General features: G+C 41.1%; 60 protein-coding genes and 1 tRNA gene (2 of these 61 running past the window's edge). 21 read left to right on the top strand and 40 right to left on the bottom strand.

Translation table 11 applies throughout. The features are described 5' to 3' along the window. On the bottom strand, positions 1-460 hold the 5' portion of the coding sequence (gene plsY / locus OFO10_RS06715) for a glycerol-3-phosphate 1-O-acyltransferase PlsY (RefSeq protein WP_270866594.1). 185 nt of this gene lie to the left of the window's left edge; 460 of the gene's 645 nt are visible here — the first part of the coding sequence; it begins with the start codon at positions 458-460; its stop codon lies off the left edge, out of view. Between the two features lie 8 nt (positions 461-468). Continuing rightward, positions 469-2,760, bottom strand: a complete 2,292-nt coding sequence (locus OFO10_RS06710; protein WP_270866593.1) for a helicase HerA domain-containing protein — start codon at positions 2,758-2,760, stop codon at positions 469-471. 90 nt (positions 2,761-2,850) lie between these two features. Between OFO10_RS06710 and OFO10_RS06705 the strand changes: the two genes are divergently transcribed. Next, positions 2,851-3,774 carry a methylenetetrahydrofolate reductase gene (locus tag OFO10_RS06705; protein WP_270866592.1) on the top strand — a complete coding sequence of 308 codons (924 nt, stop codon included), beginning with the start codon at positions 2,851-2,853 and terminating at the stop codon, positions 3,772-3,774. An 89-nt stretch (positions 3,775-3,863) separates the two neighbouring features. On the opposite strand, the gene OFO10_RS06700 is transcribed toward OFO10_RS06705, so the two are convergent. The 7 genes from OFO10_RS06700 to OFO10_RS06670 all read right to left on the bottom strand — a co-directional run bounded on the left by OFO10_RS06700 (position 3,864) and on the right by OFO10_RS06670 (position 8,607). Continuing rightward, complete coding sequence (locus tag OFO10_RS06700) at positions 3,864-5,207, bottom strand: DUF2130 domain-containing protein (protein ID WP_270866591.1); 1,344 nt, start codon at positions 5,205-5,207, stop codon at positions 3,864-3,866. An 83-nt stretch (positions 5,208-5,290) separates the two neighbouring features. After that, positions 5,291-6,277 (bottom strand): beta-ketoacyl-ACP synthase III, encoded by a 987-nt coding sequence (locus OFO10_RS06695; RefSeq protein WP_270866590.1) that lies wholly within the window; start codon positions 6,275-6,277, stop codon positions 5,291-5,293. A gap of 2 nt (positions 6,278-6,279) precedes the next feature. Further along, entirely contained in the window at positions 6,280-7,272 is a 993-nt protein-coding gene (plsX, locus tag OFO10_RS06690; protein WP_270866589.1) for a phosphate acyltransferase PlsX, read from the bottom strand. Between the two features lie 4 nt (positions 7,273-7,276). Continuing rightward, on the bottom strand, positions 7,277-7,423 hold the full coding sequence (gene rpmF / locus OFO10_RS06685) for a 50S ribosomal protein L32 (protein WP_270859730.1): 147 nt from the start codon (positions 7,421-7,423) through the stop codon (positions 7,277-7,279). 19 nt (positions 7,424-7,442) lie between these two features. After that, the gene (locus OFO10_RS06680) at positions 7,443-7,793 is read right to left on the bottom strand and encodes a YceD family protein (protein ID WP_270866588.1); all 351 of its coding nucleotides are present in this window, start codon (positions 7,791-7,793) and stop codon (positions 7,443-7,445) included. A 9-nt stretch (positions 7,794-7,802) separates the two neighbouring features. Further along, the gene (gene ndk, locus OFO10_RS06675) at positions 7,803-8,216 is read right to left on the bottom strand and encodes a nucleoside-diphosphate kinase (RefSeq protein WP_270866587.1); all 414 of its coding nucleotides are present in this window, start codon (positions 8,214-8,216) and stop codon (positions 7,803-7,805) included. Positions 8,217-8,322: 106 nt separating this feature from the next. Then, entirely contained in the window at positions 8,323-8,607 is a 285-nt protein-coding gene (locus OFO10_RS06670) for a DUF362 domain-containing protein (RefSeq protein ID WP_270859733.1), read from the bottom strand. A gap of 175 nt (positions 8,608-8,782) precedes the next feature. On the opposite strand from OFO10_RS06670, the gene OFO10_RS06665 reads away from it, so the two are divergent. Then, positions 8,783-9,379 carry a peroxiredoxin gene (locus OFO10_RS06665; RefSeq protein ID WP_270859734.1) on the top strand — a complete coding sequence of 199 codons (597 nt, stop codon included), beginning with the start codon at positions 8,783-8,785 and terminating at the stop codon, positions 9,377-9,379. 194 nt (positions 9,380-9,573) lie between these two features. Continuing rightward, positions 9,574-12,309 carry a M16 family metallopeptidase gene (locus OFO10_RS06660; RefSeq protein ID WP_270866586.1) on the top strand — a complete coding sequence of 912 codons (2,736 nt, stop codon included), beginning with the start codon at positions 9,574-9,576 and terminating at the stop codon, positions 12,307-12,309. A gap of 100 nt (positions 12,310-12,409) precedes the next feature. Here OFO10_RS06660 and OFO10_RS06655 read toward each other — a convergent pair whose 3' ends face one another. From OFO10_RS06655 to OFO10_RS06645, 3 genes are read right to left on the bottom strand one after another with little or no spacing between them, the layout of a single operon-like run. Beyond that, positions 12,410-13,180: a hypothetical protein gene (locus OFO10_RS06655; RefSeq protein ID WP_270866585.1), complete on the bottom strand. Its 771-nt coding sequence runs from the start codon at positions 13,178-13,180 to the stop codon at positions 12,410-12,412. Position 13,181: 1 nt separating this feature from the next. Beyond that, positions 13,182-13,625, bottom strand: a complete 444-nt coding sequence (locus tag OFO10_RS06650; RefSeq protein WP_270866584.1) for a hypothetical protein — start codon at positions 13,623-13,625, stop codon at positions 13,182-13,184. After that, positions 13,612-14,112, bottom strand: coding sequence for a hypothetical protein (locus OFO10_RS06645; protein ID WP_270866583.1), 501 nt, complete (start codon positions 14,110-14,112; stop codon positions 13,612-13,614). The genes OFO10_RS06650 and OFO10_RS06645 overlap by 14 nt, the downstream gene beginning before the upstream one ends. A 99-nt stretch (positions 14,113-14,211) precedes the next feature. Here OFO10_RS06645 and OFO10_RS06640 point away from each other — a divergent pair, with 99 nt between their 5' ends. Next, on the top strand, positions 14,212-14,478 hold the full coding sequence (locus tag OFO10_RS06640; protein ID WP_270866582.1) for a helix-turn-helix transcriptional regulator: 267 nt from the start codon (positions 14,212-14,214) through the stop codon (positions 14,476-14,478). Here the strand turns inward: OFO10_RS06640 and OFO10_RS06635 are convergent. The 8 genes from OFO10_RS06635 to gatC form a co-directional block, all read right to left on the bottom strand. Further along, the gene (locus OFO10_RS06635) at positions 14,475-15,263 is read right to left on the bottom strand and encodes a shikimate dehydrogenase (RefSeq protein WP_270866581.1); all 789 of its coding nucleotides are present in this window, start codon (positions 15,261-15,263) and stop codon (positions 14,475-14,477) included. The two genes, OFO10_RS06640 and OFO10_RS06635, sit on opposite strands and share 4 nt — an antisense overlap. Further along, complete coding sequence (locus OFO10_RS06630) at positions 15,263-16,306, bottom strand: SPOR domain-containing protein (protein ID WP_270866580.1); 1,044 nt, start codon at positions 16,304-16,306, stop codon at positions 15,263-15,265. The genes OFO10_RS06635 and OFO10_RS06630 overlap by 1 nt, the downstream gene beginning before the upstream one ends. Positions 16,307-16,393: 87 nt before the next feature. Further along, complete coding sequence (locus OFO10_RS06625) at positions 16,394-17,635, bottom strand: serine hydroxymethyltransferase (RefSeq protein ID WP_270866579.1); 1,242 nt, start codon at positions 17,633-17,635, stop codon at positions 16,394-16,396. Positions 17,636-17,637: 2 nt separating this feature from the next. Beyond that, a complete protein-coding gene (lysS, locus tag OFO10_RS06620; RefSeq protein ID WP_270866578.1) occupies positions 17,638-19,131 on the bottom strand; it encodes a lysine--tRNA ligase in 1,494 nt (497 codons plus the stop codon). 1 nt (position 19,132) lies between these two features. Next, positions 19,133-19,600: a Fur family transcriptional regulator gene (locus tag OFO10_RS06615; RefSeq protein WP_270866577.1), complete on the bottom strand. Its 468-nt coding sequence runs from the start codon at positions 19,598-19,600 to the stop codon at positions 19,133-19,135. Then, a complete protein-coding gene (locus OFO10_RS06610) occupies positions 19,600-20,268 on the bottom strand; it encodes a CvpA family protein (RefSeq protein WP_270862748.1) in 669 nt (222 codons plus the stop codon). Before OFO10_RS06610 ends, OFO10_RS06615 begins: the two co-directional genes overlap by 1 nt. A gap of 2 nt (positions 20,269-20,270) precedes the next feature. After that, entirely contained in the window at positions 20,271-21,353 is a 1,083-nt protein-coding gene (locus OFO10_RS06605) for a type IV pilus twitching motility protein PilT (RefSeq protein ID WP_270859742.1), read from the bottom strand. 11 nt (positions 21,354-21,364) lie between these two features. Beyond that, positions 21,365-21,652, bottom strand: coding sequence for an Asp-tRNA(Asn)/Glu-tRNA(Gln) amidotransferase subunit GatC (gene gatC, locus OFO10_RS06600; protein ID WP_270859743.1), 288 nt, complete (start codon positions 21,650-21,652; stop codon positions 21,365-21,367). A 116-nt stretch (positions 21,653-21,768) separates the two neighbouring features. On the opposite strand from gatC, the gene OFO10_RS06595 reads away from it, so the two are divergent. The 7 genes from OFO10_RS06595 (at position 21,769) to OFO10_RS06565 (ending at position 26,004) form a co-directional block, all read left to right on the top strand. Continuing rightward, positions 21,769-22,320 carry a hypothetical protein gene (locus OFO10_RS06595; RefSeq protein ID WP_270866576.1) on the top strand — a complete coding sequence of 184 codons (552 nt, stop codon included), beginning with the start codon at positions 21,769-21,771 and terminating at the stop codon, positions 22,318-22,320. Next, positions 22,320-23,330, top strand: coding sequence for an L-seryl-tRNA selenium transferase (locus OFO10_RS06590; RefSeq protein WP_270866575.1), 1,011 nt, complete (start codon positions 22,320-22,322; stop codon positions 23,328-23,330). Before OFO10_RS06595 ends, OFO10_RS06590 begins: the two co-directional genes overlap by 1 nt. After that, positions 23,320-23,652: a hypothetical protein gene (locus OFO10_RS06585; RefSeq protein WP_270862751.1), complete on the top strand. Its 333-nt coding sequence runs from the start codon at positions 23,320-23,322 to the stop codon at positions 23,650-23,652. The genes OFO10_RS06590 and OFO10_RS06585 overlap by 11 nt, the downstream gene beginning before the upstream one ends. Further along, positions 23,639-24,259 carry a type III pantothenate kinase gene (locus OFO10_RS06580; protein ID WP_270866574.1) on the top strand — a complete coding sequence of 207 codons (621 nt, stop codon included), beginning with the start codon at positions 23,639-23,641 and terminating at the stop codon, positions 24,257-24,259. The genes OFO10_RS06585 and OFO10_RS06580 overlap by 14 nt, the downstream gene beginning before the upstream one ends. Continuing rightward, on the top strand, positions 24,256-24,867 hold the full coding sequence (hisG, locus tag OFO10_RS06575; RefSeq protein ID WP_270866573.1) for an ATP phosphoribosyltransferase: 612 nt from the start codon (positions 24,256-24,258) through the stop codon (positions 24,865-24,867). The genes OFO10_RS06580 and hisG overlap by 4 nt, the downstream gene beginning before the upstream one ends. Before the next feature lie 436 nt (positions 24,868-25,303). Continuing rightward, positions 25,304-25,453 (top strand): hypothetical protein, encoded by a 150-nt coding sequence (locus tag OFO10_RS06570; protein WP_270866572.1) that lies wholly within the window; start codon positions 25,304-25,306, stop codon positions 25,451-25,453. A 164-nt stretch (positions 25,454-25,617) separates the two neighbouring features. Continuing rightward, positions 25,618-26,004, top strand: a complete 387-nt coding sequence (locus tag OFO10_RS06565; RefSeq protein WP_270866571.1) for a hypothetical protein — start codon at positions 25,618-25,620, stop codon at positions 26,002-26,004. Between the two features lie 4 nt (positions 26,005-26,008). On the opposite strand, the gene OFO10_RS06560 is transcribed toward OFO10_RS06565, so the two are convergent. Further along, positions 26,009-26,161, bottom strand: coding sequence for a hypothetical protein (locus tag OFO10_RS06560; RefSeq protein WP_270866570.1), 153 nt, complete (start codon positions 26,159-26,161; stop codon positions 26,009-26,011). Positions 26,162-26,391: 230 nt separating this feature from the next. Here OFO10_RS06560 and OFO10_RS06555 point away from each other — a divergent pair, with 230 nt between their 5' ends. The 4 genes from OFO10_RS06555 to dnaE all read left to right on the top strand — a co-directional run bounded on the left by OFO10_RS06555 (position 26,392) and on the right by dnaE (position 33,614). Then, positions 26,392-27,576: a major outer membrane protein gene (locus OFO10_RS06555; protein ID WP_270866569.1), complete on the top strand. Its 1,185-nt coding sequence runs from the start codon at positions 26,392-26,394 to the stop codon at positions 27,574-27,576. Between the two features lie 78 nt (positions 27,577-27,654). Continuing rightward, positions 27,655-28,224 carry a c-type cytochrome gene (locus tag OFO10_RS06550; RefSeq protein ID WP_270866568.1) on the top strand — a complete coding sequence of 190 codons (570 nt, stop codon included), beginning with the start codon at positions 27,655-27,657 and terminating at the stop codon, positions 28,222-28,224. A gap of 10 nt (positions 28,225-28,234) precedes the next feature. Further along, positions 28,235-28,777 (top strand): DJ-1 family glyoxalase III, encoded by a 543-nt coding sequence (locus OFO10_RS06545; RefSeq protein ID WP_270866567.1) that lies wholly within the window; start codon positions 28,235-28,237, stop codon positions 28,775-28,777. A 709-nt stretch (positions 28,778-29,486) separates the two neighbouring features. After that, positions 29,487-33,614 (top strand): DNA polymerase III subunit alpha, encoded by a 4,128-nt coding sequence (gene dnaE / locus OFO10_RS06540; RefSeq protein ID WP_270866566.1) that lies wholly within the window; start codon positions 29,487-29,489, stop codon positions 33,612-33,614. A gap of 89 nt (positions 33,615-33,703) precedes the next feature. On the opposite strand, the gene OFO10_RS06535 is transcribed toward dnaE, so the two are convergent. Continuing rightward, a complete protein-coding gene (locus OFO10_RS06535) occupies positions 33,704-34,384 on the bottom strand; it encodes an aspartate/glutamate racemase family protein (RefSeq protein WP_270859755.1) in 681 nt (226 codons plus the stop codon). Continuing rightward, positions 34,385-35,704, bottom strand: a complete 1,320-nt coding sequence (locus tag OFO10_RS06530) for a dicarboxylate/amino acid:cation symporter (protein WP_270866565.1) — start codon at positions 35,702-35,704, stop codon at positions 34,385-34,387. A 208-nt stretch (positions 35,705-35,912) separates the two neighbouring features. Here OFO10_RS06530 and OFO10_RS06525 point away from each other — a divergent pair, with 208 nt between their 5' ends. Further along, positions 35,913-36,338, top strand: a complete 426-nt coding sequence (locus tag OFO10_RS06525) for a desulfoferrodoxin family protein (protein WP_270866564.1) — start codon at positions 35,913-35,915, stop codon at positions 36,336-36,338. Positions 36,339-36,428: 90 nt separating this feature from the next. Here the strand turns inward: OFO10_RS06525 and OFO10_RS06520 are convergent. Continuing rightward, positions 36,429-36,505: transfer RNA gene (locus tag OFO10_RS06520), tRNA-Ile, on the bottom strand. A 138-nt stretch (positions 36,506-36,643) separates the two neighbouring features. Between OFO10_RS06520 and OFO10_RS06515 the strand changes: the two genes are divergently transcribed. After that, positions 36,644-36,778 carry a hypothetical protein gene (locus tag OFO10_RS06515; protein WP_270866563.1) on the top strand — a complete coding sequence of 45 codons (135 nt, stop codon included), beginning with the start codon at positions 36,644-36,646 and terminating at the stop codon, positions 36,776-36,778. Between the two features lie 218 nt (positions 36,779-36,996). On the opposite strand, the gene efp is transcribed toward OFO10_RS06515, so the two are convergent. Continuing rightward, the gene (gene efp / locus OFO10_RS06510; RefSeq protein ID WP_270859759.1) at positions 36,997-37,563 is read right to left on the bottom strand and encodes an elongation factor P; all 567 of its coding nucleotides are present in this window, start codon (positions 37,561-37,563) and stop codon (positions 36,997-36,999) included. Positions 37,564-37,634: 71 nt separating this feature from the next. Then, entirely contained in the window at positions 37,635-38,462 is an 828-nt protein-coding gene (locus OFO10_RS06505; protein WP_333721405.1) for a DUF234 domain-containing protein, read from the bottom strand. Between the two features lie 106 nt (positions 38,463-38,568). Between OFO10_RS06505 and OFO10_RS06500 the strand changes: the two genes are divergently transcribed. Then, on the top strand, positions 38,569-39,882 hold the full coding sequence (locus OFO10_RS06500) for an aminotransferase class V-fold PLP-dependent enzyme (RefSeq protein WP_270866562.1): 1,314 nt from the start codon (positions 38,569-38,571) through the stop codon (positions 39,880-39,882). 150 nt (positions 39,883-40,032) lie between these two features. Then, positions 40,033-40,677, top strand: a complete 645-nt coding sequence (locus tag OFO10_RS06495) for a tetratricopeptide repeat protein (RefSeq protein WP_270866561.1) — start codon at positions 40,033-40,035, stop codon at positions 40,675-40,677. 273 nt (positions 40,678-40,950) lie between these two features. Here OFO10_RS06495 and OFO10_RS06490 read toward each other — a convergent pair whose 3' ends face one another. From OFO10_RS06490 to OFO10_RS06465, 6 genes are all read right to left on the bottom strand, one after another. Further along, on the bottom strand, positions 40,951-41,727 hold the full coding sequence (locus OFO10_RS06490; RefSeq protein WP_270866560.1) for an undecaprenyl-diphosphate phosphatase: 777 nt from the start codon (positions 41,725-41,727) through the stop codon (positions 40,951-40,953). After that, positions 41,714-42,328: a thiamine phosphate synthase gene (thiE, locus tag OFO10_RS06485; protein ID WP_270866559.1), complete on the bottom strand. Its 615-nt coding sequence runs from the start codon at positions 42,326-42,328 to the stop codon at positions 41,714-41,716. Before thiE ends, OFO10_RS06490 begins: the two co-directional genes overlap by 14 nt. Continuing rightward, on the bottom strand, positions 42,321-42,923 hold the full coding sequence (locus OFO10_RS06480; RefSeq protein WP_270866558.1) for a hypothetical protein: 603 nt from the start codon (positions 42,921-42,923) through the stop codon (positions 42,321-42,323). The genes thiE and OFO10_RS06480 overlap by 8 nt, the downstream gene beginning before the upstream one ends. Before the next feature lie 63 nt (positions 42,924-42,986). Then, a complete protein-coding gene (locus OFO10_RS06475; protein WP_270866557.1) occupies positions 42,987-43,715 on the bottom strand; it encodes a basic amino acid ABC transporter substrate-binding protein in 729 nt (242 codons plus the stop codon). Between the two features lie 11 nt (positions 43,716-43,726). Next, positions 43,727-44,455 carry an amino acid ABC transporter ATP-binding protein gene (locus OFO10_RS06470; RefSeq protein WP_270866556.1) on the bottom strand — a complete coding sequence of 243 codons (729 nt, stop codon included), beginning with the start codon at positions 44,453-44,455 and terminating at the stop codon, positions 43,727-43,729. Continuing rightward, positions 44,448-45,155, bottom strand: a complete 708-nt coding sequence (locus tag OFO10_RS06465; protein WP_270859767.1) for an amino acid ABC transporter permease — start codon at positions 45,153-45,155, stop codon at positions 44,448-44,450. Before OFO10_RS06465 ends, OFO10_RS06470 begins: the two co-directional genes overlap by 8 nt. A gap of 99 nt (positions 45,156-45,254) precedes the next feature. On the opposite strand from OFO10_RS06465, the gene putP reads away from it, so the two are divergent. Together putP and OFO10_RS06455 are read left to right on the top strand one after the other, a co-directional pair. Next, positions 45,255-46,760, top strand: coding sequence for a sodium/proline symporter PutP (gene putP, locus OFO10_RS06460; RefSeq protein ID WP_270866555.1), 1,506 nt, complete (start codon positions 45,255-45,257; stop codon positions 46,758-46,760). After that, positions 46,760-47,302 carry an HD domain-containing protein gene (locus OFO10_RS06455; RefSeq protein WP_270866554.1) on the top strand — a complete coding sequence of 181 codons (543 nt, stop codon included), beginning with the start codon at positions 46,760-46,762 and terminating at the stop codon, positions 47,300-47,302. Before putP ends, OFO10_RS06455 begins: the two co-directional genes overlap by 1 nt. A 490-nt stretch (positions 47,303-47,792) precedes the next feature. On the opposite strand, the gene OFO10_RS06450 is transcribed toward OFO10_RS06455, so the two are convergent. The 8 genes from OFO10_RS06450 to folK form a co-directional block, all read right to left on the bottom strand. Beyond that, on the bottom strand, positions 47,793-48,821 hold the full coding sequence (locus tag OFO10_RS06450; RefSeq protein ID WP_270866553.1) for a GDSL-type esterase/lipase family protein: 1,029 nt from the start codon (positions 48,819-48,821) through the stop codon (positions 47,793-47,795). Further along, positions 48,814-49,896: an SGNH/GDSL hydrolase family protein gene (locus OFO10_RS06445; protein ID WP_270866552.1), complete on the bottom strand. Its 1,083-nt coding sequence runs from the start codon at positions 49,894-49,896 to the stop codon at positions 48,814-48,816. The genes OFO10_RS06450 and OFO10_RS06445 overlap by 8 nt, the downstream gene beginning before the upstream one ends. Then, positions 49,897-51,408 carry an MBOAT family O-acyltransferase gene (locus OFO10_RS06440; RefSeq protein ID WP_270866551.1) on the bottom strand — a complete coding sequence of 504 codons (1,512 nt, stop codon included), beginning with the start codon at positions 51,406-51,408 and terminating at the stop codon, positions 49,897-49,899. A gap of 58 nt (positions 51,409-51,466) precedes the next feature. After that, complete coding sequence (gene metE / locus OFO10_RS06435; RefSeq protein WP_270866550.1) at positions 51,467-53,743, bottom strand: 5-methyltetrahydropteroyltriglutamate--homocysteine S-methyltransferase; 2,277 nt, start codon at positions 53,741-53,743, stop codon at positions 51,467-51,469. Positions 53,744-54,309: 566 nt separating this feature from the next. Further along, positions 54,310-55,341, bottom strand: a complete 1,032-nt coding sequence (gene mnmA, locus OFO10_RS06430; protein ID WP_270866549.1) for a tRNA 2-thiouridine(34) synthase MnmA — start codon at positions 55,339-55,341, stop codon at positions 54,310-54,312. After that, positions 55,338-55,940, bottom strand: a complete 603-nt coding sequence (locus OFO10_RS06425; protein ID WP_270866548.1) for a TIGR00730 family Rossman fold protein — start codon at positions 55,938-55,940, stop codon at positions 55,338-55,340. The genes mnmA and OFO10_RS06425 overlap by 4 nt, the downstream gene beginning before the upstream one ends. A gap of 14 nt (positions 55,941-55,954) precedes the next feature. Beyond that, positions 55,955-56,728 (bottom strand): nucleotide-binding protein, encoded by a 774-nt coding sequence (locus OFO10_RS06420; RefSeq protein ID WP_270859777.1) that lies wholly within the window; start codon positions 56,726-56,728, stop codon positions 55,955-55,957. Further along, positions 56,725-57,105: the 3' portion of a 2-amino-4-hydroxy-6-hydroxymethyldihydropteridine diphosphokinase gene (folK, locus tag OFO10_RS06415; protein WP_270866547.1), read on the bottom strand. It continues 138 nt past the right edge of the window; only the last 381 of its 519 coding nucleotides appear in the window; its start codon lies off the right edge, out of view; it ends in the stop codon at positions 56,725-56,727. Before folK ends, OFO10_RS06420 begins: the two co-directional genes overlap by 4 nt.

Raw genomic sequence — 57,105 nt, 5'->3', positions numbered from 1 at the left:
TAAGCACTTTGCCTACAATAAACCAAACAACAAGCGCGATGATTAGCTCGATTGGCACGAAGCATGCTAGCACACCAGCGCCCGTGGCTACGCCCTTGCCACCGCTAAATCCAAGGTATGGCGAAAAACAATGCCCCACCACCGCAAACACAGCCATTCCCCAAAGCACATTTTCATCAAAACCCATAGCCCGCGCCACCAAAATCGGCACCACGCCCTTTAAAGCGTCGCAAACCACGGTTAAAATCGCTAAAATTTTAGCCTTGCTTGGGTTTGTTTCTTTAAGCACACGCAAGACATTTGTAGCCCCTATCGAGCCACTTCCAGCAGATTTGATATCAACCTTGCCAAAATATTTGCCAATAAGCAGTCCAAACGGCACAGCTCCTAGCAAATACGCTATTAAATAGCACCAAAAATTTGGCGCTTTAAAAAGTCCTAAAATCACATCTAATATCATTTTTTACCCTAACTCTTCCACAAAATCGAAATTTTCTCATCATAAATATCTGTTTTTTTTGGAGCTAGCGAGACTACGCCAAGCTCGATATTTTTGAGATCTAAGCTCTCTTTTAACTGCGCGATTTGTTCATCAAATCTCTCTTGCAGGACCTGCATTTGCGAGTATAGCTCATCTACGCTAGCTTCTGCGTTTTTGGCTTCGTTGCGCTGGGTTAGCACGCGGTGAGCGTTTCGCACGCCACTTACGGTTTTGCTAATCGTGCTCGCACTCGTGCGCGATCTGCCAAAAAGCGAGCCTAGTATCGCGCTTCCTATGCTAAGGGCTGCGTTAATTCCTTGACTAGTAACATCGCTTTTTTCTTTTTCTAGCTTCTCTTCGGCGCGATTTATGCGGGTTTGAAGCGTAGATTTTTCTTTTTCAAATTTAGCTAGAATTTCATCTGTTTTTTGCTCTAAAATTTCATTTGCCTTATCTTGCAGTCTTTGATAAAACTCTTCTTTGCTCTCATCTGGCGCGCTGTGCATATCAAGTGCGCTGTATAATTCTAGCCTTTGGTTACGATAAACCCAGTCTTTGAAATTGCGAATAAAAGTGGCAAAATTTTTCGCACTAGCAATAAAGCTTGGCAAAGCGCAATACGACGAATCCTCTAACTCATCGCTTCGTATATTATCAATAGCCCTATCGCTTGCCTCGTCCCAGTTGATCTCGCTAGCATCCGAGATATCAAGCAAATACGCGTAATCCCTCGTGTATTCGCCCTCTTTGTCAGCATAGCGCACCTTGGCTGTGGCATATAAATACGGGCTTAGCTCACGAGAGGCGCCGTAGCTGTAAATTTGCGAAATTTCATTTGATACGATTGGTTTGGCACTGCTTGCGCTTTTTACTTTGCTTCCAGTGCTATTCGCGCCTGGTGCGCCCTTTTTTTCGCTCATTAAATTTGAAATTTGTTCGTTGCTTAAAGGGCCTTTTAAATAGCTAAGTGCAAAGCGAGTTTCTATCGTTTTTAGGCTATCTTCGTTGATATTTTTGACTAAGAAATTTCGCTTTTTGAGGTTTGAGATTTGCTCCATTAGCGCAGATTTATCCACAGGATTTGAGCCAATTCCGCTAAGCCCGCCGATTACTCGCTCTTTATCTTGGGCGGTTTGGAGGCGACCGATAAACCAAGTGCCAATATTGCTAAGGCCTTTGTAATCCAAATCCACAGGGTTTTGCGTGCTAAGAACGCAGCCTAGCCCAAAAGCGCGCGCTTGTTTTAGCAGGGTTAGCATAGGGGTTTTTGACGGCGGATTGCCATTTGGCGGGAAAAATCCATATATCTCGTCCATATACAAAATCGCTCTAAGCGCGCTGGTGCCTTGCGTTTGGCGCATCCAATTAACCATTTCGTTTAAAAGCAAGGTTACGAAAAACATTCTCTCATCGTCGTTTAAATGCGCGATACAAAAGATATTCGCCCTAGCCTTGCCACTCTCGTTAAATAGCATTTTTGCGATATCTAGCCTCTCGCCCTCGCACCAAAGCTTGAAACTTGGGCTTGCGATTAGAGCGTTGATTTTCATAGCTAGCGCCATGCGTTTGTCGCTAGGGAAGAAGTTATTCACATCAAAAACGCCGATTTTATCAAATGGCGGAGTGATGATTTGGTTGATGAGATCGACCACGCTCACGCCCCTGCCCTCGCTGAAATTTGAACTAAAAATTTGAGAAATCAGCAAAAATTCTGGTGAGCTTAGATTATCGCTAGTAATGCCAGCTAGGCTAAGCACGCTAGAAGCGATACCGCAGATATAATTATTCATATCCTCATCGTTTAAATTTTTCGGTGCTTCAAAGTCGCTAAGCAGGCTAACTCCTAGCCCAGCGCTTGATTTTGGCGTGTAAATTTTAAACTCGGCGCTGTTTTTAAGTAGCTCGACTCTGTCTAAATTTTGGTAAGAATTTTCTATGCCATTTCGCCACATTTGCGCAGTCTCGCTCGCCATTTGCTCCACGCTAAGGCCTTTATTCGCAGCCTCTGTTTCGTCGATATAAGGCAAAAAATCCTGCGCGCTCATATTTGGAAATGTAAGAGCTAAATTTGTCAAATCGCCCTTGGGATCGATGATGATAGACGGGATATTATCAATCGCGGCCTCTTCTAAAAGCGTGATTCCAAGACCGGTTTTACCGCTACCAGTCATACCGATGATTAGCGCGTGGGTTGTGAGATCTTTGTTTTTATACAAATACGGCTCAGAATTTTCGAGCCCCAAATAAAAAAGCTTCAAATTTTCTTGCAAAGTCTTCATAAATTTTCCTTCGTAAAATTTGGCGCATTATATCATTTAAATTTTTAAATTTAAATTTGCTACAATATCCTAAATTTAAGGAATTTATCAATGTTGGAACAAAAAATTAAAAACAATGCTAGCGGAATTTTGCTCTATGGTATCGTTCCGCCAAAAATCAGTTTCGAGCCCGAAAAAATCGAGCGACTTGGCGCGCTTTGGAGAGAGCGCATAACCTCCATGCCATGCGATGGCATAGTCATTTATGATTTGCAAGATGAGAGCGCAAGGACGAGCGAGGCGCGCACTTATGAATTCATCGAAACGCTAGATCCGGCGCTGTATTACACCAAACACCTGCGCGAGGTCAAACCAGCCATAATCTACCGCGCCGTGGGAAAATACGACGAGGATAAATTTGGCGAAATTTTAAATACCAGAGCGAGTAATTTTGGCGTATTTGTGGGTGCCTCCTCGAAATACGACGCGATGAAAATCCCACTAAAACGGGCGTATCAGATAAAAAAAGAGATTGCTAGCAATTTGCATTTGGGCGGAATTTGCATAGCCGAGCGCCACAAACAAACACGCGCCGAGCACCTAAAAATCGCGTCAAAAAGCATAAGCGGGTGCGAGTATTTCATAAGCCAAGCTGTCTATGACGCCGAGAGTGTGAAAAATTTCATAGATGATTATGCTAATCTTGGGTGCAAAAAAGTGCCTATAATCTTTACTTTCACGCCGTGTGGAAGCGAAAAAACGCTCGAATTTATGAAGTGGCTTGGCATTAGCGTGCCGGATTTTTTGGAAAATCGCCTAAAAACCAGCGCCGATATCTTGCAAAGCTCGGTGAGCCTGTGCGTGGAGCTGTTTGATTTCATCTACAAATACTCGCTTGCAAAGGGCATTAGCGTGGGGGCAAATGTGGAGAGCGTCAGCACCAAACGCGCTGAAATCGAGGCTTCGATTGAGCTTTTGAAAAAAATCAAAGAAATAATCGTAAAAAGGGAAAATTTAGGAATTGGCGAAAAATAAAATTTGCTAAAATTTAGCAGATTTGTGGCGCAAAATTTTGTTTAAATTTCACCCAAATTTTGCAAAATTTTGCGCCAAATTCGCCAAATTTACTCGCCCGAATTCTGCCCTGCTTCATCAAACATTTTTTGCACGCTTGGAGCGTTGTTGGTTAGCTTTTTAATAGTTAGTTTTTCGGCTTTATCATTAGCTAGGCGCAGGTTATTTTCAGAAGATAAAAGCTCATTTTTTACCTTTTCTAGGTGGCTTATGGTTTTGTCGATTTCATCGATTGCCTTTTGAAATTTCTCGCTTGCTAGGCGGTAATTTTTGCCAAATTTATCCTTAAATTCGTCAATATTGCTTTTAAAGGTTTCGATGTCTAAATTTTGGTTTTGATACTCTGCTAGACGCTTTTTATCTTCGAGCGAATTTAGCGCAGCGTTGCGCAGTAGCGAGATTATCGGCAAGAAAAACTGCGGGCGGATCACATACATTTTCTCATATTTGTGCGAAACATCGACAATGCCTGTGTTATAGAGCTCACTATCGCTTTCAAGTAGCGAGACAAGCACCGCGTATTCGCAGTTTTTCGCCTTTCTATCCTTGTCTAATTTGGCAAAAAATTCCTCGTTTTTGTGCTTTGACGCGGTCGTATCGGACTCGTTTTTCATCTCAAACATTATCGAAATATACTCTACGCCGTCTTTGAAATCGCGAAATATAAAATCGCCTTTGCCGCCCTCTTTGACCTCATTGTCTTTTTCAAAATAAGCGTTTGCAAATGCGGTGGTGCGGAGCTTTTCAAACTCCGTGCTACAATGGGTCTCCAAGCTCTCGCCAACCATTTTTGTCGATAATTTCGCCTTTAAATCCTTGTAATAATCTATCATCGCGTCTTTGTCGCTGATTGTTTTTTCGAAATTTTCACGCAAAATTTGCTCTTTTTCGACGAAATTTTTTTCTTTTTCGCTCAGTGTTATTTTAAGCTCTGAAATTTCGCTATCTTTGCTCGAAATAGCGTTGCTCACAGCCAAATTTTTCTCATTTTCATTTGCGCTGATTTTGGCGTTTAACTCGGTGATTTTCTGGTTTAGCTCGGCGATTTTAGCCTCATTTTCAAGAGAAATTTTGCTTTTTTCAATCTCAAATTTTTGCGTTAAATTCTCATCTTTGCCTTTTAGTTCGGCCTGTGATTTCGCCAAAATTTCTTTAAGTTGCGAAATTTCACTATCTTTTTGCGCTTTTAAATTAGCGATATATTCTTTTGCCCTAGCGATTTCTTGGGATTTTACAAGCTCCAATTCGCTTTGGAATTTTGCGTTTTCGTTTTGCAATCTCTCGTTTAAAATTTTCTCAAATTCGCTATTTCTGATTTGGCTTACGATTTTTTGGTATTCACTCTCATCAATTGCAAAAATTTCGCCGCAGTTTGGACATTTAATCTCAGACATGACTTTTCCTTTACTTTAAAATTTTAGTGAATTTTACAATAAGAATTCGACAATTAATGTCTAAATTTGATAAATTTTGAATTTTAAGCGTTAAATTTAAATAGCACAGAGCCCCAAGTAAATCCCCCGCCAAAGGCGTCTAGCAAGACTAACGAGCCATTTTTTAGCCTGCCATTTTCATAAGCTTCGTTTAGCGCCATTGGGATTGAAGCTGAACTTGTGTTGCCGTATTTTTGCACGGTTACGACACATTGATTTTCCGTAAAGCCTATCTTTTCGCGCACTGCCTCGATTATGCGCAAATTCGCCTGATGCGGGACAAACAGATCAATATCGCTAGATTTTAAATTATTTTTTTCTAATGCCTCTTCGACCGATTTTATCAGCGTTGGAACTGCTATTTTATAGACATCTTGACCGCGCATTTTGATAAATCCGAGCTTATCGTCTAAAATTTGTTGCGAGATAGGATTTGCACTCCCTGGTGCTGGCGTGATCAAATAATCAGCCTTTGCGCCGTCGCTCGCGCTGTTTGTGTAGATTATGCCCTCGCCATCGCTAGCACTCACTACTGCTGCGCCAGCGCCGTCGCCAAAAAGCACGCAAGTACTTCTATCGCTATAATCCGTAATCGCGCTTAGTTTTTCGCTTCCGACGATTAGTATATGTTTTTTCGCTCCGCTTTCGATAAGCGATTTTGCTAGGTCTAGTAAATATACAAATCCACTACACGCAGCACTTATATCAAACGCCATAATGCCAAATTTAAGCCCCAATTTATCAGCAATCAAAGCCGCAGTTGATGGCATACAAAAATAATCAGGCGTGATTGTGGCGCAAAGCACGGCGTCGATTTGCTCTGCTCTTAGCCCGCTTCTTTGAAGTGCCAAAGCAGCGGCCTTTGCGCCCATATCGCTGGTAGCCTCATTTGCATCTGCGATATGGCGCTCTTTAATGCCCGTTCTTTGGGTAATCCACTCATCGCTGGTATCGACCATACCCTCCAAATCGTGGTTTGTTAGAACTCTCTTTGGGGCGTAGGCGCCTATGGATACCACCGAAGCCTTCATCTTTATCCTTGGTTGTAGTTGCTAAGTTGGGTTTGGATAACTGAGTTTATGTTTGAATCCGAAAATTTAAGCGCTTGAAAAATTGCGTTTTTTATCGCTTTTGGCGTGCTTTTGCCGTGGCTTATGATTACGCACTCTTTCACGCCTAAAAGTGGCGCGCCACCAGTTTCATCATAATCGGTCGATTTTTTGATTATCTTAAATACTCGCCTCATCAAAATCGAACCAGCTATCGCAATCGGCGATTTTTTCGCCTCTTTTTTGATAAGCTTATTCATAGCGCTGGCTATGCCCTCGCTGGTTTTAAGGACGATATTTCCAATAAATCCGTCAGTGATAACGACATCTACAGAGCCGTCGAAAATCTGATTTCCCTCGGCGTTACCGACGAAATTTTGCATTTTTTTGAGTTTTGGGAAAATTTCTTTATTGACCTCGTTACCTTTGCTATCTTCTTCGCCGTTTGACAAAAGCCCGATTCTAGGGGCTTTAATCCCCATAATCTCTTTTGCGTAAGCCTCGCCCATAACGGCAAATTCGAATAAATTTTCAGGTTTGCAATCCACATTTGCCCCGACATCTAAAACCAGCGTTTTACCGCCCTGACTAGTCGGAAAAAGCGTAGCAATGGCTGGGCGCGAAATGCCTGGAATTCTACCGATTCTAAGCGTAGCTAGGCTGTGCGTAGCCCCGCTATGACCAGCTGAGACTACGGCCTTACAGGTGCCATTTCTGACCAAATCTACTGCTTGATAAATAGTGGAATTTTTGCGCTTTAAAACATCTGTCGCACCCTCTTTCATCTCGAAAACTTCGTCAGTTTGGACATATTCTATGTATTTTTGAAATTCTGCCGGGATAAAAGGGGCGATTCTTGCCTTGTCGCCTACTAAGAAAGCTTTGAATTTTTGCTCTCTTAGTGCTTCAATAACTCCGCATACAATAGGCTCGCAACCGAAGTCGCCACCCATTGCGTCGATAGCAATCGACGTCATGGGATTAGTATTCTCCTGTATTTTTATTTACTCTGTGAGGAATCTTCCAGCTACCGTCTTTGTCTTTGACTGGCACAGGTAGAGTTACAGTGTAATGAGTTCTTCTTTTTGCTGCGCGAGTTTTACTCACTCTTCGTTTAGGAACTGCCATTTTTTCTCCTTTATAAAATTTATAATTCTTTACATTTGTCGCAATAAAAGTAGTCGCTTTTTATCGCTTCTACTTCGCTTTGTAAAATTTCATCTATGTCGATACTGCCCTCGAAAAACTCGATTACATCTAAGCTATCAGAACCTTTGTATATCCCGTCGCTTAGCGTTAAATCGACATTTTCGTCTAAACTTAACTCAAATTCGCTTCCGCAACGATCACAAATATATGGTATCGCTCCACAAATTTGGGCGTTGCATTTATACAGGCTTTCTCCTGATTTGTGCAACTCGCCGCTAAATTTAACACCGCCACTTTGGATATCAAATTTAATCGGTTCTTTTGTGATTTTTACAAAGCTAATTTTCAAAATTTTACCTTAGCAAATCTCTTTTTTAGCAAAGAAAAATGCAATCTCAATAACTGCGTTTTCTAGGCTATCACTACCATGGACTGCGTTTGCATCGATACTTTCGGCGAAATCAGCGCGAATTGTGCCTGGCTTTGCCTCTTTTGGATTTGTTGCACCCATTAGTTCGCGGTTTTTAGCTACTGCGTTTTCGCCCTCTAAAACCATAACCACAACCGGGCCACTAACCATAAAATCAACTAATTCGCCAAAAAATGGGCGATCTTTATGAACTGCGTAAAACGCTTTTGCGTCATCTACGCTTAATTGCAATTTTTTTGCTGCTGCTATACGCAAACCGTTGCTTTCAAATCTATCTATGATTTTGCCTATAACGCCCTTTTTTACGGCATCTGGCTTAATTATTGATAGTGTTTGTTGCATACGAACTCCTTTATTGTAAAAGGATGATTATATCTAAAATAGGTTAAAATTTATTTAAGAATTAAATTTTCATGGCATTTAAGCCATGAAAATTTTGAATTTGTATTTATGCGACTACCGGAGTATCGCCACCGCGCAATTCTGCGCCGATTTCAGCTTTGCTTGGTTGTCCAGCGACAACTTCGCTCCAAACGATACAGCCGTCAGTTGGACAGGCGTTTGCACAGGCTGGTTCGTCATTGTGGCCTACACACTCTACGCATTTATCAGCATATACATAGTATGTGTCTGCCCCTGTTGGGTTATCGCTATCATCAACAATCGCGCTAACTGGGCACTCATCGATACAAGAACCGCATGCTATACAAATATCAGTAATTTTTACTGCCATTTTTTCTCCTTTATCAAAAAATACCCTAAATAATAACACACATTTTTTAAAAAGTCATTAAAAATTTAGATTAGATTTGAATTTTATATTGCGTGTAAATTTGGTTTAAATTTTTTATAAGATAAAATGTGTATAATTCGCAAATGATAAATTTTATTATTAAGGAGAAAATATCATGTTAGTAACTACAAAAGCAGTAGATTTCACAGCACAAGCCGTTCTTGGTGACAACAGCATTGTAGAGGACTTCAACCTTTACAAAAACATCGGCCCAAAAGGTGCAGTTGTGTTCTTTTATCCAAAAGATTTCACATTTGTTTGCCCTAGCGAGATTATCGCATTTGACAAACGCTATAAAGAATTTAAAGATAGAGGCGTAGAGGTCATCGGCGTATCTTGCGATAGCGAGTTCGTTCATCTTGCATGGAAAAACACACCAGTAAATGAAGGTGGTATCGGCAAAGTCCAATTCCCACTAGTTTCAGATATCACAAAAGATATCGCTAGAAGCTTCGATGTGCTTTTTGGCAATGCGGTTGCGCTAAGAGGCTCATTTTTGCTAGATAGCGACGGCACAATCCGCCACGCTGTCATCAACGACCTTCCACTTGGCAGAAATATCGACGAGATGATTCGTATGGTAGATACTATGCTATTTACTAACGAGCACGGCGAGGTCTGCCCAGCTGGCTGGCATAAAGGCGACGCTGGTATGAAGGCTAACCCACAAGGCGTAGCCGAGTATTTAGGCAAAAACTCAGACAAACTATAAAACTCCAAATTTGGCGCAGCCCCCTGCGCCAAATTTATCACGCAAACGCGTGCGTATGGGGCCTTCCCCCTAAGGCTCCACCTTTATGTATCCCCATAAAATTGAAATTTTAAGAGAGCCTTTAAAAGCTCTCTTTTTTCATTTAAAATTTACTATTTTCAGTTAAAATCTCGCTTTTTTAAAAAGGATAATTTATGAAAAAAATATTTTTCGCACTTTGCGCGGCATTTAGCCTAAATTTCGCCGTATCACTTGATCCAAATTTAGCACTGAAATTCGACGCCAATGTAACCACAGGCACCCTAGAAAACGGCCTAAAATACTTCATACAGCAAAACCCCGTCCCCAAAAACAGCGCATATTTTTACCTAAATGTAAATGCTGGCAGTATCGACGAAAACGACGATGAGCAGGGATTTGCGCACTTTGTCGAGCACATGGCGTTTAACGGCAGCGAAAATTTCGACAAAAACGAACTAGTCAAAAAATTAGAAAGCCTAGGCGTGAAATTTGGCGCAGATTTAAACGCCCAAACTAGCTTTCAAAACACGACCTACAATATCCAAGCAAGCGTGAGCGATGAAAATTTAAACGACATTTTCACGATATTTAGGGATTACGCTAGGGGCGTGAAATTTGATCCAGCCGAGGTCGAAAAAGAAAAAGGCGTGATTTTAGAAGAGGCAAAAAAGGATTATAAAACCAGATTTTACGAGCAAAGAGCCAAGTCTTTGTATCCAAACTCGATCTTTCAAAGACGCTTCCCAATAGGCAAAAACGAAGCCATAGCGGGCGCGACAAGTGCGAGTTTGCGGGCGTTTTATGATAGAAATTATGCGCCAAATTTAATGAGCGTCATCGTCGTGGGTGATGTAAATTCGACGCAAATCGAAAATTTAATCAAAGCCAAATTTAGCGATTTAAAACCTCGCTCTAAAAAAATCGCGCGCGATACAAGCCTGCAAAAATTCGGCGCAGGTTATGCAAACATCGTAGAGCCACAGATTGGCACAAATGCCGTAAATATCGTGTTTGCCGGCGAGCACAGCCCCTTAAATAGCATAGGCGAAATGAAAAAAGCCTGGCTTGATACCTACATCGCAAAACTTCTTAGCCTTAGCTACGATGCCCTAAATATAGGCGCGAAAATCCCCCTAAAAGCGGGATTTGACAGCGATGATTTATTCGGCGAGCGCAGACTTTACTCTTTTGGCGCAAACATTTTTGATTTCGACGCAAATGCCACGCTGACTAGCCTATTTAGCGCGATTAAGGGCGCTAGGGAGCATGGATTTTCGGCTGGGGATTTTGAGAGTGCAAAGGCGGAATTTATCAACTCCGTCCAAACCAATCTCATCAAAAATGACACGCAAAACAAGCAAATTTATGAAATTTTGGATTTTGTAATAAACGGCAACACTAAGCTTGGCAAGCAGGATAAACATGATTTAAGCCTTGCGATTTTGGGCGAAATTTCGCTAGGCGATGTCAATAAATATTTTAAGCAAATCACGAGCGGGGCGCACTTTACGGAGATAATTTCGACAAAAGATTTAAATTTAAGCGCGGAGGAAATAGATAAAATTTATCAAAACGCAACCCCATTTGATTTTAGCAAAAACGGCCTGGGCGAGAAAAAACTTTTAGAAAACGAGCCTTCACCAGCTAAATTTAGCCAAAATTTCGATAGCGACAAAAACATAACCACGCTAAATTTCGATAATGGCGTCAAGGCGGTTTTAAAGCGAAATTTGGGCAAAAAAAATAGCATACAAATCAGCGTGAAAAAACTAGGCGGAATTTCGAATTTTGCGAGCAAGGCTGAGGCTGAAATTTTAAGTGCATTGCTAAATTCAGGCACTATTGGCGAGTTTAACGAATACGAGGCCAGGAGGCTTACTAGCGGGTTTAACTACTCTTTGCGCTTTGGTATAAACGAACTTTCTAGCGGGTTTAGCGGGGAGTGCGCTAGCAAGGATTTCGAGGCGATGATGAGGGAGCTGTTTGTGAAAATGAGCACGCCAAAAATCCACGCAAATTCGCTAGAAAAATACCAAAGTAGCGCGCTATCTAACCTTGCGCTCAGAGACGAGACGATAGATTTTCGCTTCAACAAACAAATCGTAAATTCGCTATTTAGCGGGGATTTGCGCTTTAAAGCTCCGCTTGAAATAAGCGATGTAAAAAGTGCGAATTTAGCGCATTTTGGGGGCTTAGCAGATAAAATTTTCGCTAATGGGGGCGAGTATTTGTTTGTGATAAGTGGGGATTTTGACGAAGATAAAATCACCGAAATTTTAGCCAAATACGCAGGAAATTTAAAAGGCAAAGCTGGCAGGGGCGAAATCGCCCAAACAAAGCTTAGCGCAAACGCCGTAAAAATCGAGGAAAACTACGGCGATAGCGATAAAAGCGAGGTTAGAATGATTTATCTAAACTACGATTTGAGCGAGTTTGATATTTTAAACTCATACAAGCTCAAAGCCTTCGAAAGTGCCGTAAAAACGCAAATCACTGAAAAAATCAGAGAGGCCAAAGGGCTAATCTACTCAGCCAGCGTGAGTGCCTCATACGCGCAGTTTCCGCAGATAAAATCTGGGTTAAATATCTCGTTTTCGTGCAATGAAAAGGACAAGGAAGCGGTAATCGAGGGAATCAAAGAAATCGTCGCCGATATCGCGCACAACGGCACTAGCGCAGATCAGCTAGAAAATTTCAAAAAAGCGCAAATTTTATCTATGAAAAGAGCCGGCGAAAACAACGATTTTTGGCTAAGCAACATCGCTTCGCACGAGCTTTTCGGCTATCCGTTTTATGATGATGAAATTTACGCTGCTCGCATAAACGCCCTTAGCAACGATGATGTGAAATTTGTGGCAAATTTAATCGCAAAAGAGCCGTTTATCGCGATTTTAAATCCGAAAAAGTAAGTAAATTTAGCCTTTTAACGATACTGCGCGCGCCATAAATTCGGTAACTTGCGCAGTGTCAAAATTGGCTAAATTTACCACTTCCAAATAATCAAAGCGATTAAATATCACTTTGATAACTTATTTTATTTTCTATAATTTCTGCTTCTTCTATATTTTGATTTTCCATTTTTTGATTAAAAGTTAAAATATTGCCTAAATTTTGCTTATTTATATGTTCTTCTATAAATTTATGTCCTTGTGTTATTAGGTGTTCATTTTGTTTATTGAAATTTAATAAATCTTGTTGTAGTATCTCTACCCAGCCTTGTGCTTCTTTAACTACACTAGATAATCTCTCTATACATGGTTTTATTAATTCATTTTGTAACTCTACATCATCACAGAACATATCTTTTATTTGTTTTATATCTTGATATATCTCTTGTTTTGCCTGTTTGCTTAAATTTTCAAATTTTTGTTGCTTTTCTGCAATTAAATTTAAAATTTTATCTTTTGTATCGATTTGCATATTATTTAAAGAATTTATTGCAGTTGTATTTAAATCCAAAAGAGATTTTTTATATTTCACAATAGCAGTCATTAAACTCTCATATCTTGCCAAATCTTTGTCTTTTTGAAGCTCCTGAATTTCTGCTTCAATTCTTTTTATCTCAGTAGCTTTTTTAATCTCAATATCTGTTTTAAGTAACATATCTTGTTTTTTAAGTTCTGCTTTTGTTCGCATAATATTTGTTTCTTTTTCTAACTCTCTTTCATGCTCTCTTTTTTTAAGTGGTTCATGACCCCAATCGCATAACAAATCCATTGGCGCCTTTATAAGATCTCCAACTTTATCGGCAACCTTGACAAGAGTATTTAGTATGCTCATATTATCTCCTTTTTTCTAGTTCTTTTAATTTTCTTTTGAACAAAGCACTATCTTTCGCTTGTTGAATTTCAAATTTTTTAATTTTTTTATCGGCATTTTTACTAAATTCAACAATAGCGTTTAGACTATCTATTTTTTTATTTATAAGATTATTAAATAAATCTTTATCATTTAATTTTTCACCAATAATGTATGATGATAAAAACTCAATAAGAGCATTTTTGATTTTTTCATTTTCATAATTTGTTAATCTAAGATGATAATCTATGATGCTTATTTTATAATGTTCAACAGCGACTTCTGTGAGAGTTTTTTCATTTTCATATTTAAACATATATTCTCGTAGAGTATCACCTAATTCTGTTTGAAATAAAAAATCATCAATAATCTTTTTGCGAATTTCTTTCAATTTATCTAAGACTAATGATATTTCACTTCTTTTCATCTTTTAAATTTACATTTGGAATTTTAGAATTCACTACTTCTTTTCGTTTTTTTCTTAAATTTTCTATTAAATCCATAATGCCTTCTTGCGCAAATTTTTCGCTTAAATCTAAACTTTTTGTATAGCTTTCAACCAATGAATTCAACCAAATAGACGCGATTTTGCTATCAACTTCTTCATTTTTTAATGTTGCTATTATTTCTTTTAAAGTGTTCGCAAAAAAATTAGCCCTTTCTTTTCTTATCTCTTCTTGTGATGAATATAAAAATTTAATTTCTTCTTTGTATTCTTTTAAAATTTTTAAATTTTCTTCTTCATATTTAGTTAAAATTGCCAATTTTTCTTGTTCTATTTTAAAATCTTTTGATAATTCTTTTTCAAAATTACTAACCATTACTTCATCAATTTGTATATCGGTATTTTCGTTTCCTAAATTTTTTTTCTTGATTTCATTAACTAAATATTCAATCGCCATGTTATAGAACATATTTTACTCCTTATTTCCCATAGGAAAATTATTTATAGATAATTGATAAAGGATTATAAAGAATTTATACTTATAGAAAACTTACCTATGGGGATATAAATGCTAAACTTGCCACAAATTACTACAAACGAACAAGATGAAAAATTTTTTAAAACCGTGGCAAACAATATCAAACGAATTCGCACACAAAAGGGGCTTAGTCAGTTAGAAACTGCCCTTGGCATCGGGCATGTAACAAACGCATTTTACGCAAATATGGAAAATTACACCGCCAAAAAACATTTCAATCTACTTCATTTATACAAACTTTCAAAGCTTTTTGAGTGCGATATTTGCGAATTTTTCAGAGATTGTGAGAAAATTTAGGCTAAATTTATCGCCCTAGACATTGCGCTTAAAATCAAATTCTCATCAAATTTATTGTCATAAAAAAGATTAAACGCTAATGCGCCTTGGTTGATTAGCATTTCGCGTCCGTCTTTTGTGCGAACGCCGTGAGTGCTAGCCAAATCCAAAAACGGCGTAATCTTGCCATAAATTGCGTCAAATGCGAATTTTGCTTCCTTAAAAACAGCGTCCAAAATTTCGGCTGGGGCTGGTAAAAAATCATCTTTTAGCCCTGCGCTTGTGGAATTTACGACCAAATCATAGCTTTGAAATTTGAAATTTTCGTAGGTATAAAAATTCTCGCATTTAAAATTTTCTGGCTCTTTTTCGCTGCGGTTTAAAATGTCAAATTTAACGCCATTTTTCGCCAAAATATAGCCAATCGCCCGCGTCGTACCACCAGCACCCAAAACAAGCACGCGCTTTAAGCTTCCAAACTCCCTAATCGCCTCGTAAAATCCGGGCGCGTCAGTATTGTATCCGTAAAATTTGGAGTTTTTTCGCACGAGAGTATTCGCTGAGCCGATCTCGCGAGCCGCCTCGCTTAGCTCATCGCTTATCCTGTAAGCTTCCAGCTTAAAAGGCACGGTAATGTTCGCGCCATTTAAGCCTAAATTCAGAAATTTTTGTTTCAAATCCGTGGCTGTTTCTAACAAAACCCGCCCATAAAAGGCGTCAAGGCCTAGCTCTTTAATCGCCAAATTGTGCATTAAAGGCGATATGGAGTGAGATATCGGATTGCCAAAAACGGCAAATTTGTGCATTATTTCACTCTGTAAATGTATGCGCCACTATTAACCGCACGCATGTCGCTAATAGCCTTGTTTAGCTCTTCCCCACTAAATGGACCGACCAAAATTTTAACCACATCTTTGCCATTTACTTGTGTTTTTAAACCCACTGGATTATAGCCTTTGGCTGTGATTTTGCGCACATCTGAGCTATTTGGATCGTAAGAGTTCGAAGCGAAAACTTGGATATAATTTCCAGCCCCCACGCTCGAATTCGCAGTTTTTGCCGCAGTGCCTACTTTGGTAGGTTCTTTTTTAGGCTCGGTTTTTGGAGCCTCTTTTTTGACTTCGGCTTTTTTGATTTCCTCTTTTTTAGGTTCAGGTTTTTTCGCCTCTACCTTTTTAGGCTCATCTTTTTTGACCTCAGCCTTTTTCACCTCTGCTTTTTTAGGCTCGGTTTTTGGGGCCTCTTTTTTGACTTCGACTTTTGGAGCTTCTTTTTTGATTTCAACCTTTGGAGCTTGCAACTGCTCTTTTACGGTTTTTACCTCTTCTGGTTTTGGTTCTTCTTTTTTAACCTCGATTCTTTGGACTACGACAGGCTTAGGCTCTTCTTTTTTTATCTCTACTGGTTTTGGCTCTTCTTTGACCTCAGGTTTTTTAATCTCTACCTTTGTTTGAGGGGCAGTGTTTTGCACCACTGGCTTTGGCTCATCTTTTACTTCATTTTTGATTTCAACCTTTGAAATTTGAAGCTCGCTTGGTTTTGGCGCAGGGGCTGGCTCTACCTTTGGAGCTAGGGTTTGAGGCTGCGCGTTAGAAGTATCACTGCTAACCACATTAACCTCCGGCTCTTTTTTTACCTCTTCTTTTTTAGTAAGTTCTTCTTCGCTAGGCATTGTTAGGGCTGCATTTGTATCAATGTCGTTTTTGTTGATAGCTTTCATTATTATAAGAACTATCAAAAACAAAACTATAATTCCGGCCGCAATAGTCAAAAGCTTTTTTAGGCTAGCTGTGCCGTCTCCTGGCGCTCCGTTCATAGTGATATCGCTCATATCAAATTTATCTGTCATAATATCTCCTAAAAATTTATTTACCCTTTTTAAAAAATTTAACAAATCTTTTAAAAAGGGTAATAAGGCGCACGAAGCGCCTTAAAATCAATACATTGCTTTATCGTAAATGATAAATTTATGCGCCAAATCCACAATCTCTTTTTTAACTTTTGCTTGAAGCTCAGTGTTTGTTATGTCGCTAAGCACATCTGCGATTTTATTTGCGATAAACTCAAACTCAGCCTCTTTCATGCCGCGAGATGTAAGAGCCGGGCTTCCTACGCGAATACCGCTTGTGATAAACGGACTGCGAATCTCGCCCGGGACTGTGTTTTTATTTACGGTAATTCCAGCGTTTCCTAGTGCTATATCTGCGTCTTTTCCGCTAAATTCTTTATTTAAAAAGCTTACTAAAATCAAATGATTATCCGTGCCACCACTTACTAAATCAAAGCCTCTTTTTACCAAAGTTTCGCCTAAAATTTTTGCATTTGCTTTGACCTGTTTTGCATAAACTTTCCACTCAGGGCTTAGATTGTGTTTGAAGCCAACAGCCTTTCCTGCGATGACATGCATTAGGGGCCCTCCTTGAATGCCCGGGAAAATCGAGCTGTTGATTTTTTTGGCAAATTCTTCATCGTTTGTCATGATAATTCCACCGCGTGGTCCGCGAAGTGTTTTGTGAGTGGTAGAGCTAACTACATGGCAGTGTGGGAACGGATGAGCGTGCTCGCCTGCGACCACAAGCCCGGCAATATGAGCGACATCTGCGAATAAAAATGCTCCAACGCTATCGGCGATTTCTCTAAATTTAGCGAAATCTATCTCTCTTGTATAGGCGCTTGCACCACAAACTATCATTTTTGGTTTTACGATATTTGCTATGTCTGCTACGCGGTCGTAGTTTATGCGACCATCTAGCTCGACGCCGTATTCAAAGCTCTCATAATACTTTCCGCTACTTGAAACTTTTGCGCCGTGCGTCAAGTGTCCGCCATGGCTAAGAGACATACCTAAAATTTTATCGCCCGGTTTTAAAAACGCACCATAAACGCCTTGATTTGCTTGTGAGCCTGAATTTGGCTGAACATTTGCAAATTCGCAACCAAAAAGTTTTTTACATCTTTCAATAGCGATAGTTTCGATTTCATCGACAAATTCGCAGCCGCCATAATATCTTTTGCCGGGATAGCCCTCTGCGTATTTGTTTGATAGCACTGAGCCCATTACCTGCATAACTTCTGGGTAAGTGAAATTCTCACTTGCAATCATCTCCAAATGGTCGCATTGACGAGCTAGCTCCTTGCTCATCAAATCAAAAATTTCTTTATCAAAATCTGCCAACATTTTTACTCCTTATCTGAATTTAACGGTTTCATAGCTGGAAACAAAATAACATCTCGAATAGATTTTTTATTTAATAAAATCATCACCAATCTATCAATCCCAAGCCCCCAACCAGCGGTAGGTGGCATAGCATAGCTTAGTGCTTTGACATAATCAGCGTCCATTTCGTGCGCTTCGTCATCGCCTGCATTTTTAGCGTCGATTTGCGCCTTAAATCTCTCAAATTGATCAAGTGGATCGTTTAGCTCATTAAATGCGTTTGCAATCTCCTTGCCAGCGATATATAGTTCAAATCTCTCGGCAATTTTTGGATTTTCGTCGCTCCTTCTTGCAAGCGGGCTAATCTCGATAGGAAAATCCACGATAAAGGTCGGATCTATGAGCTTGGCTTCGACATAATTATCGAAAAGTTCGCTTTGCAAGTGGCCCAAATCGAGCTTTTCATTGACTTCGAATTTATCAGCTTTAAGCTTTGCTAAAATTTTGTCTTTATCATTTATAATCTCAGGATCCAATCCGCCTATTTCAACCAGCGCATCAAGGTATTTTATGCGCGCAAAAGGCTTGGTAAAGTCGATTTCAAGCTCGTCGTATTGAAGCTTTTTATCAAGTCCTAGCTTATCCATCACAGCCCAGATTAAATTTTGTGTCAGATCCATGACATCATTATAATCATGCCATGCCCAGTAAAACTCAATGCTGGTAAATTCAGGATTATGCGTTAAATCCATGCCCTCGTTGCGGAAATTTCTATTGATTTCAAAAACAGCTTCCATACCGCCTACGATTAGGCGTTTTAGATAAAGTTCAGGTGCGATTCGCAGGTATCTATCCACATCAAGAGCGTTGTGGTGCGTGATAAAAGGCTTCGCGTTTGCGCCACCTGCGATTGGGTGCATCATCGGAGTTTCTACTTCCAAAAATCCATGCGCCTCGAAAAAGTTGCGAATTTCACGGATTATGACAGAGCGTTTGATAAAATCGCTTCTAACCTCTGGGTTCATTATCATATCGAGGTAGCGTTGGCGGTATCGCATTTCGATATCTACTAGGCCGTGGAATTTCTCAGGTAGTGGAGAAATCGCTTTTGAAGCTAGTTTGATATTTGAAGCATGTATCGAAAACTCGCCAGTTTGCGTGATAAAGGCGTATCCTGTAACGGTGATGATATCGCCTACTTCGAGATTTTTCTTAAATTTAGCGTAATCTTCCTCGCCGATACTGTCGCGCGAATAATAAATTTGAATATTTCCGCTTTCGTCTTCGATATTTGCAAATGTCGATTTTCCCGCAACTCTTTTTAGTTTCAAACGCCCTGCTAAAACGACAATCTCATCTGATTTTTTTTCTTCTTTGTTTGCAATATCAGCAAATTTCTCGCGAAATTCTACGATTTTCATATCTCGCTTTAAAAAATGAGGGTATGGATTTACCCCTAAATTTCGCAATTCGTTTGATTTATCTATTCTTTGGATTTCTAATTGTGAGTCGAACAAATTATTTCCTTTTTGCCACGCAATCAGCACAGATTCCGTAAAGCTGCATAATATGGCCAGTTAGGACAAAGCCATTTTCTTTGGCGATTTGGATTTGTTTTTTCTCGATACTAGCGTCGCGGAATTCGACGATTTTGTTGCAACTTTTGCAGATTAGGTGATCATGGTGCGGTTTGTTTGCAAGTTCGAATTTTTTGCCTTGCGCACCGAAAGTAATCGATGTCGCCATACCTGATTCTTCGAGCAAATTTAGCGTGCGATACACTGTGGCGATACCTACATTTAGCTCAGGATTTTTCGCCTTGATCTCGCTATGCAAAGCCTCTGGCGTAAAGTGCGTATTGCTATTATAAAGCGTTCTTAGCAAAACCTCGCGCTGTTTTGTATATTTTAAGCCATTATCGCTAAGTGCTTTTTTAAATTCAAGCAAAAGCGCGTCAAATTCTAAATTTTCGATTTTAGTGTCCATTACAATCTCCCTTCACTTACATTTAAATCCAAGCTTTGATTGATATCAAAAACCTCGTTTGAAATATTGTTTTGAATTTCTGTCGCATTATCTTCGCTTGGGGTTAAAATTTCACTAGCTTTTTGCTCTAAACTTTGCAAATTTTCTTTGACTACTGGGTCGTCTTTTAAATCCATAATCCACTTGCCCACGCTTAGTAGCACCGGAGCGACTGCGCTAGTTTCGAAAAATTTCTTTGTCTGCTCGTTTAGCATCATAGGACCTCTTGCAAAGGTTACGATAACGGCAAAAATTAAGAAAATTTTAGCCACGCTAAATGCAAATCCACCGATTCTATCGACAAATCCTAGCCCACTCCATTTAAAGAGTTTTGAGATAATCTCGCCCAAAATCAGACAGATGATCCACACGCCAAAAAGCACAGCCAAAAATCCGATTAAAGTCTGAGTAGTATCGCCGGAGAAAATTCCATTTGCGTTTTGCAATGCAGGGACTTTGCTAGCTATCCACGCCCCTGCCATCTCTTTGTAGCGCACAGCGATCCACAAACCACCAATCAAACCTAAAATTCCAAAAATTTCCTTCATAATGCCATTTGTAAGACCCCTTAATCCAAAAAGGATTATCAGACCCACTACAATGGCGTCAAACCAATTTATACCTTCCATAATCACGCACCCACAACGCCGATAAGCTCTTGTAAATTTGTAGAGTAGCGCAATGCCGTTTCTTTGGCGATTTGATTTGCTCTGATTGCCTTAACCATAGCCTGTGTTTGCGTAATCATACCAGTGCTTTGTTGGTTAAGTTGCATTTGTGAGTAAATTTGATGAACTTTGTTTTCGCGGATTAGGTTGGCAACCGCGTTGTTGTTAATCAAAATTTCATGCACTGCGATACGACCACCACCAAGCTTTGGAAGCAAAGATTGCGAAATAACCGCAGTTAATGAAACTGAAAGCATGTTTCGCACTTGAAGTTGCTCACCGCCATCGAAGCTATCGATGATACGGTTGATTGTTTGGATTGCTGAGTTTGTGTGAAGTGTGCCAAAAACCAAGTGTCCTGTCTCAGCCGCAGTAATAGCAATAGAAATCGTCTCCCTATCACGCATCTCACCGACTAGGATAATATCAGGGTCTTCACGAAGTGAGAATTTCAAAGCTTGCGCATAAGAGTGTGTATCCGTGCCGATATTTCTGTGAGAAAATAGAGATTTTTTGTTTTGATGCACGAACTCGACTGGGTCTTCAACCGTGATAATGTGCTTGCGCTCTTTTTCGTTGATTTCATTTAGCATAGCTGCCAAAGTCGTTGATTTACCAGATCCTGTCGGACCAGTGACCAAAATCATACCCTTTTCGCGTTTTACAACCTCTTTAAAAATGCTTGGAGCCTTCAAATCATCAAGGCTAGGGATATCGATAGGAATAATACGAAATGCAGCGGCCAAATCGCCGTTCATAGTGTAATAGTAGTTTCCACGAAAGCGTCCGATATTTGGCAACTCAATCGCGAAGTCAAGCTCTTTGTTTTCCTCTAAATCGCTTTTTTGTTGATCTGTAATCATCGCATAGCAAATATACTCGATATCACTTCCGCTAAGGCTATCCATAGCCAAAGGACGAAGCGTTCCATCTATTCGGATTTGCGGTGCTGAGCGAGAAACTAGGTGCAAGTCAGAAGCTTTATTAAAAACAACTGTCTTTAATAAGGTTTCGATATCTACTAGATTTTTTCTTGGATCTTCCATACTTTTCCTTTCTAATCAATAATTTTAGGCACTACAAAATAATCACCCTCGCTTGAAGGTGCGTGTCCCAGAATAATAGAGCGAACATCGCTAGCGCGTGGCTCATCCTCGCGAAACGGAGTTCCGCCCTTTAAAGTAGTTATGGCTACTTCCTCACCATCTAATTTTAATTCGTTTAAAATTTCGACAAAATCTACTACCTTATTTAACTGACCGATAAACTCATTTCGTTTTTCATCAGGGATTTTTAAAGCAGCTAATTTTTCGAGCCTTGATAATAAAATTTCATCTATTATCATAAATTTTCCTTTTCTGATAAATGCGACATTATATCATAAAAATTCTTGTCTTTGGGCATATTTAAATTTTTTTATGCTACAATTACCGCCAAATTTAATCACAAAAGGATACTACTTTGGCTTTAAAAGACGACATCGAAGGCGTTAAAAAAGAAATAGGCACAGAAGAGCAGTTTTTAGAAGGCGTTATCAAAAGCGAAATTTTCATTAAAAAATACAAAAAACCTTTAATCTTTTTCGCTACCCTTATAATGGTGATTTTCGTAGGATACTGGGCGAACGAATTTATCCAAAATTCTCGCATAAACAGCGCGAACGAACTATACTCAGAGCTTTTAGAGGCGCGCGATGACGCAAAACTTGCCAAACTAAAAGACAAAGATTTCAATCTATACGCGTTATATATGCTAAATCACGGCACAGCCGATGATTTGACTTCCCTTGCAAACGATAATAAGGTCGATTACTTGCTAAAAGAGATTATCAGCGTGCAAAACGGCAAACAAAGCCCGCTTTTGCTTAACGATTACGACGCTATCGTCAAAGGATACGAGCTTTTAAAAACAGGTCAAATCGAGGCTGCAAATGCCGAATTTGACAAAATCGCCATAGATTCGCCGGTGCGAAATTTAGCGTTAAATTTAAAACATTACAAAGGAAATAAATAATGAAAAAATCAATCATATTCACACTTCTGCTTTCGTTTTTATTTTTCGGTTGTTCGACCAAACGCCAGTATTTCGACCCAGGCGATGACAATATCACAGGCGAAATGGCCTTTAACGGCTCGCTTCCAGCCGAAATCGTCTATGCTGCCAAAGAGGGCGCCACGCTATCAAACGGCGCAGTCATCACCAAATCAGGCGTAAATGAAAATATCAAACTTAACAAAAACGAGCGATTTTTAGGCGAGTATAATGGAAATTTCATCGTCACAGACACAAACGGCACGACTAGGGTTTTGGGTAGCGATGGCAGTGTGAAAATTGAGCGAGATCTCAAACGCTATGCCCTAAGTGGCGCGATTGACGGCGATGATTTAGCACTTGTGATGAGCGATAATAGTGTAATGCTCTTTCGCCTAAGCTCGGGCGTTATGGTGCTAGATGATAAAATCGGCGACGCATTTGCCATAGATTCACGCACAGCCGCTCCGCTTTTTATCAACCAATTAGTAGCCTACCCAGCACTTGATGGCTTAGTAAATATCGTAGAGCGCACAGGCGGCCGCTCTGTGAGGGATTTCGTCGTATCAAATCAACCATTTTTTAACAACATAACCACGCTTCAAGCCCGTGGCGACGACCTTTATGCAGGCACAGGCACAAGGCTAGTTCTCATCAGCCCAAATGGCAACAAAACCTACAACCGCGACATTAGAAATGTCCTATTTGACGGCGATAAAATCTATCTTTTGCTAAAAGACGGCACGGTCGAGCTTTTGGATAAAAACCTAAATTTAATAAAATCTCGCAAATTTACCTTCGCTCAGCTATTAGAGGGTGTATTTAGCGGGGAATACCTTTATATCGTAGAGCGCACAGGTTTTGTTATCCGCACGGATAAAAATCTGCAAAGCGAGGCGATTTTTGAGCTAAATGATGAGATCGACTCTCGCGCATTTAGCGCAAATTCGTCATTTTACTACGATGATAAAGTGCTAAATTTTGCTAAGTAAAATTTCCAATCTCATGGTTAGCCATGAAATTTTGCTTAAAAATTTCAAAACCATAGATTTGAAAATTTTCACTCGCTCCCGCGCATACAGCGCCTATTTTGGCGTGGATTTATCTGGGTTTAATACCCTGATTTTCATGCGCGAGGCATCATCTCGCTTCATTATGCGAGATAGCGAATTTTTATTAAATTTAACCGAACAAATTTGCGCAAATTTAGGCAAAACTATCAAAAAACGAGTTTTGTTTCACAACAGCCAAATTTGCTCAAAAAGTAAAAAATTTTTAGAAGAAAACGGATTTAAAACCTATGCTTTTATGTGATATCGGCAACACACATGCCAAATTTTATGATAACGGCGCAACCTTTGCTATGGGTATCGACGAGTTTTTGAACTACGAACCAATCGAGAGAGTGTATTGTATAAATGTAAATGCCAGAGTGCAACGCAAGCTAAACAATCCCCTATTTATCGACATTACGCACCATTTCCACATAAACACCACCTACCAAGGGCTAGGAATCGATAGAATCGTCGCGTGCAGTATGGTCGAAACTGGCGTCATCGTCGATGCAGGCAGCGCTATCACGGTCGATGTCATGGAGGGTGGCACTCACCTTGGCGGATTTATCCTGCCTGGAATCCACGCTATGCTTCGCACTTATGGCGAAATTTCATCTGTTTTAGATGTCAATCTCTCGACGAAAATTTCCCTAGACTCGCTTCCACAAAAAACAAGCGACGCCGTGAATTACGGCATTTTCAAACCCACAATCCTAGCCATAGCCGACATTGCTGGCGATAAACGCATACACTTTACCGGCGGGGACGGCGCATTTTTAATGCGACATTTCAAAAACGGCGTTTATGATAGGGATTTGATTTTCCGCGCTATGAAAAATTTAATCTCACAAAAAGGACTTTTATGATTACGATTGCGCTACCAAAGGGTCGCATTGCCGATGATACACTCAAAATTTTCAAAAGCATTTTTGGGCTAGAATTTGCCTTTGAAGACCGCAAATTAATCATGCAAGAGGGTGATTTTAAATTTCTTTATGTCCGCAACCAAGACATTCCTACCTATGTCGTCGGAGGCGCAGCAGATATCGGAGTGGTGGGGCTAGATGTGCTCGAAGAGCACAAACCAGATGTTTTGCGCCTGCTAGATCTCAAAATCGGCAAATGCAGAGTTTGTGTGGGCGTGCCAAACGAAACCGAGCTTGATTACAACACCCCAGGTATCAAAATCGCAACCAAAATGCCAAATATCACGCGCGAATACTTCGCCACCAAAGCCGTCGCTACGCAAGTCATCAAACTATACGGCTCAATCGAGCTAGCTCCGATTATAGGGCTATCAGACGCTATCGTCGATGTGGTCGAAACAGGCGCTACGATGAAGCAAAACGGCCTTAAAGTCGCCGAGGTTATCATGCACAGCTCAGCGCACCTCATCGCCAACAAAAACAGCTTTGTCATCAAACGAGATGAAATTTTAGATTTGCGCGACAAACTCCAAACCGCTATCGCCTGAAATTTTAATTTGCCATTGCGAGTAAGCACGCCAAATCTGTCATTGTAAGACGGAAACGCCAGGGGAGCAATCCAGAGAAATTCCCTAATCCTAAAATTTGTCATTGCGAGAAATGCGAAGCATTTCCATAAAATAAAACCAGCTAAATTTAGAAAAACTTCGTTTTTCTAAATTTAACCACCTTAAAAGCGTCGTCGGGGGTTGGGGGTTTGTAAGGGGGAAGGGGCGCGACCTCGCAATTCAAGCCCCCTTCCCCCTTACAGAGAATTTCACGGCGCAGGTTAAATTCAAAAAATCGTTCAATGCTAAATTTAAGTAGAATTTTGCTCTAAATTTCCCTGGATTGCCACGCTCGTTACACTCGCTCGCAATGACAGCAAATTCGCGCACTTTAAATTTTATACTCGTAGATTGCTTCGTCGCTTCGCTCCTCGCAATGACAAATGAGGCAAAATTTACGCTTGATTTGTCATTGCGAGACGGCAACGCCGTCGAAGCAATCCAGAGAAATTTCATAGCCTTTAATCTGTCATTGCGAGAATTTTGCGTAGCAAAATTCGTGGCAATCTACGAGTATAAAATTTAAAGTCGATTTTTTGCAAAATTTTAAAATTTAGCACGAGGAATTTTATACTCATAGATTTCTTCGGCGCTGTAAAACAGCTTCTCGCAATGACAAAATAGGCAAAATTTGCAATTTTTCCCAAAAAATTTTAAAATTAAAAACCAAAAATTTAAAAAAGGAAAAAAATGAAAAACCTAATCCTACCATGCCTAATCGCGCTAAGCTTCACAGGTTGCGCCTTTTTCGTGCCACGCACCACGCCACTTTGCCCAGACACCACCGCCAGCAAAATGCAGATTTCTAGCTACACAAGACAGAGCAAAGTCGCATATACATATAAATTTATAAATGGTAGCGAGCAATGCAGTGCCAAATCAAATAAATACTTCGCCAACCCAGGCGATGTCGCACTTATCAGCGTTACAAACGGCACCGTTTCGAGCGCGCAAATACTCTCTCGCAAAATCACCCCGGGCAAGAAAGAGAGCTACACGCCGACCAAAATCATCAAAAAACAGCTCCGCAAAAACGAAAATATCAAAGCCCCAACCGAGGAAAAAATCAGTTTTTGATAACTTACGCCCGAATTTCGCCCTTTAAATTTAACGCAAAATTAACAAAAAGGGCAAATTTCGCGCCAAAAATTATAAATTTTGCATAAATTTTATGAATTTTATCAGCCAAATTTAGCTTAACTGCAAATTTTTCACTATTAAAAATAATTCTCATTTGTTGCCATATATTTACTCAAATTTAGCTACAATCACCCTATCGAAATCAAACTCCTTTCAATATTTGCGAAGTGTTAGCGCACTTCGCTTTTTTTATGCAAAATTCAGCGATTTTGGTTAATACTCGGTAACAAAATGGTTATATTTCAGTAAAATTAAGATTGTTTTAAGCAAATAATTTAGTATTTTGTGCTACTATTACGACCATAACTTTTACAAGGAGTTCAAATGAAATTATTCAAACTTAGTTTAGCAGCTGCATTAGCAGCAGGTGCATTTGCTACATCAGCAAGTGCTGTGGCATTAGAAGATGCAATCAAAGATGTAGATGTAAGCGGATTCGCTTGGATGCGTGTTGATTCATACAAAAAGGATAATGGTACAAAAACCGACAATAGCCATGCATGGAAATTCAAAGGCGTTGTTAATACAAATGTAAAAATCGATGACAACTTCTTCGGCGTAGTTGGCGTTCGCCTTGGTGCTGATGAAGATCCAGCAGACGGCAGAAGAACTGATGCAACTAGCAAAAATTTCGACCTATACCAAGCATACCTAGGATATAAAATCGGTGGCACTACTATCCAAATGGGTCGCCAAAAACTAGGCACATTCTTCACAGATGATATGTATGGCGATGGTTTCAAAGTCCTTAACCAAGATATCGAGGGCTTAACTCTTGCAGCTTTGTGGATGGATGCATTAGAGGCTGATGGCGATATTGGCGGCTTAAAAGATGATAATGGTAACTTTGTAAAATATGTTGATGACAAAAATTTAACTCAACACAACCTATGGGGTGTAGCTGCTATCGGTTCTTATGATCCAGTATCTTTCCAACTATGGTATGCTGGTTTGCAAGATGTTGTTGATTTATTCGCAGTTGAGGCTGGTCTAAGCTTCGATGTTACAGAAGATATCAACCTAGGCTTGACAGCTCAATACGCTTACTCAAATTTCAACGATGACTATGTAGCAATCGGTGCAGATGATGCTGATTTCTTCGCAGTTGAGGCTAGCACAGGCCTATTTGGATTTGATTTAACAGCTGGTTATATCCAATACGATACAGATTCAAAAGTTCATTCAAGAGTATCTTTTGAAGACCAAGGCTCTTTCATCAGCCCAGGTGAAGACCTACTTGACTACACAGATTTCACAGGTGATAACCACGCTTGGTTCATCACAGCTGCTTATGCTATCGCAGACACTGGTCTAACAATCGGCGATGACTTCGTTAGCGGTGAGTTCGATGATCAAGATGCTTGGGAAAATGTTGTTAGAGTTAATTACAAATACAACAAAAAACTTAGCTTCACAACTTTCTGGTCACATGTCGAAAAAGATGGCAAAAATGGAGCAAAAGATAAAGAAAACGATCACATCAGATTCCAAGCTAGATACGCTTTCTAATCATTTACTCTGATTAGATATAATCCTAGGGCGAGGGCAAAACCTCGCCCTTTTTAAATTCTATCGACAAGGTATCAAATGAAGATTTTAAAACTTTCGTTTTTAGCATGTTTTTGCGCGGGTGCGCTTTTGGGGGCTAATGAGCCAGAAGAAAGTTATGTATTTGAGGCAAAAGGCGAGTTCGCAAAAGAGCTAAAATCTCTCATCGAAAAGCATTCCAAAGACGAAAATATCACAGTCAATGTCTATAAAAACGACGGCTCAAAAGGTGGCGTGCTAAATACTATCAAGCATAACCCTGCCGCTGCCAAAGAAGAGGGAGCTAAGCTTTTCGCTGCTAAATGCGCCTCATGCCACGGCGCAAACGGCGAAAAACGCGCTCACGGTGTATCTAAAAAAATCAAAAATCTATCCGCAGGCGAAATTGCTATGGCGATTAGCGACTACGGCTCAGATTATGAATATGGTGGCAAAAAAGCGTATTTGATGAACCCTATCGCACTATCTACAACCTCGACAGAGATAGGCTATATCATCGCATTTTTGAAGGGCGACACTTCATTTTTGCCTGGCGGTTCAGGCTCTGCGCGTGGTGGCAATACCGATATTTCGACCACTCCAAGCGAGCAAGGCTCATATCTAAAATAAAGGAAAAAAAATGAAAGTAGCCGTTATTTTAGCCAATGGCTTCGAGGAAATCGAGGCAATAAGCGTGGTTGATTTGCTAAGACGAGCTGGAATCGACGCTAAATTTCTCGGTTTAGAGAAAAAATGCGTTACAGGCTCTCACGGCGTGGAAATCATCGCCGATGATTTACTCGTAAATTTAGACATTAACGAATACGAAATGATAGTCTTGCCGGGCGGTTTGCCGGGTGCCGAACACCTAGCCAAAAGTGAAAAACTAGGCGAAATTTTACGCGAATTTGACAAAGCCGGCAAAAAAATCGGCGCAATCTGCGCTGCACCTTGGGCTCTTGGCACAGCCGGTGTTTTAAAGGATAGCTACACCTGCTACCCGGGCTTCGAGGGCACTGTCGCGCACACCGGCTACACCGCTAGCGCAAATGTCATAATCGATAAAAATATCATTACATCTCGTGGTCCAGCCACTGCAATGGAGTTCGCACTCACAATCGTGCGCGAACTAAAAGGCGAACAGGCTTTTAGCACACTAAAATCCGAGCTACTTTTTAACTAATTTCACTCGCTCGCAATTGCTGTTTAATCTGTCATTGCGAGGCGACGCAGTCGCCGTGGCAATCCAGTAAAATTCCCTAATCCTAAATCTGTCATTGCGAGAATTTTGCGTTAGCAAAATTCGTGGCAATCTACAACTTTAAATTTAGAACATGTGAATTCCGTGTCATTGCGAGGAGCAAAGCGACGAAGCAATCCAGTAAAATTTAGAGAGTGTTAGAAAATTGAATTGGAATTTATCTGAATTCCCCTGGATTGCTTCGCTTTCTGCGAAAGCTCGCAATGACAGCAAATTTAGCGCAAGGAATTTTAAAGTCGTAGATTGCTTCGTCGCTTCGCTCCTCGCAATGACAATAGCGAGCAAAATTTATTTAATTTGTCATTGCGAGGCGACGCAGTCGCCGTGGCAATCCAGTAAAATTCCCTAATCCTAAATCTGTCATTGCGAGAATTTTGCGTTAGCAAAATTCGTGGCAATCTACGAATATGAAATTTAAGCTCAGTGTTTTTGCAGAATTTATCAAATTTTGCAAGAATTTTATAAATCGTTCAATGCTAAATTTAGGTTGAATTTTGAATTTAAATTTCCCTGGATTGCTTCGCTTTCTGCGAAAGCTCGCAATGACAAATTTAAGCAAATTCTCCAAATTCCAAAAAGCCAAAATTTAACCCCTTTTTGCTAAAATGAGCGCAAAATCAAAGGACATTTTATGAGCGAATTCACACATTTACACCTGCATACAGAATACTCATTGCTTGACGGGGCCAACAAAGTCAGCGAACTAGCCAAAATCCTAGCCGAGCGTGGCGCCAAAGCCTGCGCAATCACAGATCACGGCAATATGTTTGGGGCGATCGATTTTTACCAAACCATGCGCAAAAACGGCATAAAGCCGATAATCGGTATCGAAGCCTATATCCACAACCACGATGATATCGGCGATAAAAGCGACAAAAATCGCTTCCACCTAATTTTGCTAGCCAAAAACGAAATCGGTTACAAAAACCTAATGTATCTTAGCTCGCAAGCGTTTTTAAACGGATTTTACTACTACCCACGCATCAACAAAAAACTACTTCGCGAGCATAGCGAGGGGCTTGTTTGCTCATCTGCCTGCCTTGCAGGCGAGGTCGAATTTCACCTAAATTTAAGCGAACGAAACCTAAGACGAGGCGCAGGCGGATACGAAGCCGCCAAAAAGGCCGCCGCAGAATACAAAGAGATTTTTGGCGATGATTTTTACCTAGAAATCATGCGACACGGTATCGGCGAGCAACTAAATGTCGAAAAAGATCTAATCCGCATAGCGCGCGAGCTTGATATCAAACTCATCGCCACCAACGACGCCCACTACGCCTACAAAGAGCGCGCCACTGCCCACGATGTGTATCAGTGCATAGCCATGGGCAAAACCATAAACGACGGAGATCGCCTAAAACATGTCGTAAGCGAATTTTATGTCAAATCAGATGAGGAAATGCAAAGACTCTTTGCCGATATGCCAGAGGTCATCACAAATACCGCTGAAATCGTCGAAAAGTGCGATTTGCACTTTGCTTTTGAGGAAAAGGGCTACGCTCCCACACCGCCGAATTTCAAATTTACCCTCGAATACGCTAGCAAGCACGGCCTAAGCCTGCCTGAGCCAGAGGCTAGATATAGCTTTGCCAATGATGATTTTTTGTTTGATTATCTATGCCGTGAGGGTTTGAAAGAGAGATTAAAATTTATTGATGAGGCAAAACACCAAATTTACGAAGAAAGATTAAACAAAGAGCTTGAAATCATAAAAAGCATGCACTTCTCAGGCTATATGATTATAGTGCAAGACTTCATCAACTGGGCCAAAGACCACGATATCCCAGTAGGACCCGGCCGTGGCTCTGCGGCTGGCTCGATTTGTGCGTATGCGCTTCGTATCACCGACCTAGATCCGATACCTTATAACCTGCTTTTCGAGCGATTCTTAAACCCTGCTCGTATCTCTATGCCAGATATTGATGTGGATTTTTGTCAAGCAAGGCGTGGCGAGGTGATTGATTATGTCATAAAGCAGTATGGCAAATACAATGTCGCCCAAGTAGCGACCTTTGGTAAATTGCTAGCTCGTGGCGTAATCCGCGATGTCGCCAGAGTATGCGATATGCCTCTCTCACAAGCTGACAAAATGGCAAAACTAATCCCAGAAGGCCCTGGCGTAACCCTAACTGGCGTCGGCGATCCAAGTAGCGATAAATATAAACCGGGTGCTTACGAGCAAGAGCCAAAAATCGCCGAGCTTTTGCAAAGCGATCCCACAGCCGCGCAAGTATGGGAGTTCGCGCTTCAATTAGAGGGCTTAAACCGCAACGCTGGCATGCACGCAGCAGGCGTTGTTATCTCAAACGAGGAGTTATGGCACAAGGCCCCGCTTTTCAAGCAAGATAAAGGCGATGACGCGCGTATCGTCACGCAGTATATGAAAAACTACCTAGAAGATGTGGATCTCATCAAATTTGACTTTTTGGGGCTTAAAACTCTCGATGTCATCGACAGCGCGCTAAAACTCATAAAAAGGCGATATGATAAAGACATAATCTGGGAAAAAATAGATTTTAACGACCCTGCGACTTATAAAACAATCCAATCAGGCAACACACTTGGAATTTTCCAAATCGAGGGCGCTGGCATGCAGGATTTAGCCGTAAATTTAAAGCCAGATAGATTTGAAGATATCATCGCGATGATTTCGCTATATCGCCCAGGTCCAATGGATCTAATCCCGCGCTTTATAGATATCAAACACGGACGCGAGGAAGCCTCGTATATGTTCCCACAAATCAAGGAAATTTTAGAGCCGACTTATGGAATCATCGTCTATCAAGAGCAGGTCATGCAGCTAGTGCAAACTATCGGCGGATTTTCGCTTGGCGAAGCTGATTTGGTGCGTAGAGCCATGGGTAAAAAGGACGAAAAAAAGCTAGCTCACATGAGAGAGCAGTATTTGGAGGGTGCTAAGACAAACGGCTTTGATGTCGCTAAGGCAAACGAGCTATTTGATATGATTATGAAATTTGCCTCTTATGGATTTAACAAATCCCACGCGGCGGCTTATTCGATGATTACATTTCAAACAGCCTATCTCAAAACCTACTATCCTGCTGAATTTATGGCTGGTTTGCTCACATCAGAAGAGGGAAACACAGATAAAGTTGCAAAATATATCGATGAAGCAAAACGGCTTGGTATCGGCCTTAAACAGCCCTCAATCAACCAAAGTTTGCGCGGATTTAGCGTAATCGACGATGAAGCAAGCGAATCGGGCCAGTCTATCATCTACGGACTTGGCGCGATTAAGGGCGTGGGTTCGGCTGCGATTGAAAATATCTTGGAGCTTCAAAACGAAAGGCTTTTTGAAAATATCGATGATTTTGCCACCAGAGTGGATAATTTCAAGGTCAATAAAAAGGTCATCGAGTCCCTAACCTATGGCGGAGCAATGGATTGTCTTGGCAAAACTCGCCTTGCGATTATCCAAAATATGGAAAATATCCTAGATGTGATGAAAAAAATCACAGAAATCAAAAAAGACGCCCTAACTTCACTATTTGGCGAAGATGAGGAGATGACCGAGGGGATAAAAGTAAGCTTCGTGGAAAATGCTGAGGAATTTGCGCAAAGTGAAATTTTAAAATTCGAGCAACAAACCGTGGGCGTGTATCTCTCTGGCCACCCGCTCGATGATTATAAAGAGCAAATGAGCGGTATAGATTACCTGCTCTCATCGCAATTTGGCGAGATTACAGGCGATAATGCCGAAATTTTAAGCGTTGGGCGGATCGAGGATATCACTACTCGTATCACAAAAACTGGCAAAAAAATGGGAATTTTGACCATTTTGGATTTGCACGGCTCGTATGAACTAGCCGTATTTGACAACACGCTAAAAACTATCGAAAATTTAAGCCCTGCTGAGCTTGAAAAACCATACGCTTTTATGATAAAAATCAGCAAAAGTGCCGCTGGCGAGGGAGCGTATCAGGTTTCCTTCCTTTCAATGCTAAGCCTAGAAAACGCCAAAGACGCTGGGTTTAGACCACGCTCTGGCGTATTTTTAGAGGGAAATCCGCTCAAAGTTTTTGAAAGCGAAATTTCGCCTATCGCACACAGCAAATCGAGCGAATTTGATGAAATTTTGCAAAATGATGGCTCATCAATGAAGCTTTTGTGTATCGGCAAAATCGAAAGCGTAAATTCTCGCACCACAAAATCTGGTTCGCAAATGGCGAATTTAACCATACTTGATTTATCAGGAAGCTTCGAAGTCGCGGCATTTGGCGATGTGTGCGAAAGCGTGCTGGCCCTAAGCGATAGTGACCTAGAACGCCCGCTGGCATTTTGGGTAAGGCTTGCGAAAAACACAGGAACTTACGGCGGAAAATATCAAATTTACCTAGATGAAATTTTATCGCTCGATGAGGCGCGAAATATCGAAAACTACGCCCCTAGCGAAGCGAAGGCTTATGGCGGCTCTGCGCGCAAAGAGAGGCGAAATTTTGGCGATAACGGCTTTGAAAAGGGCGAAAACGCAGCACTTGTGGCCTTGCAACAAAGCAAAAAGGAGCGCGAAGAACAGCGAAAAAAGGCCGTGGATTTCGAGTTTGAAATAAGTGCTAGCGAGCTAAACCGCGACAAAATTCAAAAAATCTACTCCCTAGCCTTCAACGACAGGGATTTGAAAAACTCCAAACGGCTAATTTTGCGCGTGAGGTTTGAAAACGAGATTTTGATCTATCCTACCGAATACATCGTCGGCGACGATTTTGGCGAGAAAGTAGGCGAAATTTTAGCTGCGTGAAATTTCTGAAATTTACGAATTTTAAGAATTTGAAAATCTAAATTTAGCCCAAAATTTGGGCTAAATTTATTAAATTTGATTAAATTTGGCTACGAACGGGCAAATTCCACAATCGCGCGCGCAAGTTCAAGCGTAGCGTCAAGGAAAACCTTATCCGTCTCAATGAGTGGCAAAAACAGCGGGATCTCCGTGCAGCCAGCGATATAAACATCTGCGTCAATGCTATCTAGCACGCTTTTGAAAAGCTCCACATATTCTGCGGTTTTGCCAGCTTTCACACCTTTGTAAATGCAATCCATTAGCTTGGCTTGATTTTCCTCGCCAAGCTCTACGCTGATTAATCCAGCATTCTCTAAGTGCTCATCATACACCCTAGCCTTTTTCGTGCCAGAAGTAGCCAAAACTGCGATTTTTTTGGCATTTGGATAGCGGGTTTGTATCGTGCTAACTGCGTTTTTTGCGATATGGATTAGTGGCAAATCCACAGCCTCCAAAACCCTTGGCGCGAAATAATGCGCTGTATTGCAAACCATGACAAACGCCTCACAACCCGCGTTTTTAAGGCGAGTTGCGCTTTCGATTAGCTTTGGCGTAGGATCCTCGCCCTCGCCGAAAATGCACGCCGTCCTATCCTCGATTTGCGGATAGCTATCGATTAGAAGCGGGATATTTTCTTGATCGCTTCTAGCCCCCGTTAATTCTATCGTTTTTAGATACAAATCAGCACTTGCTAGCGGTCCCATACCGCCGATTACTCCGACTCTACGCATTTAATTCTCCCATTTTGAGGTATCTAGTTTGCCCTCTGTTTTAGCCACATATAATGAAGCCACGACATCGCCTGTGACATTCATAGATGTGCGTCCCATATCTAGTATCGCGTCGATTCCTAGTATCATACCATAAGCCACTGCCACGGTTCCAGTTACGCTGATACCTACTGATTCTAGTATCAAAAGTAGCATTAGCGCACCAGCACCAGGCACACCGGCTGTTCCGATAGCTGCTAGCATAGAAGTGATAATAATCGTAAAATAGTTTTGAGCAGTGAGATCGATACCGCACGCATTAGCGATAAAAAGCGTGCAAACGCCCAAATATACGGTCGTTCCGTTCATATTCACAGTCGCACCCACAGGCAAAACAAAGCCGTAGATTGATTTTGGAATTCCCATTTCCTCATCAGCTGTCCTCATTGTAATCGGAAGCGTGCCGTTCGAGCTTCTGGTAACAAACGCCGTAAGCATAGGCGCGCGAACTTTTTTGAGGAATTTCGCAGGATTTATGCCAATTAGCATACAAACCACGCAGTATATCGCAAACACCTGCACTGCAAGCCCCACATATAGCGCAATCGTAACGGTCAAAAGCGAGCTAATCGCGCCAATTCCAGCTTTGTTAAACACAACGAACATTAACGCAAAAACGCCGATTGGTGCATATTGCATAACCCAGCGGATAACCTTAAACATAATCTCGCTCATACCATCAAAAAACGCATACACAGTATCTGCACTGCGCGCAATGCGCTCATCGTCGCTACTTTTGCAATACGCTAGGCCAATTCCCACAAAAATACAAAATGCGATAATAGGCAAAATTTCGCCCTTAACGATAGCTTCAAACGGATTTGTAGGGATAATATTTAGTAGAATTTGGCTCATCGCAGGAGCGTTTGCGCTCTTTTCCACAGCTTTGGCAGCGTCTAACTCCAACCCACTACCAGGGCTGAAAATCAATCCGCACGCCAAACCTATCGCAATCGCAAACAGCGTCGTAATCGCGTAGAAAATTATCGTTTTGACACCAACTTTACCAAGGTGAGCTGGATCAATCGAACTTGTGCCAATTATCAACGAGCAGACGATTACAGGCACCATAATCATTTTGAGCATTCGCACAAAAAGATCACCAAAAGGCGTTAAAATTGATACCCAAGTGGTATCGCCGATAGTGGCATTTTGCGGTAAAATTATACCCAAAACCGAACCCAAAACAAGCGCAATCATTATGCGCCAAAGTAGGCTTGACTCAAAATACCATGCAAATATACCGCGCTTTTTAGGCGCATTAGCGTCACTTTGCGACATTTTTTCCCCTTTAAAATATAATGTTCCTACGATTTTACAATAAATTTGCATAGAACTAATTTAATTAGGACTGAATTTATAACGAAAGGTTAAAATTTCATTTGTTTTCTAAATTTTGCACCATAAATTTGGCGAATTTAAAATAAGATTTACTTTATCTTTAATATAAAACAATACAATATTTATCATATTTTTTAAGGAGGAAAAAATGCAAAGACGAACCGCATTAAAAGCCATAGTTACGGCAGCCGCAGCCGTTAGCACACTAAGCGCATACGACGAAAGCCTTATCGCAAACACCGAGGATATCACGCCCGAAGATCCAAAAAATCTAAACGATTTCGAGAAAAAACACACCCCAGAAATCACTGTGCGCGACGCCGATGAAAAGGGATATTCGCTAGTAGATGTCAATATCGGACAAGGCGGTATAATCCACCCAAGCGACGCTGATCACTGGATTTATGCGATTGAGCTTTACGCAGATGATAAACTCGTAGCCAAAGCCTCGTTAGAACCAGTCGCAAGCAGGGGATTTTTGAGCGCAAGACTAAATCTAAAAGATGTCAAAACCCTCAAAACAATCTCTCGCTGTAACCTTCACGGAAATTTTACATTTTCGATAAATTTATAACCACTAAGCCCCAAATTCGGGGCTTTGAATTTTATTTTTTAATTTTATATAATCGTTTTTAAAAAGCTTATAAAAAAGGGATAAAATAGGTGGTGGGCTCACCAGGACTCGAACCTGGGACCATCCGGTTATGAGCCGGATGCTCTAACCAACTGAGCTATGAGCCCGATTGAATAAATTGGATAAGCTGTAATTTTACAAAAAATTTCTTAAATTTGAGTTAAAGCGCAAAATTTCGCCAAACGCCAAATTTCTTACATGCGATACGCAATCCAACCTGCACACGCAAATTTTAGCGCCAATTCATGACACATTACAACGCAAGAACCGCGCGCATTTCGGCGCAGTATAATCCACGCAAATCCACGCAAATCCACGCAAATCCACGCAAATCCACGCAAATCCACGCAATCCACGCAATCCACGCAATCCACACTTAAAAATATCGCCCAAATTTCGGCGCAGTATTAGCCCAAACCAAAATTAAGCGCAAACCAAAATCAAGCCCAAAGCAAATTTCGGCGCAGTGTTTAAAAGCGCAAGAGCATTTAACAAAATTTAACAACAAATTTTAAGGATTAAATTTAAAATTCCCCGCTAAATTCGGCAAATTTAACAATTTTCACAAATTCGCCAAATTTAATCAGGGAAGAAAGAATTATTTGTTTGCTTTTTCGATATATTCGCCACGCACGGTATCTACGCGGATAACCTCGCCTTCAAGCACATGAAATGGGATTTGCACCACAGCGCCAGTTTCAAGGGTCGCTGGTTTTTTGTTGCTTCCTTGTGTATCGCCACGGAAATTTGGCGCAGTTTCGACGATTTTTAGCTCGACTACTTGCGGAACTTCCACGCCGATCGCTTTGCCGTTGTAAAACATAATGCTAACCATCATGCCATCGAGCATCCATTTTTTCGCCTCGCCCACATCCTCGTCAGCGATTGCCACTTGCTCGTAGCTCTCTGTGTCCATGAATTGGCAATACTCGCCGTCATCATAAAGGTATTGCATATCTTTTTGCTCTAAATTTGGCTCCTCGCATTTATCGCCTGCGTGGAAAGTTTTTTCCAAAACCTTACCGTCGATGAAGGATTTTAGTTTTGCGCGCACGAAAGCCGCACCCTTGCCCGGTTTTACATGTTGATACTCTACGATTTTAAACGGAATTCCATCAACTTCGATTTTAAGACCTTTTTTCAAATCGCCCATTGAATAAGCCATTTTTTCTCCTTAGTTTGGTTGCATAAAACTGCGATTATACTAAATTTAGCTTTAAATTTAGCCAAATTTAATCAAAGTAAAATTTTAAAATCCTCTATATCAAAAAGCAAAATTTTATCATTTTTGATTTTTTCTAGTTCGCCTGAGAACCCAGATTTCGAAAACAATGCCACCATATCGGGCGCAAGCGCGGAATTTTCGCACTTTGCGAGCAGTTCGTTTAGGACATTTTTTGAGATTTTGCGCTCTTTGTATTTGCACTCGCCCACGATTAAAAACCCCTCAAATTTCGCGAAAATATCAATCTCGCTATTTTTATCCCAATAACTCGAAATTTGCGAAATGTCGATATTTAGGTAGTTTGCGAGCAGTTCGCGGCAGAGTATCTCATAGCCAAAACTCGCGTAATTATCGAAATCCTCCTTAATCTCGCTGATGACTTTTTCGTATTCGCCCTGCGCCAAAATTTGTAAATTTGGCTCGATAAACCTAAACCAAAACCGCGAGAAATTGTCGTTAAAATGGACTTTGTCTGTGATTTGATAGCGTCTTAAAATTCGTGGTAATTTATCATTTTTATGCAGTTTTACGGGGCGTTTTTCGTGCGATTTTTCTAAATTTAAAAACCCAGCTTCTAGCAAAATTTGCGTGATTTTTTGGGCGGTGAAGCGGGGCAGTATCTTTGCGACACCGATTTTTTTGCGATCTGATTTGGCGAATTTCATCAACGCTTGTTTTAGCTCTTTTTCATACTCGCCGCCGAAACTAAACCTCTCGCCAATCTCCCTAAAATTCGGCAAAATTTCAGCCTCTATCGCGCTAAATACATCGTCATATTTCGCGCAAATATCAAAAGCATCGAATACGAAGTGAAATTTCAAAATTTCACCCAGTTCCAAATGGCCAAATTTGCTAGCCGTGTGTTTTAACCCTAGAATTTCACCCCTCCTAAAACGGCTAATTTTAGCAAGTTTAGGTATAATTTACAAAATTTTGGAGTAAAAAATGCAAATCGAAAAAATAAAAAATGATTTAATACTAAAAGAGGGGCTCAAATACTTCGATTTCGCCGCGTCCGGGCTAGCGTGCAATAGCGTCGAGCGCGAAATCGAGCGGGTTTTGCGCACTTATGCCAACACGCACTCGCTCGGTGGCGAAAACGCCCACACCACGAGCGAATACTACGAAAACGCACGCGCCAAAATCAAAGAAATGCTAGGGTGCGCTGGCAGATACTACCTCATCTCGTGCGGATTTGGCGCGACAGCCGCGATTAAGAAGCTATGGGAAATTTTAGGCATTTACCTGCCACCAAACACCAAAAAACGGCTAAATTTGACAAATTTCGCCACAAATGAACGCGCAAAATTTCCACTAATCGTGATTTCGCCATACGAGCACCACTCAGTTGAAATCAGCCTGCGTCAGGCTCTGTGCGAACTCGTGCGCGTGCCACTGGGTGCAGACGGACTTATGGATTTTGGCAAATTAAATGAAATTTTAGGCGCAAATAAAGGGCGCGAAATTTATGGTGTATTTAGCGCGTGTTCGAACGCCACTGGGATTTTAGTCGATTATAAGCAGGTGTTTTTGGCGCTGAAAATGCACGGCGCGAAACTTTTCATCGACGCTAGCGCGCTTGTGGCGCATGATAATGTGGATTTGGGCTTTTGCGACGGGCTGTTTTTTGGCGCACACAAACTAATCGGCGGAGTGGGTGCGTGCGGGATTTTGGCGCTGAAAAAAGAGTTTTTAGAAGGCGCGGAGCCCACATTTGCGGGCGGTGGCGCGGTAAAATACGCTGATTTTAGCACGCAAAGCTTCGTCATCGACAAAGAGCGGCTAGAAGAGCCCGGCACGCCGGGGATTACGGCGCTCATTAGGGCGTATTTGGCGCTAGATTTGCGTCGTAAGGTGGGCTTTGCGACGATAAAAGAGCGAGAAAGCGCGCTAAATGCGAAATTTATCGATGAAATTTCAAAAATCAAAGAGATTAAAATTTACGGAAATTTAAGCGCGCCAAGGGTGCCGATTTTCGCCTTTAATATGCAAAATTTAGCCTCTGACGCCCTAGCCTCCGTGCTTAGCTCGAAATTCGAAATCCAAACACGCTCTGGGTGCGACTGCGCAGCACCCTATGGATTTGATCTGACAGCCCTTGCGCCAGATCCCGTAAATCAGACCAAACCAAGCTGGGTGCGGGCAAGTTTCTCATGGGTCAATGACGAGGACGATATCGCCTATCTCGCCCACGCGCTCAAAGAAATCGTCAAAATCCGCACAAAGATAAATTTCGTAAGTGGAAAATATCGTTGCTAATCGCCCCCGCAAGGCGGAAATACTGCGCCAAATTTGAAATAATGATAAATAAAGGATAAAAACGATGAAATTTGATAAAAATATAAAATTCGGTGGGCAAGGATACCCACCCTACGGTGCTAAATCAAAAATTGAAATAGGATAAGCTATATGAGATTAAATAACAAATTGGCTCATGAGCTAAATTCATTAAAAGAAGTAGCAGATTTATTATTTATTAAAAATAATGCAGAAGTCGTATCTATTTATTTAAAAATAGCAAATATTTATACTGATAAGCACATGTATAGTTCTGCATTGAAATTTTACAAAAAAGGACTTAAAGCTTCTAAAATATTTTTAGGATTAAATAGTATAGAGGTATCAAATTTCTATAATGATATAGGATATATTTATTTATTGCAAGAAAAATTTAGTGTTGCAAGAAAAAAATTTGAAAAATCTCTTAAAATTAGACTTGATATTCTAGGAAAATTCAATGAAAATGTTGCAATGTCTTATTATAATTTAAGTATTGCTTGTATTGGGGAACAAGATTATATCGAAGTTTTTAATTTTAATAATAAAGCATTGGAAATAAAATTAAAAATTTATAAAAATAATGATATGAGTATTGCTAAATGCTACGCAAATAATGGTATAATTTGCGAAGTTGCTTCCGAATTTAAGTTAGCAATTGAAAATTATACTAAGGCATACGAGATAAGCAAAAATTTGCTTGGAGAAAATAGTTCAGTAGCAAAATTGTATTTTGAAAAAATAAAAAATTGTAGTATCAAGATTAAAAGTGATTAAATTATTTGAGAAATGATTAAAGAAATGAAATTAAATAAATTCCTAAACCTAACCTTTTCGGCAATATTGTTTTTATCCCAAACAACACTTCAAGCTTCATTGTTACCAAATTCCCAAATTCTACAATCAAATTTGAATTCGGTCAGTATCGGAAAAATTAGCACCGTAGGGTGGGCATCCTTGCCCACCACAATCATAATAAAGAATAAAAAATGATAAAATTCTCGGCGCAGTATTTTAAAATTTGCGAAGCGAAATTTGGCAAAATTTAAATCACAAAATCACAACCAAAAACAAAATTCCTACGATAATGCGATAAATTCCAAACGGGATAAAATCAAATTTGCTAACAAAGCTCAAAAATAGCTTGATTGCGATAAGCGCGACCACGAAGGCAACCACGCCACCAAGCAAAAAAATCCAAATATTTTGCGAATTTTGAGCAAAGGTGTCGAGGTTTTTGTAAGTATCATACAAAGTCGCCGCAAACATCGTAGGAATCGCTAGTAAAAAGCTAAACCTGGCGGCTAAATTTCGGCTAAGCCCACAAAGAAGCCCAGCGATGATGGTCGCCCCTGAACGCGAAGTGCCCGGCACCATAGCAAAACACTGCGAAAGTCCGATTATAAAGGCTTGTTTGTATGAAATTTCGCTGAAATGTTCGCTCTGGCTTTTAGGCGGATTTTTCTTGCGAAGTAGCTCGACCACGATAAAAATCACGCCCCAAATGACAAGCATATACGCTGTCGTGGCGGGCGAAAATAGCGATTTTATCGTCTTATACATCAAAAAGCCGATGATTGCTGTGGGGAAAAATCCCACCATTAGCTTAACCCAAAGCGAAAAATCCTGCTTCAAACGCTCGAAAAACATAAAAACTACCGCTAAAATCGAGCCTAGCTGAATTACGACTTCAAAGCATTTAAGCGCGTCTGTCTGCTCCAAGCCCAAAAAATGCGACGCCAAAATCATGTGTCCGGTCGAGCTTACGGGCAAAAACTCGGTCAGCCCCTCGACAACGCCTAAAATTATCGCACTAATTATATCCATTGATTATGCCTTGTAAATTTTTTATGTTTTGCGAAATGCTATTTGGTCTGTAAATCGCACTCACAAGCGCGATATAATCGGGATTTAACGCCAAAATTTGAGCTAAATTTTCCCCGCTAATCCCGCCAATTATCGCAACTGGGATTTCAAGCTCACGCTTTGCCATTTGCACGATTTCATGCGGACAAAGCGGAGCCTCTTTTTTGGTGGAACTTGCAAACATCGCCCCAAACGCAGCGTAACTTGCGCCACAACTTTGGGCGATTTTAGCCCTTTTTATGTCGCTATAACATGTAACGCCGATGATTGAGCCTGAGCCCAAAAATTCGCGCACATTTTTTATTTCGCCGTCGTCTTTGCCGATATGCACGCCGTGAGCGCGGAGTTTTTTCGCCAAAGCGACATTGTCATTGATGATTAACTTCGCGCCGTAATCCTCGCAAAGCGAGATTAGCGAGGCGATGAGAGTTTCGTCTTGGCGCGGGAGTTTGGAGCGATACTGCACGAGTTTGACGCCACTATCTAAAATTTCACGCACCTGCGAAAAAACGCTAGAATTTGGCGTCAAAACATCATCGGTAAGGGCGTAAATTTCACTCATTGATTGACATTTCTATCGTTGGTTTTTCTTCTGCATTAATGATAGTTAAATTTTGACTAGCATTATTTTCTTCTTCATTTTTTACTTTTTTTGGCTCATCTTTAATCCCAAGAGCACATTTGGTGAGTTTTTCATATTTTTTTCCAAACAAACCGCGCTTGTTTTCCATAGCATACACACTAGCCTCTATTAGCGCCTCGCTATCATCATTTTTTAAGCTCGCAACACCTTGTCTTACAAGTTCTAAACTGAGATTTTTTTTATCTGTACTAAAATCGCAATATAATTTTTTAGCTGTTTGCTTGCGTATGGTTACGAAATATCTTGCGCCCGGTTTAATAATATTTTCTATCATTTTTTTTTGATTTTTAATAAAATTTTTAATCTCTTGATTATTCGCTTTACATCTATTTAAGTCTTTTTCGTTTATTAAATAAATTTGATTTGGCGTGCAAACAAATCTGCGATCACCTTTTTTAAACAAAAAAAGATTTTCATCTTGAACATAAGCTAAAAATTTCGCATACATCACATCATTTCTCGCACATGCACTCGTAACCAAAAGCGATAAAAATATAAAAATCAATTTTTTCATAAAAGCCCTTTAAATAGAAAAAAGCGCAAAATTTAAAAGGCTAAATTTTGCGCCAAATTTGGATTATTTTAGGTTGTATTTTTCTAAAAGTTTGTCGTATGAGCCGTCGCTCTTCATCTCGTCGATTGCTTTGTTGAATTTCTCCACAAGCTCAGGATATTTGCCCTTATCGAAAGCAAAGGCAAATCCGTCGCTTCCGTCAGACTCTCTCATAAACTCCACGATATCGTCGTTTTTCTTCAAATACTCCACGCCCACAGATGAATCCACGCAAAGCGCATCGACCTTTTTGTTTTTTACTAGTAACACGCCAGCAAAGACAGTTTCTGCTGGATTGACATCTGCGCTAGGAATTTCGCGGATTGCGTTTTCTTGGATTGTGCCAAGTTGCGCTGTTAGGCGTTTGCCTTTAAGATCGTCTTTGGTTTTTAGGCTATCGTCGTCTTTGTGTTTGATATATAAATTTTCGACTTCATAGTATGAGTTTGTAAAATCCACAGCGTTTCTTCTCTCTGCTGTCGCACTCATACCAGATCCTGCAAGGTCGATTTTACCGCTTTTTAGCGCTGGGATTAAGCCGTCAAAGCTCATATTTAAAATTTCGATTTTCAAATCGGCTCTTTTTGAAATTTCATTTACCAAATCAATATCAAATCCAGTGATAGTCGAGTTTTCATCTACGAACTCAAATGGCGGATATTCGGCGTTTGTGCCCATTACATAGACATCTTTTGCACAAGCAATTGAGCCAACTAAGCTAGCTGCCAACATAAATTTAAGAAAATTTTTCATTTCTGCTCCTTTTAATGGTTTAAAATTTTGTTTAAAAAGTCTTTTAAGCGCGGATTTTGCGGATTTTCAAAAACATTTTTAGGCGTATCATCGACTAAAATATTTCCGCCATCCATAAAAAATATTCTATTTGCCACATTGCGCGCAAAGCCCATTTCATGGGTTACGACAAGCATTGTAATACCCTCTTTGGCAACCTCTTTCATAAGAGCTAAAACCTCACCTATCATCTCAGGATCTAGCGCGCTCGTAGGCTCGTCGAAAAGTATCACATCTGGGTTCATCGCTAGACTTCTAGCGATTGCAATGCGCTGTTTTTGGCCGCCTGAAAGTTTGTGCGGGAAAGCCTCCGCCTTGCTCTCTAAACCCACCTTTCGCAAAAGCTCCATTGCCTTTTCTTTGGCTTTTTCTGGGGTATAAATTTCAGCTTTTACTGGGGCTAGGGTTAAATTTTGCAAAACATTTTTATTCGCAAAAAGGTTAAAATGCTGAAAAACCATGCTAACTTTTTGGCGAATTTTATTGATATCGGTTTTTTTATCGGTAATGTCTGCGCCACCGATTTTGATACTGCCCTCGCTTGGGGTTTCGAGCAAATTTAAACATCTCAAAAATGTCGATTTTCCACTACCGCTTGGTCCGATGATTGCGACAATATCGCCTTTGTTTATGGTTTTTGAAATATTTTTCAAAACACAAAGCTCGCCATAATTTTTGCTTAAATTTGAAATTTCAATCATGTCTATTTAGCCTTGATTCTAAAATTTTAACCAAAAGCGAGAAAAATTTCACACTCGCATAATAAATCACGCCCGCGAAAAGTATCGGCTGAACCGTATATAGCGAGGCTTGCAGGCTTTTTGAATAAAATGTCAAATCCGTAATCGCCACAAGTCCCACGACCGAAGTTTCTTTAAAAAGGCTGATAAATTCGTTCGCCAAAGCCGGCAAGATATTTTTTATCGCTTGCGGGAAAACAATGACTTTCATCGCTGTCGAATACGACAGACCCATAGCGCGCGCAGCCTCCATTTGACCGCGATCGACGCTGTTTATTCCGCTACGGACGATCTCACAAACATAGGCTGAGCTGTTAAGACCTAGCGCTACGATTGCCGCGAAAATATTGTTTTGCCAAGTCGCAAAAACGACAAAAACAAAAATCATAAGCTGTATGATTATCGGCGTGCCACGGATGATATCGACATACTCGTCGATAATAAAATTTAAAATTTTATTATCCAAAAATTTTAAAAACGCCAAAATAAATCCCAAAACTATACCAAGCGCGATACCGCCACTTGTGAGTATCAGCGTAACGCCATAAGCATTTACAAGCGCCATTTTGCGCGCGTCTGTTAAGTTATCTGGATAGCAAAAATAAATTCCTGCGCAGATGATAATCAACGAAAAAACAATCTTTAAAATTCTCTCGTTCAATCCCCAGCCTTTAAATTAAAATTTAGCCTAGAAGCATACTAAAATTTTGATAAATTTCAAGTAAATTTTGATAAAATCGCACCTTTTAAGGAGTGGAAAATGAGTTATTGGATCTATGCCTCGATCGCTATGTATTTCCTAGCCCTCGTCATCATCGGCAGACACTACTACGACAAAAACGCAAGCCTAAGCGAATACCTCATCGACAATCGCAGATTAAATCCCTTTGTAACCGCACTTAGCGCGGGTGCTAGCGATATGAGTGGTTGGATGCTTCTAGGGCTTCCTGGGGCGTTTTTTGCTACTGGAATTAGCACGGTTTGGATTGCAATCGGGCTTTGTATCGGTGCGTGGTGCGCGTATAAATTTCTCGCAAAAAGGCTTAGAATTTACACCGAAGTCGCAAGCGATAGCATTACAATACCTGATTTTTTGGAAAATCGTTTTAAAGACAAAACAAAATCTCTTCGCATAATCTCTGGACTTTTGATTATCGTATTTTTCACGCTATATGTTTCTAGTGGAATCATCGCAGGCGGAAAGAGCTTTGAGACATTTTTCGGACTAAATTTCGCTTACGGCGCGATTGCGACGATTTGTATCGTTGTGTTTTATACATTTTTTGGTGGATTTAAGGCTGTGGCGATAACAGACGCTTTTCAAGGCGCGTTAATGTTTATCGTGCTGATTATGATTCCAGCCTTTTCGTTTAATGCGCTACAAATCCCAGATAGTTCGAGCTTTTGGGGCGAGGTATCAAAAATCAGTCCGTCGCATTTGGATCTGTTTGAGGGGCAAACTTTTCTTGGAATTTTGGGGCTTTTGTCATGGGGGTTTGGCTATTTTGGACAGCCTCATATCATCGTGCGATTTATGGCGATTAGAAATTCAGCTGAAATGAGCCAAGCTCGTAGAATTGGAATTTCATGGATGGTTTTTGGACTGCTTGGGGCGATGGCTAGCGGACTAATCGGCCTAGTGTATTTTCACCAAAACTCCCTATCTATCAGCGATCCAGAGAAAATTTTCCTAGAACTTGGCAAAATTTTCTTCCACCCATTTATCCTTGGCGTGATTATTTCAGCCGTGCTAGCTGCGATTATGAGCACGATTTCTAGCCAGCTTTTGGTTAGTGCTGGCTCGGTTACGAAAGACTTCATTTTCGCATTTTATAAAAAAGAGGTCTCATCAGCCACGCAAACCCTAGTCTCCCGCCTCGCTGTCGTTTTCATCGCGGTGCTAGCTACGATTGCGGCGTTTTTGTGGGACGATAGCGTCTTAAATGTCGTCGGACACGCTTGGGCGGGCTTTGGCGCGAGTTTTGGCGCGGTACTGCTTTTTAGCCTGTATTCTAAGCACATGAGCGCTTTAAGCGCGCTGTGTGGCATGCTAGTGGGCGGAATCACCGTCATAATCTGGATAATTGCCGATTTATCGGGCTATATTTATTCGCTTTTGCCTGGATTTACATTTTCGATGATTGCCATAATGCTAGTCAATAAATACAACTCCGTGCTAGATAAAATGGCGGACGAGCCAAATTTAAGCGAAATTTCAATCGAATTCGAAAAAATGAAAGCACGAAACGAAAGCGAGAAAAAATAATGTTAAATTTGAAAATGGCAAAAGATTTAATCTCAGGCGCAATTTCACAGCCAAATTTAATCGCGCATTGTGAAAATGTAATGGCCGCAATGGGGGCTATGGCGGAGCATTTCGGCGAGGATAAAGAATACTGGCAAGCAATCGGCTATCTGCACGATTTCGACTACGAAAAATTCCCAGACGAGCACCTAGCGCACACAGCTGGGCCACTTTTGGACGCTGGCGTAGATGAAGCTAGCGTGCGGGCGATACTCAGCCACGGATACGGCATTTGCACTGATGTCGAGCCGATTTCAAATTTAGAAAAGAGCTTATTTTGCGTCGATGAGCTAACAGGCATAATCGATGCCTGCGCCAAAATGCGCCCAAACGGCTTTGCGGATTTAGGCGCTAGCAGTGTAATGAAAAAATTTAAAGATAAAAAATTCGCCGCCAAATGCGATAGAAGCGTGATTTTAAAGGGTTGCGAAATGCTTGGCATGGATATCAAAGAGGTCGTAGAAATCTGCATAAAAGGCATGAGAGAACTGCACCAGGCTTGATACAGCAGTGAAATTTTAAATTTTAAATTTCTGCAAAACACTGCCCCGAAATTTTAAATTCATAGATTAGCAAGAATTTTGCCTAATTTGTCATTGCGAGCTTTCGTAGAAAGCGAAGCAATCTACGAGGATAAAAATTTAAAGCGTGTAAATTTGCTGTCATTGCAAGGCGTGATAACGCCGAAGCAATCCAGGGAAATTTAGAGCAAAATTCTATTTAAATTTAGCATTGAACGATTTTTTGAATTTAACCTGCGCCGTGCTTTTCTCGTAAGGGGGGAAGGGGGCTTGAATTGCGAGGTCGCGCCCCTTCCCCCTTACAATCCCCTAACCCCCGACGACGCTTTTAAGGTGGCTAAATTTAGAAAAACTTCGTTTTTCTAAATTTAGCTGATTTTATTCTTACTGAAATGCTTCGCATTTCTTTGCAATTGCAAAGTAAAATTTCGGGGCAGTGTTTAAAAAGTTGCGCTAGCGGGTTATGCTAAATTTAAAATTCTATCAAATTTCGCTTCAAAAGCCTGGCTAAATTTCGCCCAAGCCTCTCGTAGCCCCCAGCTTCTAGGTGGATTTCATCGGGTCGGATTAGCCCCATTTTGCGCCAGCCCTCCCAGCCTCCATCCTCGCTCATCGCCATATCAAAATCATAAAACATAAGCCCCATATCGCTGGCTAGGCGCCTTATCACAGCTGCTGCGCGAGTGGCGTTTGGCACTTTGGGGCTACGAGGCGGGGCGATGAGCAGGATTTTTGCCCTGCGTGAGCCTTTGCGAAGCGAGCGCACCAGCCCCCGCAGGCTTGCGTAAAATTTCGCCTCATCAAAGTTGCTATCAAGGGCATCGTTTGTGCCATAAGCGATGATAAAAAGCTCGTAATCAAGTCGCGCCAAATCCCTGATAAAGGCGTCTTTGCCCCATTTTTGATACACGCTCGAATACGCGCCATTGCTAGCGCAACTATCGGCGAAACTGCCATTTTTGCGGTAAATTTTATACCCGCCAAGCTCCGCGCCCTCGCGCAAAGAGCGGATTTGCACCGGAAAAGCGAGCGTAAAGCGCGTATATTCCCAAGAATTTCGCAAAAGATGATTTATGCGAAATTTCCGCCCATTAGCGTCGATAATCTCGAAAATTTCGCCATTTCCGCCCACTCTATGAAGCACTTCGACCTCAAATTCGCCACTTAGCTTTTTAAGCTCGATTTGCAAACCAGCCCCATTTCTCGCCCTTGCGATGACCCCGCATAGCGGGAAATCCGGGTCTGTATCCCTGCGCGATGAGATGATCTCAAAGCCCTCGTTTTTAAATCTCACTGCCTCACTAGCGTGAAATTTAGGCATTAGCGGGGCGATAAAGCCCACACTATCGTCGCTTCCGCCGAAAAATTCATCTCTAAATGCCTGTATTAGCGCGTCGCTTCCTAGGTGTGAATCGCCCAAAAACTTCACCCCAAAGCCCTGCGCTAGCGCGCCACTAATGCAGAGTAAAACCGCAAAAAGCGCACGCACAAGGCTATTCAACACTAATCCTTGCTAAAATTTTTTGGGTTATGATTTCGCAGCCTTTTTTACTAATGTGGATTCCGTCGTCTTGGCGGACGCGAATTTGGTTTTTGCCGTTTTTGAGATAGACCTTGTATGCGCCGTTTTCGCACACAAATGGGCTTGTAGGCATGTAAATTTCGCCGAATTCTTTATTCACACTTTTATAAACTTTGTTAATCGCCTCGGTTTTTTGCTCAAATTTCGCTTCGTTCATGCACGGAAGCCCCAACCACAGTACCTTTGCGCCGTATTTTTCGGCAGTATCGTAAATCTCCCTGACCCTGCTAGCATAAAATTCGCTCCAAACCTCGCTCCCTACGCTTCGCACAGCTCCGTTAATCTTGCGCGGGTGAGTATCGTTCGCACCCAAAAACACCACCACTAGCCCGATATTTTCGTTATTTGCCAAATTTTCGGATAAAACCTGTTGCCAGTTGTGTCCCTTTTTATCGACTAGGCCGGTTGATTGTTTGCTAAGATCTAGCACTTTTAGCCCTGATTTTGGGAAAAATTTCTTAGCGCTCATACCCACATACTGCATTAGGCTATCGCCGATAAATAGCACGGTTTGACCGGCTTTAAGCGCGATTTTTCCATTAGATTTTTTCACAACTTTTGGCGCGAGAGCAGGAGCTGTTTCGTTCGCCTCGCTAGGCTTTGGCACGCTTAAATTCGCGCTTTTGTTATTATCAATTTTAGGCAGAGTTGTGTCAGTTAGCTTAACTGCTTCGATTTTTTTAAGCTCACGCTCGATGATTGCGTCTTTATCGCTTGGAGCGATAATGGGCGCAGTGTTACTAGCAAGCGTGTAAGTGGCTGTTTGCGGGGAGAAGCTTGCGAATTTCGCCTTTAAATTTGGTGTGAAATTTTGGATTTTTTGGCTAATGTTTGATTGCAATTCGCCCCCAAATCTCAAAGGCGAATTCGCCAAATACTCTTCCAAACCAAAATTTGAGCCAAAGCGCGAATTCGCGTAATAAATCAAGGAATTTTGCGCAAAAAAAGCCAAAATCAAAAACGCCACAACCAACGAAAACAAAAATTTAATCATCTAAAAACTCGCATAAATAAAATTTGGAATTCCACTTGGCATCAAAAGATAAATCGCGCAAAAAACCGCGCCCAAAACTACCCCTTTTAACCAAAATGGCAATCTCTTTAAAAAGCCCTCAATTAGGCGATTTATAACCAAAAATTTAGGATAAATCAAAACAAAAATCAAAACAGCCAAAACTAGCAAAATTTCAAATTTGCTCTGATAAAGTGGAGATGAAATAAGAGCCGAAAAAATCGCGCCAATCTCGCTAAAATCAGTGTTTGCGAAAAACACCCACGCAAAACTGACATAGATAAATGTAATTAACCTAGAAAAGTGTAAATTTAGTGGCTTTACTTTGCAAGCGCGTAGGCATTTTAACCACACGCACGCTAAGCCATGTAATGCCCCCCAAATGGCGAAATTTAGCCCCACACCATGCCAAATTCCAGAGAGCAAAAACGCTAGCATTATATTCAAATTCATACGCCAAAACTTCCACGCACCGCGCACTTCGACAAATTCGATTATCTCTTTTTTGGCTTTTTTCTTTTTCTTTGCGCCGATTTTGAGCTTTACTGGCAGTTTTTTGCCCCAGCCACAATTCCCGCCAAGCGGGATATAAATGTAATCGCGGATAAAGGTAGAAAGGCTAATATGCCACCTATCCCAAAACTGATCGATATTTCGCGCAGTATATGGCATGTGAAAGTTGCGCGGCAAAGCAAATCCAAGTGCCAGCGCTAGGGCGCGCGCAATGTCGATAAATCCGCTAAAATTAGTATAAATCACAAAAGAATAGAGCAAAATCGCCAGCACAATTTTTAGCGCGCTAACCTCACTCAAATCGTAAATATTGCTAAAAATCTCACCCACAAACGGCGTAAGATGAGCGCAAATGACAAGAACTTTAAAAGCGCCGATGATAAAAAGCGCGAGAATTTTATCGCCGTTTTTAAAGCTCTTTTTTTGGTTAAATTGTGGCAAAACCGGATAAATTTTAGTGTATCCTTTGGAATTTTTATGCGCGGCTGCCCTGCCTATGGGACCCATTACCACGCTTGGGAAAAACGCCAGATAGCAAAGCAAACTCAAAAAATCCGCCCCCTCGCACTGCTTTTTGCCCACAGCCACGAGATAGGTTATCGACATAAAAGTATAGTATGAAATGCCCAGTGGCAGGGCGATTGACTCGATTGGGGAAAGACCAAAAAAATTTGTAACAATGGCGAAAAATTCTCTAATATGGCTAAAATATTTGAAAAAACACAAAAAACAAATAGAGCCAAAAACTGCCGATAAAATGGCGGAATTGCTGGAATTTCGCTCTAAAAATTTACCCGCACTATACACAAAACACGAGTAAGCAAACAAAATCGCGCCAAATTTTGGGCTTACAGAGCAGACGAAGCCGTAACTTGCAGCCAAAATTAGGATTTTTTGGATAAAGACGCTGTCTTTTTGCGACCAATACAGGGCAAAAAACAGCGTAAAAAGCAAAATAAACTCGGGCGAAAAAAATGTCATTTTGATTGATTATGAAGCGCGCAGGGCTTTGCACCGCACTGCTCGCGCCGCATTACTCCTATCCTCTTACGATTTTTACAGCTTCTACCATATTTTTTAGGCTTGGTTTTACCTCTTCCCATTTGCGAGTTTTAAGTCCGCAATCAGGATTTATCCAAAGCTGATTTTTTGGCAAAACTTCCAAAAGTGCGTTGATTTGCGCTACCATTTCCTCTACGCTCGGCACGCGAGGGCTGTGTATATCATACACGCCAGGTCCTACTTCTTGTTTGTAGCCAACTGATTTAAAAATTTTAAGTAGCTCGTTGCCAGAACGCGCCGTTTCTATACTGATGACATCTGCGTCCATTGCTTCGATGGTTTTAATAATATCGTTAAATTCGGAATAGCACATATGAGTGTGAATTTGCGTCTCAGCAGTCGCACTTGAAACTGCGAGTTTAAACGCGCCCACCGAGAAATTTTCGTATTGGCTGATATTTTCCTTACGAAGCGGATAGCCCTCTTTAAAGGCTGCTTCATCGACTTGGATTATCTTAATCCCTGCAACTTGCAAGTCAGAAATTTCATCACTAATTGCCAAAGCTAGTTGCTTGACAACCTCGCTTCTAGGCTTATCATCACGCACAAACGACCAGTTCATAATCGTAACTGGTCCAGTTAGCATACCCTTCATAATCTTGCTTGTTTTGCCTTGCGCGTATTTTATCCACTCCACGGTCATCGCCTTTGGACGGCTAACATCGCCAAATAAAAGTGGCGGTTTTACGCAACGACTGCCGTAGCTTTGCACCCAGCCGTTTGCGCTAAATGCGTAGCCTTTGAGCTGTTCGCCAAAATACTCAACCATGTCGTTTCGCTCAGGTTCGCCATGGACTAAAATATCAAGCCCAATCTCTTCTTGAAAAGCCACACACTCATCGATATAGGCTTTTATATCTTTTTCGTAGGCTTCCTTGCTAATTAAACCCTTTTTATAAGCGTTGCGAACTTGGCGAAGTTCGGTTGTTTGCGGGAAAGAGCCTATCGTCGTGGTCGGTAAATCGCCGTAAGCAAGGGCTTCGCGCTGAATTTTAATGCGGTCTTCAAATTTATCACTTCGCTCAAATTTTGTTAAATTTTTCACGCGATTTTGCACTGCCGTATCGTGGATTAAAGGCGAATTTAGGCGTGTTTTGGCAGATTTTTGATTTTCTTCATATTTTTTGATACCGCTATCGCAGATTGGAATTTTAAAGAAAAGGTGGGTTAAAATGCAGACTTCTTCGAGTTTTTCACACGCAAAACTTAGCCACGATTTAATCTCAGGGTTTAGTTTTTCTTCATATTTTAGCGTAAATGGCACATGCAAAAGCGAACACGAAGTTCCCACATAAAGGCGATCTTTGCTGACATACTGAGAGATGAATTCCAAAAATTCTAGCTTTTTATCAATGTCGCTTTTCCAAATATTTCGTCCATCAATAACTCCTGCAAATAGCGTAGTTTTCGCATCTTTTAAGATTTCTAGCTGAGACTTGATATTTTGCGCGCTTGCATAGACAAAGTCTAATCCCACAGCCCAAATGTCCGTTTTAACGACTTCTCTTAACGCTTCTGTGGCGTGTTCGAAATATGTCATAAATACGATTTTAATGTTTGAAGCGACCGAATTTAGCTTGTTATAAACAGGTGCGATTTTTCCCGTTAGCTCCACGCCTTTATCTGTTACGAAAATCGGCTCGTCGATTTGGACGACGACTTCGCTATCAAGGGCTGAAATCTTGCCTAGAAGCTCGGCGTATTGTTCTACTAGCTCATCAAGTTTAGCTAGTGGTTCGCTTCCGTCCGTGCTTTTTGAAAGCGCTAGATAGGTTATCGGTCCGATTAAATTTATCTTCAACGCGCAACTATCCTTAAAATCGTTATTTTTAGCTGCTTTGTATTCGTTTAGAATTTTGTCTGCATTTAGGCTAAATTTTGTGTTTTTGCTGATTTCAGGCACGATGTAATGGTAGTTTGTGTTAAACCATTTTGTCATTTCCATTGCCACGGCGTCTTTGTTTCCACGCGCCATCGCAAAATACTGCTCCACGCCACTCAAAGATGCAAATCTCTCAGGCACTGCGCCAAAAAGCACGCTATTATCGAGCATTAAATCATAAAACGAGAAATCATTTACGCTAATTAAGCCAGTCCATGCGTCAAGTTGGTATTTTATGTGACGATCTTTTAGTTCGTCTGCTACCTTTTCTAGTGCGCCAAGTTCGCACTTTCCTGCCCAAAAGCTTTCTAATGCTTTTTTTAATTCTCTTTGCTCGCCAATGCGCGGAAAACCTGTGATATAACTTTTCATTTTTATCCTTTTTGTTTTAAAATTTTATAAATTGTGCTAAGAAAAAGTCTGAATTTTGCGCCGCTAGCGCGGCATGAATATGCGTGAATAAATGATTAGCCCTAGAAAAACACCGATAATATCAAGTCGCCATGGGACAGTGCATTTATTGCTTCCTTTAAATTTCAAATTAATCTGAGCATTTTAGCCTTATTTTGCTTTGATATAGATAAAATTTTGAAATTTTAATTTCCACAAACACTGCCCCGAAATTTGCTCACCATTGTCATTGCGAGAAAACGAAGTTTTCGAAGCAATCCAGAAAAATTTAAATTCAAAATTCAATCTAAATTTAGCATTGAATTATTTTTTTAAATTTTAAGCGAAATTTTGAAATTCTCTGTAAGGGGGAGGGCGCGCTTTTTAGGAGACGCTACCCTCCCCCTTACCAACCCCCACCCCTGTAAAACCTTAGAAGTGGCTAAATTTTAAAAAGCGTTGCTTTTTAAAATTTAGCTGATTTTATTTTTGCTGAAATGCTTCGCATTTCTCGCAATGACAATGGCTAGCGTTGCAAATTTAAAATTTTACTCAATAAACCCGCTGGCTAGCACACGGTCCTCTTCGTCGTAAAAAACCGCCAGCTGTCCCCCAGCTACGCCATTTGCTGGCTGAGAGAGCGTGCCATTAACCCCGCCACGCTCATTTAGCGCGATTTTTACAGGGATTTTCGTGCTTCGATATCTAAGTTTCACGCCCAAATTTGGCGCATTTAAAATTTCATCTACCCTCACAAAAGCGTTTAAATTTCGCGTCGAAAACTCGTAAGTATCGAGCTCGTCGCGCCCGCCGACGATGATTTCGTTATTTTGCGCGTCGATTTTGAGCACGAAATGTGGCTCATGCGCGCCGTCTATGCGAAACCCGCGCCTTTTGCCGATTGTGTAATGCATATAGCCCTCGTGAGTGCCGATGATTTCGCCATTTGCGTTTTTTACCACGCCCGGGGTTTTGGTGTTTGTATGGCGCTGTAAAATTTCGATATATGTTTTATCCACGAAGCAAATCTCGCTACTCTCGCTTTGTGCGGCAATTTCGATGAGTTCTGGATACGCGCTAGCCTTGGCTTTGACCTCGCTTTTAAGCATTTCGCCAAGCGGGAAAATCATAGATTTTAAGGCATTTGGATTAACATTTGCCAAAAAATAGCTTTGATCTTTACTCTCATCGCGTGCCTTTTTCAAAAGTCCGTTTTCCACGCGCACATAATGCCCAGTAGCTAGGCGTTCGCAGCCGTTTTTATGGGCAAATTCCAAAAGCTTGCCAAGCTTGATTGTGCGGTTACACAGCGCGCAGGGATTGGGCGTAAGACCGTTTTGGTATGTGCGCACAAATGGCTCATAAACCTCGCGCCTAAACTCATCTTGCAAATCCAAAATATGCGTTTTTATCCCCAAAAACTCCCCTACTTTGCGCACTTTTTCGATATTTTTCTCGTGATAGCCTGGCTTTTCATGTAGCTTCATATAGCAGCCCTCGATCTCGTGCCCAGCGTCCTTTAAAAGCTTCGCGCTCATCGAGCTATCCACGCCCCCACTTAGGGCGACCATGATTTTCAAATTTTCTCCTTTTTGATATGCTCTATTATCTCTTCTACGCTAGAACAGAGCCTAAATCCCGCCAAATCGCCCTCATCAATCGTCCCCAAAGCCAACATTGAGGTTTTGAAAAACTCCACCAAAGGGGCGTAAAATTTGGCGTCGTATAGGTAAATTTGGGCTGTTTTAAAGCCTGTTTGTTTGAGGGTTAATACCTCAAACAGCTCGTCCATCGTCCCAAACCCGCCCGGGAAAATGACGAAAATTTCGCTATTTGCGATGAGCGCGCCTTTTCTTGGAGCAAAGGTTTTAAAATGCACATCGTGAGTCAAAAACGCATTGCTTTTTTGCTCGAAAGGAAGCTTTATGTTAAAGCCCACGCTTGGGGCTTTTGCACGAGCAAATGCGCCTTTGTTTGCCCCGCGCATTATGCCTCCACCGCCACCTGTGATTACAGCATATCCCATATCAGCGAGCGCCGCGCAGAGTTTTTCTGCGTCTTTGACATATTGATTGCTCGCATTTAGCCTCGCTGAGCCAAAAATCGTAACGCCTGGTTCCATGAAATTTAGGCTATTTTTCGCCGTTCTGATATCTTGTAAAATTTCTCGTATTTGCATTGTGTGATTAAAATTTAGATTAAATTACTAAGCTTTCCTAGAAAGCCACCGAAAGCACCGCGCTTTGGCAAAGCTTCAAGCCCAAGTGCCACCAGCGTCCTGCTTACGCTATCACGAAGCGCGATACTAGCCTTGCAAAACGGGCGCGAAATGCTGAAAAGCTCCCTGTTTTGGGCGTTTATAAAGACATATTTATCATAAGGCATGAAGCCAACTAGCCCAAATTTCACCTCGCCCAAATTCTTTTGCGCCACAGATTTTAGATTTTCGAATATCCCCACAGCCTCGTCCTCGCAAGAGGCGAAATTCATCAAAAACAAAATCTCTTTTTGTGGCAAATTTAGCGATTTCAAAAACGCGTAAGTGTTGCTGATAGCGCAGGGTTCGTTCGCGCACACCACAATCGGCTCAGTGTCAAATTCTACTAGTTTTTTCGCATAATCTAGCGAAGCGTCGATTAAGATGAAATCAAACATATCCGCGCCAAGCGTTGCGCCCAAAAAGCTCTCTATCGCACCATCTTCGCTTAAAAACACGCCGTCATTTGGCGCAATCAGCGTCAAATTTGGCAAAATTTTAAGCCCCTTAGCCTGAGAGTTTGCGAAAACAAAAATTTGGTTTTTGTCGATTTTAGCGTTTAAGATTATCTCTTGGTTATTGAAATTTGGCACTTCTAGCACAGCCACAGCGTATCCTGCGTTAGCTAAAATTTGAGCGAAATTCGCCACAATTTGGCTCTTGCCAACTCCCCCTTTTGCGCTTAGAAATGTTAGAATTTTATTTTTCATACCAAACCTTTTTCAATCATACTTCCAAGTGGATAAATCACGCTTATGCGCTCTGCTGCGCCCCTGTGCGGCACGATTAAGCGCTCGTTTCGCCTAACTTTCGCGCTAGAATACAAAATGTCAATATCTAGCGTGCGCGGGGCGTTTTTGAAGCTTCGTTTGCGCCCAAATTTAAGCTCGATTTTTTGCATAGTTTTTAGCATTAAATTCGGTGCGAGCGAGCTTTGCACGCATAGCGTAGCGTTTAAAAAATTGCTCTGCTCTAAAAACCCAAACGGCTTGTTTTCTAAAATTTGCGACGAGGCGCAAACGAAAAAATTCGGATTTTTTTGTAGCAGGTGATACACACGCTCGAATCGCGCCCTGCTGTCGCCGAT

Origin of the sequence: Campylobacter sp. VBCF_06 NA8, from assembly GCF_027737825.1 — a bacterium.
Classification (GTDB): Bacteria; Campylobacterota; Campylobacteria; order Campylobacterales; family Campylobacteraceae; genus Campylobacter_B.
The sequence above is the reverse complement of the archived record's forward strand: the minus strand, read 5'-3'. Positions and strand labels throughout refer to the sequence as shown.

Bases quoted from the DNA above. Each gene is read 5' to 3' on its own strand.
- OFO10_RS06710 (WP_270866593.1), bottom strand. From the start codon at position 2,760: ATGAAGACTTTGCAAGAAAATTTGAAGCTTTTTTATTTGGGGCTCGAA.
- OFO10_RS06705 (WP_270866592.1), top strand. From the start codon at position 2,851: ATGTTGGAACAAAAAATTAAAAACAATGCTAGCGGAATTTTGCTCTAT.
- OFO10_RS06700 (WP_270866591.1), bottom strand. From the start codon at position 5,207: ATGTCTGAGATTAAATGTCCAAACTGCGGCGAAATTTTTGCAATTGAT.
- OFO10_RS06695 (WP_270866590.1), bottom strand. From the start codon at position 6,277: ATGAAGGCTTCGGTGGTATCCATAGGCGCCTACGCCCCAAAGAGAGTT.
- plsX (WP_270866589.1), bottom strand. From the start codon at position 7,272: ATGACGTCGATTGCTATCGACGCAATGGGTGGCGACTTCGGTTGCGAG.
- rpmF (WP_270859730.1), bottom strand. From the start codon at position 7,423: ATGGCAGTTCCTAAACGAAGAGTGAGTAAAACTCGCGCAGCAAAAAGA.
- ndk (WP_270866587.1), bottom strand. From the start codon at position 8,216: ATGCAACAAACACTATCAATAATTAAGCCAGATGCCGTAAAAAAGGGC.
- OFO10_RS06670 (WP_270859733.1), bottom strand. From the start codon at position 8,607: ATGGCAGTAAAAATTACTGATATTTGTATAGCATGCGGTTCTTGTATC.
- OFO10_RS06665 (WP_270859734.1), top strand. From the start codon at position 8,783: ATGTTAGTAACTACAAAAGCAGTAGATTTCACAGCACAAGCCGTTCTT.
- OFO10_RS06660 (WP_270866586.1), top strand. From the start codon at position 9,574: ATGAAAAAAATATTTTTCGCACTTTGCGCGGCATTTAGCCTAAATTTC.
- OFO10_RS06655 (WP_270866585.1), bottom strand. From the start codon at position 13,180: ATGAGCATACTAAATACTCTTGTCAAGGTTGCCGATAAAGTTGGAGAT.
- OFO10_RS06650 (WP_270866584.1), bottom strand. From the start codon at position 13,625: ATGAAAAGAAGTGAAATATCATTAGTCTTAGATAAATTGAAAGAAATT.
- OFO10_RS06645 (WP_270866583.1), bottom strand. From the start codon at position 14,112: ATGTTCTATAACATGGCGATTGAATATTTAGTTAATGAAATCAAGAAA.
- OFO10_RS06640 (WP_270866582.1), top strand. From the start codon at position 14,212: ATGCTAAACTTGCCACAAATTACTACAAACGAACAAGATGAAAAATTT.
- OFO10_RS06635 (WP_270866581.1), bottom strand. From the start codon at position 15,263: ATGCACAAATTTGCCGTTTTTGGCAATCCGATATCTCACTCCATATCG.
- OFO10_RS06630 (WP_270866580.1), bottom strand. From the start codon at position 16,306: ATGACAGATAAATTTGATATGAGCGATATCACTATGAACGGAGCGCCA.
- OFO10_RS06625 (WP_270866579.1), bottom strand. From the start codon at position 17,635: ATGTTGGCAGATTTTGATAAAGAAATTTTTGATTTGATGAGCAAGGAG.
- OFO10_RS06615 (WP_270866577.1), bottom strand. From the start codon at position 19,600: ATGGACACTAAAATCGAAAATTTAGAATTTGACGCGCTTTTGCTTGAA.
- OFO10_RS06610 (WP_270862748.1), bottom strand. From the start codon at position 20,268: ATGGAAGGTATAAATTGGTTTGACGCCATTGTAGTGGGTCTGATAATC.
- OFO10_RS06605 (WP_270859742.1), bottom strand. From the start codon at position 21,353: ATGGAAGATCCAAGAAAAAATCTAGTAGATATCGAAACCTTATTAAAG.
- gatC (WP_270859743.1), bottom strand. From the start codon at position 21,652: ATGATAATAGATGAAATTTTATTATCAAGGCTCGAAAAATTAGCTGCT.
- OFO10_RS06590 (WP_270866575.1), top strand. From the start codon at position 22,320: ATGAAAAAATCAATCATATTCACACTTCTGCTTTCGTTTTTATTTTTC.
- OFO10_RS06580 (WP_270866574.1), top strand. From the start codon at position 23,639: ATGCTTTTATGTGATATCGGCAACACACATGCCAAATTTTATGATAAC.
- hisG (WP_270866573.1), top strand. From the start codon at position 24,256: ATGATTACGATTGCGCTACCAAAGGGTCGCATTGCCGATGATACACTC.
- OFO10_RS06570 (WP_270866572.1), top strand. From the start codon at position 25,304: ATGACAAATGAGGCAAAATTTACGCTTGATTTGTCATTGCGAGACGGC.
- OFO10_RS06565 (WP_270866571.1), top strand. From the start codon at position 25,618: ATGAAAAACCTAATCCTACCATGCCTAATCGCGCTAAGCTTCACAGGT.
- OFO10_RS06560 (WP_270866570.1), bottom strand. From the start codon at position 26,161: ATGAGAATTATTTTTAATAGTGAAAAATTTGCAGTTAAGCTAAATTTG.
- OFO10_RS06555 (WP_270866569.1), top strand. From the start codon at position 26,392: ATGAAATTATTCAAACTTAGTTTAGCAGCTGCATTAGCAGCAGGTGCA.
- OFO10_RS06550 (WP_270866568.1), top strand. From the start codon at position 27,655: ATGAAGATTTTAAAACTTTCGTTTTTAGCATGTTTTTGCGCGGGTGCG.
- OFO10_RS06545 (WP_270866567.1), top strand. From the start codon at position 28,235: ATGAAAGTAGCCGTTATTTTAGCCAATGGCTTCGAGGAAATCGAGGCA.
- dnaE (WP_270866566.1), top strand. From the start codon at position 29,487: ATGAGCGAATTCACACATTTACACCTGCATACAGAATACTCATTGCTT.
- OFO10_RS06535 (WP_270859755.1), bottom strand. From the start codon at position 34,384: ATGCGTAGAGTCGGAGTAATCGGCGGTATGGGACCGCTAGCAAGTGCT.
- OFO10_RS06530 (WP_270866565.1), bottom strand. From the start codon at position 35,704: ATGTCGCAAAGTGACGCTAATGCGCCTAAAAAGCGCGGTATATTTGCA.
- OFO10_RS06525 (WP_270866564.1), top strand. From the start codon at position 35,913: ATGCAAAGACGAACCGCATTAAAAGCCATAGTTACGGCAGCCGCAGCC.
- OFO10_RS06515 (WP_270866563.1), top strand. From the start codon at position 36,644: ATGACACATTACAACGCAAGAACCGCGCGCATTTCGGCGCAGTATAAT.
- efp (WP_270859759.1), bottom strand. From the start codon at position 37,563: ATGGCTTATTCAATGGGCGATTTGAAAAAAGGTCTTAAAATCGAAGTT.
- OFO10_RS06500 (WP_270866562.1), top strand. From the start codon at position 38,569: ATGCAAATCGAAAAAATAAAAAATGATTTAATACTAAAAGAGGGGCTC.
- OFO10_RS06495 (WP_270866561.1), top strand. From the start codon at position 40,033: ATGAGATTAAATAACAAATTGGCTCATGAGCTAAATTCATTAAAAGAA.
- OFO10_RS06490 (WP_270866560.1), bottom strand. From the start codon at position 41,727: ATGGATATAATTAGTGCGATAATTTTAGGCGTTGTCGAGGGGCTGACC.
- thiE (WP_270866559.1), bottom strand. From the start codon at position 42,328: ATGAGTGAAATTTACGCCCTTACCGATGATGTTTTGACGCCAAATTCT.
- OFO10_RS06480 (WP_270866558.1), bottom strand. From the start codon at position 42,923: ATGAAAAAATTGATTTTTATATTTTTATCGCTTTTGGTTACGAGTGCA.
- OFO10_RS06475 (WP_270866557.1), bottom strand. From the start codon at position 43,715: ATGAAAAATTTTCTTAAATTTATGTTGGCAGCTAGCTTAGTTGGCTCA.
- OFO10_RS06470 (WP_270866556.1), bottom strand. From the start codon at position 44,455: ATGATTGAAATTTCAAATTTAAGCAAAAATTATGGCGAGCTTTGTGTT.
- putP (WP_270866555.1), top strand. From the start codon at position 45,255: ATGAGTTATTGGATCTATGCCTCGATCGCTATGTATTTCCTAGCCCTC.
- OFO10_RS06455 (WP_270866554.1), top strand. From the start codon at position 46,760: ATGTTAAATTTGAAAATGGCAAAAGATTTAATCTCAGGCGCAATTTCA.
- OFO10_RS06445 (WP_270866552.1), bottom strand. From the start codon at position 49,896: ATGATTAAATTTTTGTTTTCGTTGGTTGTGGCGTTTTTGATTTTGGCT.
- OFO10_RS06440 (WP_270866551.1), bottom strand. From the start codon at position 51,408: ATGACATTTTTTTCGCCCGAGTTTATTTTGCTTTTTACGCTGTTTTTT.
- metE (WP_270866550.1), bottom strand. From the start codon at position 53,743: ATGAAAAGTTATATCACAGGTTTTCCGCGCATTGGCGAGCAAAGAGAA.
- OFO10_RS06425 (WP_270866548.1), bottom strand. From the start codon at position 55,940: ATGCAAATACGAGAAATTTTACAAGATATCAGAACGGCGAAAAATAGC.
- OFO10_RS06420 (WP_270859777.1), bottom strand. From the start codon at position 56,728: ATGAAAAATAAAATTCTAACATTTCTAAGCGCAAAAGGGGGAGTTGGC.